Source organism: Burkholderia sp. 22313, from assembly GCF_052045245.1.
In the GTDB taxonomy this organism is placed as follows: domain Bacteria; phylum Pseudomonadota; class Gammaproteobacteria; order Burkholderiales; family Burkholderiaceae; genus Burkholderia.
Map to the genome: position 1 here is coordinate 55,715 of NZ_JBQEON010000005.1, position 55,499 is coordinate 111,213.

General features: G+C 68.6%; 58 protein-coding genes, 3 pseudogenes and 1 riboswitch (1 of these 62 cut by a window edge). Of the genes and pseudogenes, 18 read left to right on the forward strand and 43 right to left on the reverse strand.

The window, feature by feature from the left end:
* Positions 1-141 precede the first annotated feature (141 nt).
* Positions 142-375 carry a hypothetical protein gene (locus ACTJKF_RS06255; protein WP_440622690.1) on the forward strand — a complete coding sequence of 78 codons (234 nt, stop codon included), beginning with the start codon at positions 142-144 and terminating at the stop codon, positions 373-375.
* A 62-nt stretch (positions 376-437) separates the two neighbouring features.
* Here the strand turns inward: ACTJKF_RS06255 and ACTJKF_RS06260 are convergent, their stop codons facing one another.
* The 5 genes from ACTJKF_RS06260 to ACTJKF_RS06280 are packed head-to-tail and all read right to left on the reverse strand — an operon-like array spanning position 438 to position 4,212.
* Positions 438-1,262, reverse strand: coding sequence for an SDR family NAD(P)-dependent oxidoreductase (locus ACTJKF_RS06260; protein WP_440622691.1), 825 nt, complete (start codon positions 1,260-1,262; stop codon positions 438-440).
* A 1-nt stretch (position 1,263) separates the two neighbouring features.
* On the reverse strand, positions 1,264-2,139 hold the full coding sequence (locus ACTJKF_RS06265) for an SDR family NAD(P)-dependent oxidoreductase (protein ID WP_440622692.1): 876 nt from the start codon (positions 2,137-2,139) through the stop codon (positions 1,264-1,266).
* A gap of 58 nt (positions 2,140-2,197) precedes the next feature.
* Positions 2,198-3,190 (reverse strand): NADP-dependent oxidoreductase, encoded by a 993-nt coding sequence (locus tag ACTJKF_RS06270; RefSeq protein WP_440622693.1) that lies wholly within the window; start codon positions 3,188-3,190, stop codon positions 2,198-2,200.
* Between the two features lie 55 nt (positions 3,191-3,245).
* Positions 3,246-3,878, reverse strand: coding sequence for a Dabb family protein (locus ACTJKF_RS06275; RefSeq protein ID WP_440622694.1), 633 nt, complete (start codon positions 3,876-3,878; stop codon positions 3,246-3,248).
* The gene (locus tag ACTJKF_RS06280; RefSeq protein WP_440622695.1) at positions 3,868-4,212 is read right to left on the reverse strand and encodes a hypothetical protein; all 345 of its coding nucleotides are present in this window, start codon (positions 4,210-4,212) and stop codon (positions 3,868-3,870) included. The genes ACTJKF_RS06275 and ACTJKF_RS06280 overlap by 11 nt, the downstream gene beginning before the upstream one ends.
* A gap of 169 nt (positions 4,213-4,381) precedes the next feature.
* On the opposite strand from ACTJKF_RS06280, the gene ACTJKF_RS06285 reads away from it, so the two are divergent.
* From ACTJKF_RS06285 to ACTJKF_RS06295, 3 genes are all read left to right on the forward strand, one after another.
* A complete protein-coding gene (locus ACTJKF_RS06285; protein WP_440622696.1) occupies positions 4,382-5,437 on the forward strand; it encodes an AraC family transcriptional regulator ligand-binding domain-containing protein in 1,056 nt (351 codons plus the stop codon).
* 121 nt (positions 5,438-5,558) lie between these two features.
* Positions 5,559-5,750: riboswitch (cobalamin riboswitch) on the forward strand.
* 340 nt (positions 5,751-6,090) lie between these two features.
* Positions 6,091-8,016, forward strand: coding sequence for a TonB-dependent receptor domain-containing protein (locus ACTJKF_RS06290; RefSeq protein ID WP_440622697.1), 1,926 nt, complete (start codon positions 6,091-6,093; stop codon positions 8,014-8,016).
* A 225-nt stretch (positions 8,017-8,241) separates the two neighbouring features.
* Positions 8,242-8,559 carry a hypothetical protein gene (locus ACTJKF_RS06295; RefSeq protein WP_440622698.1) on the forward strand — a complete coding sequence of 106 codons (318 nt, stop codon included), beginning with the start codon at positions 8,242-8,244 and terminating at the stop codon, positions 8,557-8,559.
* Between the two features lie 22 nt (positions 8,560-8,581).
* On the opposite strand, the gene ACTJKF_RS06300 is transcribed toward ACTJKF_RS06295, so the two are convergent.
* Positions 8,582-9,220, reverse strand: a complete 639-nt coding sequence (locus ACTJKF_RS06300; RefSeq protein WP_440622699.1) for a LysE/ArgO family amino acid transporter — start codon at positions 9,218-9,220, stop codon at positions 8,582-8,584.
* Between the two features lie 115 nt (positions 9,221-9,335).
* Between ACTJKF_RS06300 and ACTJKF_RS06305 the strand changes: the two genes are divergently transcribed.
* Both ACTJKF_RS06305 and ACTJKF_RS06310 read left to right on the forward strand, forming a co-directional pair.
* Positions 9,336-9,797, forward strand: coding sequence for an Lrp/AsnC family transcriptional regulator (locus ACTJKF_RS06305; RefSeq protein WP_440622700.1), 462 nt, complete (start codon positions 9,336-9,338; stop codon positions 9,795-9,797).
* A gap of 239 nt (positions 9,798-10,036) precedes the next feature.
* Entirely contained in the window at positions 10,037-10,666 is a 630-nt protein-coding gene (locus tag ACTJKF_RS06310; RefSeq protein WP_440622701.1) for an EcsC family protein, read from the forward strand.
* Positions 10,667-10,770: 104 nt separating this feature from the next.
* On the opposite strand, the gene ACTJKF_RS06315 is transcribed toward ACTJKF_RS06310, so the two are convergent.
* Genes ACTJKF_RS06315 through ACTJKF_RS06325 form a run of 3 tightly spaced genes read right to left on the reverse strand, consistent with a single transcriptional unit; the run spans position 10,771 to position 12,607 of the window.
* On the reverse strand, positions 10,771-11,124 hold the full coding sequence (locus ACTJKF_RS06315; RefSeq protein ID WP_440622702.1) for a copper-binding protein: 354 nt from the start codon (positions 11,122-11,124) through the stop codon (positions 10,771-10,773).
* Positions 11,125-11,174: 50 nt separating this feature from the next.
* On the reverse strand, positions 11,175-11,966 hold the full coding sequence (locus ACTJKF_RS06320) for a DUF2182 domain-containing protein (RefSeq protein WP_440622703.1): 792 nt from the start codon (positions 11,964-11,966) through the stop codon (positions 11,175-11,177).
* On the reverse strand, positions 11,963-12,607 hold the full coding sequence (locus ACTJKF_RS06325; protein ID WP_440622704.1) for a DUF1326 domain-containing protein: 645 nt from the start codon (positions 12,605-12,607) through the stop codon (positions 11,963-11,965). The genes ACTJKF_RS06320 and ACTJKF_RS06325 overlap by 4 nt, the downstream gene beginning before the upstream one ends.
* A 230-nt stretch (positions 12,608-12,837) precedes the next feature.
* Between ACTJKF_RS06325 and ACTJKF_RS06330 the strand changes: the two genes are divergently transcribed.
* On the forward strand, positions 12,838-14,001 hold the full coding sequence (locus ACTJKF_RS06330; protein WP_440622705.1) for an MFS transporter: 1,164 nt from the start codon (positions 12,838-12,840) through the stop codon (positions 13,999-14,001).
* Between the two features lie 23 nt (positions 14,002-14,024).
* Here ACTJKF_RS06330 and ACTJKF_RS06335 read toward each other — a convergent pair whose 3' ends face one another.
* From ACTJKF_RS06335 to ACTJKF_RS06355, 5 genes and pseudogenes are all read right to left on the reverse strand, one after another.
* A complete protein-coding gene (locus ACTJKF_RS06335; protein ID WP_440622706.1) occupies positions 14,025-14,276 on the reverse strand; it encodes a hypothetical protein in 252 nt (83 codons plus the stop codon).
* A 158-nt stretch (positions 14,277-14,434) separates the two neighbouring features.
* Entirely contained in the window at positions 14,435-14,965 is a 531-nt protein-coding gene (locus ACTJKF_RS06340; RefSeq protein ID WP_440622708.1) for an acyltransferase, read from the reverse strand.
* Positions 14,966-14,968: 3 nt separating this feature from the next.
* Positions 14,969-15,292 (reverse strand): annotated as a pseudogene (locus tag ACTJKF_RS06345) (electron transfer flavoprotein subunit alpha/FixB family protein); the annotation flags it as partial.
* 8 nt (positions 15,293-15,300) lie between these two features.
* Positions 15,301-16,089 (reverse strand): SDR family NAD(P)-dependent oxidoreductase, encoded by a 789-nt coding sequence (locus ACTJKF_RS06350; RefSeq protein WP_440622709.1) that lies wholly within the window; start codon positions 16,087-16,089, stop codon positions 15,301-15,303.
* A 63-nt stretch (positions 16,090-16,152) separates the two neighbouring features.
* Complete coding sequence (locus ACTJKF_RS06355; protein WP_440622710.1) at positions 16,153-16,989, reverse strand: alpha/beta fold hydrolase; 837 nt, start codon at positions 16,987-16,989, stop codon at positions 16,153-16,155.
* A 138-nt stretch (positions 16,990-17,127) separates the two neighbouring features.
* On the opposite strand from ACTJKF_RS06355, the gene ACTJKF_RS06360 reads away from it, so the two are divergent.
* From ACTJKF_RS06360 to ACTJKF_RS06390, 7 genes are all read left to right on the forward strand, one after another.
* On the forward strand, positions 17,128-17,907 hold the full coding sequence (locus tag ACTJKF_RS06360; protein WP_440622711.1) for an SDR family oxidoreductase: 780 nt from the start codon (positions 17,128-17,130) through the stop codon (positions 17,905-17,907).
* A gap of 139 nt (positions 17,908-18,046) precedes the next feature.
* Positions 18,047-19,612, forward strand: coding sequence for a DUF1302 domain-containing protein (locus ACTJKF_RS06365; RefSeq protein ID WP_440622712.1), 1,566 nt, complete (start codon positions 18,047-18,049; stop codon positions 19,610-19,612).
* A gap of 41 nt (positions 19,613-19,653) precedes the next feature.
* The gene (locus ACTJKF_RS06370) at positions 19,654-21,036 is read left to right on the forward strand and encodes a DUF1329 domain-containing protein (RefSeq protein ID WP_440622713.1); all 1,383 of its coding nucleotides are present in this window, start codon (positions 19,654-19,656) and stop codon (positions 21,034-21,036) included.
* A 106-nt stretch (positions 21,037-21,142) separates the two neighbouring features.
* Positions 21,143-21,925: a 2-oxopent-4-enoate hydratase gene (gene dmpE, locus ACTJKF_RS06375; protein ID WP_440622714.1), complete on the forward strand. Its 783-nt coding sequence runs from the start codon at positions 21,143-21,145 to the stop codon at positions 21,923-21,925.
* Positions 21,926-21,938: 13 nt separating this feature from the next.
* Positions 21,939-22,838, forward strand: coding sequence for an acetaldehyde dehydrogenase (acetylating) (locus ACTJKF_RS06380; RefSeq protein WP_440622715.1), 900 nt, complete (start codon positions 21,939-21,941; stop codon positions 22,836-22,838).
* Between the two features lie 16 nt (positions 22,839-22,854).
* Positions 22,855-23,886, forward strand: a complete 1,032-nt coding sequence (dmpG, locus tag ACTJKF_RS06385) for a 4-hydroxy-2-oxovalerate aldolase (protein WP_440622716.1) — start codon at positions 22,855-22,857, stop codon at positions 23,884-23,886.
* A gap of 194 nt (positions 23,887-24,080) precedes the next feature.
* On the forward strand, positions 24,081-25,469 hold the full coding sequence (locus tag ACTJKF_RS06390) for an MFS transporter (RefSeq protein ID WP_440622717.1): 1,389 nt from the start codon (positions 24,081-24,083) through the stop codon (positions 25,467-25,469).
* A 228-nt stretch (positions 25,470-25,697) separates the two neighbouring features.
* Here ACTJKF_RS06390 and ACTJKF_RS06395 read toward each other — a convergent pair.
* The 3 genes and pseudogenes from ACTJKF_RS06395 to ACTJKF_RS06405 all read right to left on the reverse strand — a co-directional run.
* Positions 25,698-25,820: pseudogene (locus tag ACTJKF_RS06395) on the reverse strand (IS5/IS1182 family transposase); the annotation flags it as partial.
* A complete protein-coding gene (locus ACTJKF_RS06400) occupies positions 25,808-26,440 on the reverse strand; it encodes a TetR/AcrR family transcriptional regulator (RefSeq protein ID WP_440622718.1) in 633 nt (210 codons plus the stop codon). The gene ACTJKF_RS06400 and the pseudogene ACTJKF_RS06395, both read right to left, overlap by 13 nt.
* Positions 26,441-26,540: 100 nt before the next feature.
* Complete coding sequence (locus ACTJKF_RS06405; RefSeq protein ID WP_440622719.1) at positions 26,541-26,684, reverse strand: hypothetical protein; 144 nt, start codon at positions 26,682-26,684, stop codon at positions 26,541-26,543.
* A gap of 39 nt (positions 26,685-26,723) precedes the next feature.
* Here ACTJKF_RS06405 and ACTJKF_RS06410 point away from each other — a divergent pair, with 39 nt between their 5' ends.
* Positions 26,724-27,617: an NAD(P)/FAD-dependent oxidoreductase gene (locus tag ACTJKF_RS06410; RefSeq protein WP_440622720.1), complete on the forward strand. Its 894-nt coding sequence runs from the start codon at positions 26,724-26,726 to the stop codon at positions 27,615-27,617.
* Here the strand turns inward: ACTJKF_RS06410 and ACTJKF_RS06415 are convergent.
* Positions 27,512-27,778, reverse strand: a complete 267-nt coding sequence (locus ACTJKF_RS06415; RefSeq protein ID WP_440622721.1) for a DUF736 family protein — start codon at positions 27,776-27,778, stop codon at positions 27,512-27,514. The genes ACTJKF_RS06410 and ACTJKF_RS06415 overlap by 106 nt on opposite strands.
* Positions 27,779-27,909: 131 nt before the next feature.
* Here ACTJKF_RS06415 and ACTJKF_RS06420 point away from each other — a divergent pair, with 131 nt between their 5' ends.
* A complete protein-coding gene (locus ACTJKF_RS06420) occupies positions 27,910-28,773 on the forward strand; it encodes a class I SAM-dependent methyltransferase (protein ID WP_440622722.1) in 864 nt (287 codons plus the stop codon).
* A 179-nt stretch (positions 28,774-28,952) separates the two neighbouring features.
* Positions 28,953-29,084: pseudogene (locus ACTJKF_RS06425) on the forward strand (IS5/IS1182 family transposase); the annotation flags it as partial.
* 233 nt (positions 29,085-29,317) lie between these two features.
* Here ACTJKF_RS06425 and ACTJKF_RS06430 read toward each other — a convergent pair.
* From ACTJKF_RS06430 to ACTJKF_RS06550, 25 genes are all read right to left on the reverse strand, one after another.
* Positions 29,318-29,566, reverse strand: coding sequence for a hypothetical protein (locus tag ACTJKF_RS06430; protein WP_440622724.1), 249 nt, complete (start codon positions 29,564-29,566; stop codon positions 29,318-29,320).
* Positions 29,563-30,828 (reverse strand): alkaline phosphatase family protein, encoded by a 1,266-nt coding sequence (locus tag ACTJKF_RS06435; protein ID WP_440622725.1) that lies wholly within the window; start codon positions 30,826-30,828, stop codon positions 29,563-29,565. The genes ACTJKF_RS06430 and ACTJKF_RS06435 overlap by 4 nt, the downstream gene beginning before the upstream one ends.
* Before the next feature lie 395 nt (positions 30,829-31,223).
* Complete coding sequence (gene infA, locus ACTJKF_RS06440) at positions 31,224-31,487, reverse strand: translation initiation factor IF-1 (RefSeq protein WP_011355053.1); 264 nt, start codon at positions 31,485-31,487, stop codon at positions 31,224-31,226.
* 463 nt (positions 31,488-31,950) lie between these two features.
* Positions 31,951-32,154, reverse strand: a complete 204-nt coding sequence (locus tag ACTJKF_RS06445) for a cold-shock protein (RefSeq protein ID WP_006751843.1) — start codon at positions 32,152-32,154, stop codon at positions 31,951-31,953.
* Positions 32,155-32,435: 281 nt separating this feature from the next.
* Positions 32,436-33,515, reverse strand: coding sequence for a Rieske 2Fe-2S domain-containing protein (locus tag ACTJKF_RS06450; RefSeq protein WP_440622726.1), 1,080 nt, complete (start codon positions 33,513-33,515; stop codon positions 32,436-32,438).
* Between the two features lie 71 nt (positions 33,516-33,586).
* Positions 33,587-36,058 (reverse strand): efflux RND transporter permease subunit, encoded by a 2,472-nt coding sequence (locus tag ACTJKF_RS06455; protein WP_440622727.1) that lies wholly within the window; start codon positions 36,056-36,058, stop codon positions 33,587-33,589.
* A gap of 75 nt (positions 36,059-36,133) precedes the next feature.
* A complete protein-coding gene (locus ACTJKF_RS06460; protein WP_440622728.1) occupies positions 36,134-37,093 on the reverse strand; it encodes a WD40/YVTN/BNR-like repeat-containing protein in 960 nt (319 codons plus the stop codon).
* Between the two features lie 157 nt (positions 37,094-37,250).
* Positions 37,251-38,456: an acetyl-CoA C-acyltransferase gene (locus tag ACTJKF_RS06465; RefSeq protein WP_440622729.1), complete on the reverse strand. Its 1,206-nt coding sequence runs from the start codon at positions 38,454-38,456 to the stop codon at positions 37,251-37,253.
* 17 nt (positions 38,457-38,473) lie between these two features.
* A complete protein-coding gene (locus tag ACTJKF_RS06470) occupies positions 38,474-38,959 on the reverse strand; it encodes a MaoC family dehydratase (protein WP_440622826.1) in 486 nt (161 codons plus the stop codon).
* Positions 38,959-39,759, reverse strand: a complete 801-nt coding sequence (locus ACTJKF_RS06475) for an SDR family oxidoreductase (protein WP_059537734.1) — start codon at positions 39,757-39,759, stop codon at positions 38,959-38,961. Before ACTJKF_RS06475 ends, ACTJKF_RS06470 begins: the two co-directional genes overlap by 1 nt.
* Complete coding sequence (locus ACTJKF_RS06480) at positions 39,756-40,955, reverse strand: acyl-CoA dehydrogenase family protein (RefSeq protein ID WP_440622730.1); 1,200 nt, start codon at positions 40,953-40,955, stop codon at positions 39,756-39,758. The genes ACTJKF_RS06475 and ACTJKF_RS06480 overlap by 4 nt, the downstream gene beginning before the upstream one ends.
* On the reverse strand, positions 40,952-42,199 hold the full coding sequence (locus tag ACTJKF_RS06485) for an acyl-CoA dehydrogenase family protein (RefSeq protein ID WP_440622731.1): 1,248 nt from the start codon (positions 42,197-42,199) through the stop codon (positions 40,952-40,954). Before ACTJKF_RS06485 ends, ACTJKF_RS06480 begins: the two co-directional genes overlap by 4 nt.
* A 2-nt stretch (positions 42,200-42,201) precedes the next feature.
* Entirely contained in the window at positions 42,202-43,080 is an 879-nt protein-coding gene (locus ACTJKF_RS06490) for an SDR family oxidoreductase (RefSeq protein ID WP_440622732.1), read from the reverse strand.
* A gap of 49 nt (positions 43,081-43,129) precedes the next feature.
* A complete protein-coding gene (locus tag ACTJKF_RS06495; protein WP_440622733.1) occupies positions 43,130-44,281 on the reverse strand; it encodes an acetyl-CoA C-acetyltransferase in 1,152 nt (383 codons plus the stop codon).
* A complete protein-coding gene (locus ACTJKF_RS06500) occupies positions 44,278-45,348 on the reverse strand; it encodes an acyl-CoA dehydrogenase family protein (protein WP_440622734.1) in 1,071 nt (356 codons plus the stop codon). Before ACTJKF_RS06500 ends, ACTJKF_RS06495 begins: the two co-directional genes overlap by 4 nt.
* Positions 45,349-45,382: 34 nt before the next feature.
* Positions 45,383-46,552 carry an acyl-CoA dehydrogenase family protein gene (locus ACTJKF_RS06505; protein ID WP_440622735.1) on the reverse strand — a complete coding sequence of 390 codons (1,170 nt, stop codon included), beginning with the start codon at positions 46,550-46,552 and terminating at the stop codon, positions 45,383-45,385.
* The gene (locus ACTJKF_RS06510; protein ID WP_440622736.1) at positions 46,549-47,358 is read right to left on the reverse strand and encodes an enoyl-CoA hydratase family protein; all 810 of its coding nucleotides are present in this window, start codon (positions 47,356-47,358) and stop codon (positions 46,549-46,551) included. Before ACTJKF_RS06510 ends, ACTJKF_RS06505 begins: the two co-directional genes overlap by 4 nt.
* Before the next feature lie 25 nt (positions 47,359-47,383).
* Positions 47,384-48,532 carry an NAD(P)H-dependent flavin oxidoreductase gene (locus ACTJKF_RS06515; RefSeq protein WP_440622737.1) on the reverse strand — a complete coding sequence of 383 codons (1,149 nt, stop codon included), beginning with the start codon at positions 48,530-48,532 and terminating at the stop codon, positions 47,384-47,386.
* Positions 48,529-49,455: an enoyl-CoA hydratase gene (locus ACTJKF_RS06520; RefSeq protein WP_440622738.1), complete on the reverse strand. Its 927-nt coding sequence runs from the start codon at positions 49,453-49,455 to the stop codon at positions 48,529-48,531. The genes ACTJKF_RS06515 and ACTJKF_RS06520 overlap by 4 nt, the downstream gene beginning before the upstream one ends.
* A gap of 8 nt (positions 49,456-49,463) precedes the next feature.
* Positions 49,464-50,261, reverse strand: a complete 798-nt coding sequence (locus tag ACTJKF_RS06525; RefSeq protein WP_440622739.1) for a CoA-transferase subunit beta — start codon at positions 50,259-50,261, stop codon at positions 49,464-49,466.
* A gap of 10 nt (positions 50,262-50,271) precedes the next feature.
* Complete coding sequence (locus ACTJKF_RS06530) at positions 50,272-51,165, reverse strand: CoA transferase subunit A (RefSeq protein ID WP_440622740.1); 894 nt, start codon at positions 51,163-51,165, stop codon at positions 50,272-50,274.
* A gap of 9 nt (positions 51,166-51,174) precedes the next feature.
* Positions 51,175-52,071, reverse strand: coding sequence for a VOC family protein (locus ACTJKF_RS06535; RefSeq protein WP_440622741.1), 897 nt, complete (start codon positions 52,069-52,071; stop codon positions 51,175-51,177).
* 248 nt (positions 52,072-52,319) lie between these two features.
* The gene (locus ACTJKF_RS06540; protein WP_440622742.1) at positions 52,320-52,736 is read right to left on the reverse strand and encodes a type II toxin-antitoxin system VapC family toxin; all 417 of its coding nucleotides are present in this window, start codon (positions 52,734-52,736) and stop codon (positions 52,320-52,322) included.
* Complete coding sequence (locus ACTJKF_RS06545; protein WP_440622743.1) at positions 52,723-52,959, reverse strand: FitA-like ribbon-helix-helix domain-containing protein; 237 nt, start codon at positions 52,957-52,959, stop codon at positions 52,723-52,725. The genes ACTJKF_RS06540 and ACTJKF_RS06545 overlap by 14 nt, the downstream gene beginning before the upstream one ends.
* Positions 52,960-53,233: 274 nt before the next feature.
* Entirely contained in the window at positions 53,234-54,391 is a 1,158-nt protein-coding gene (locus ACTJKF_RS06550) for a glycosyltransferase family 87 protein (RefSeq protein WP_440622745.1), read from the reverse strand.
* Positions 54,392-54,684: 293 nt separating this feature from the next.
* On the opposite strand from ACTJKF_RS06550, the gene ACTJKF_RS06555 reads away from it, so the two are divergent.
* Positions 54,685-55,499, forward strand: partial view of an acyltransferase family protein gene (locus ACTJKF_RS06555; RefSeq protein ID WP_440622746.1) — the 5' portion only. It continues 412 nt past the right edge of the window; only the first 815 of its 1,227 coding nucleotides appear in the window; the start codon lies at positions 54,685-54,687; its stop codon lies off the right edge, out of view.

Here is a 55,499-nt window from a genome sequence, read left to right on the forward strand (position 1 = left end):
CCCCCCCCCCCCCCCCCCCCCACCCCCCCCCCCCCCCCCCCCCCCCCCCCCCCCCCCCCCGCCGCTCCTTCACGCCGCGTTAAGTTTCGCGCCCTAGACTGATTAGGTCGTCCCGCAGCCAGTCGTGAAGAAGGAGCCACCATGAACACGCACGCGATCGTCGCCGCCGCCCTCGCGGCAGCCTCCCTCTCGGCGTTCGCTCAACCGAACGCCATGTCATCCGGTTTTGCTGCCACCTCGCCACGCGACCACGTCGCCCAGGCCACCCATCATTCAGCCGCGGGCTTCGTCCTCGCGAAGATCGATCAGAACAATACGCCGCCCGATCGCGGTGGCGATCCGAGCGGCCGCACGCACGCCGGCACGCATATGTAACGCCGCATGCGCCGGCCGTATCGGTCGGCCGGCCCGCGTCACGGCATCCCGGCATCACCCCGTCACAACGAAGGCAGCGACGGATCGCGGGCGGCAAGGATGTCCGCGGTGCGCCGTTGCAGCGCGCCGTCGAGCGTCTCCGGCTGCGGAATCAGCCAGTAGCGTCCGTCGCGAATGCCGTCGAACACCCGCGCGGCGAACGCATCAGGCGCGAGCCCGTGTGCGTTCAGCATCGACCGCATCGTGTCGACGAAGCCCTGCACCTCGGGCCGGTCGTGCGCGGTGCCGAACGGGTCGTTGAAGATGCCCGACTGCACCGGGCCCGGTGCGAGCAGCGACACGCCGACCGGCGCGCCGAGCATCTTCAGTTCGCCGTACAGCGATTCGGTCAGCGCGACCACCGCGAATTTCGTCGCCGAGTAAGGCGACATCAACGGACTCGGCAGGAACCCGCCGACCGACGCGGTATTGACGATGCGCGCCGGCACGTTGCGTTCGAGCATCCGCGGCACGAAGCTGCGGATTCCGTTCATCACGCCGTGCACGTTGATCGCGAAGCTGCGTTCGAACCGTTCCGGCGTGATTTCCCAACTGAAACCGGTCGCCATCACGCCCGCGTTGTTGAACAGCAGGTCGACGCCGCCGAAGCGCTGCCATGCGGCGTCGGCCAGCGCGTCGACGGCTTCCGGCCGGCTCACGTCGGTCGGCACGCACAGCACGTCGGTGTCGAGCGTCGCGCCGAACGCGTCGAGCTTCGCCGGGTCGAGGTCGGCCAGCACGACGCGCATGCCGAGTGCGGCCGCGTGGCGCGCGAGCCCGCTGCCGATGCCGCTGGCCGCGCCGGTAATCACGGCGGTGCCGCCGTCGAAGCGAATCGGGTTCGTCATGTCAAAGTCCTGTCGGGTCGATGTGGGGATGCGCATACGCGGGAATCGCGGGCGGCGGCAACGGCGTGCGGCCGTCAAGCGAACGCACGGCAAGCCCCAACGATCGCGGGAAATGCAGGCTGTGCGTGACCAGGCCCGTGCGCTCGCGCGCCGGCAGGCTGCACAGCGCGAGCGCGGTTTCCGCGAGATACGCGACGTCCTCGGTCGGATAGCCTTCGGGGATGTAGCGGGCCGCGCCCGGCGTGCGGATCGCGGTACTCGGCGCGACCAGGTTCACCGCGATGCCGTCGGCTTCGAGTTCGGCCGCGAGCCCTTGGGTGAAGCGCGACAGCGCGGCCTTGGCCGCCGCATAGACGGTCGCGCCGCCCGCCCGCGCGAAATCGTCGAACGGTCGCAGCGGCGCGAGCGCGGTGACCGAGCCGACGTTCACGATCCAGCCGGCGCCACGTGCGCGCATCAGCGGAATCGCGGCCTGGCTCAGGGCGAACGGGATTCGCAGATAGTGCTCGATCGTCGTGTCGAACATCGTCATCGGCATGGTGTCGACGCACGCGTAGTCGGCCACGCCCGCGTTGTTCACGAGGATGTCGAGGCCGCCGGCCGCCGCGGCCGCGCGCGCGACGAGCGCGTCGCGCTCGGCCGGGTTCGACAGGTCGGCCGCGAGTGCGATCGCGCGGCCGCCGGCCTGTTCGATCAGCGCGACCGTTTCGGCGAGCGTGCCGGCGGTCGTGGCCGATTGCGTGAGGCTGCGCGCCGTCACGACGACGGTCGCGCCTTCGGATGCCAGGCGCTGCGCGATCGCGCGGCCGATGCCGCGGCTCGCGCCGGTCACGAGCGCGCATTTGCCTGCGAGCGTCGCGGTTCGGGGGTCGGTCATGATGTCTCCGGTGAAGAGGATGTCGTGTCGGGGCTGGCGCGTTCGGCTTCAGTGCGCTTCAGTGCGCGATATCCGCAACGTGCAGCACGAACTTGGTTTTCGCGTCGCCCGTTTGAACGAGATCGAGTGCCCGCGCCGCCTGTTCGAGCGGGAAACGGTCGAAGCGCGGCACGCGCAACGCACGGCGGCCGAGCCGTTCGGCGATCGCCGCGAGCGTGGCGCCGCTCGGCATCCGGCTGTAGGTCATCGCGGTGCGCAACCCGCGCCGCGCGGCTTCGGCGCTCGTCGCGGCCAGCCGCTCCGCATCGCCGGCCATGAGCGTCATGATGTTCACGAGCGTGCCGCCCGGTGCCAGCAGATCGAGCGGGGCGGGCAGCGTGTCGCCGCCGACCGCGTCGAGCACGAGATCGACGCCGCCTGGCGCCCATTCCCGCACGGCCGCCGCGATGTCCTGCGCGCGGTAGTCGATGCTCGCCGCCGCGCCGAATGATGCGACGCTCGCGCGATTGCGGGCCGAACACGTCGCCGCGACCCGCGCGCCGGCCTGCGCGGCCAGCTGGATCGCGAACGTGCCGACCGCGCCCGCGCCGCCGTGCACGAGGACGCGCTGCCCGGCACGCAGCCCGCCGTCGTCGAACAGGCCGGCCCACGCGGCGAGCGCGGGCGTCGGCGTGGCGGCCGCCTCCGCGAAGCTGACCGCGTCGGGCAGCCGCACGACCGAGTCGTGGCGCACCGCGACATATTCCGCATAGGCGCCCCAGCGCCCTGCACCGACGTCGGTCTGCGCGAACACGCGCATCCCGGGCGCGAAACCGTCCACGCCGTCGCCGACCGCCTCGACCACCCCGGCCGCGTCGAAGCCGATCACGAACGGAAACGTGATCTGCATGAACGCGCCGAGATAGCCTTCGCGGCATTTCCAGTCGGCGGGATTGACGCCCGCGCAGGCAACGCGGATCAGCACGTCGCCGGGGCCCGCCTTCGGGGCGGGAACGTCGGCCAGTCGCAGCGCGTCGGAATGGCCGACGCGATCGATCAGCAAGGCTCGCATGGTGGTGTCTCCAGGGTTGTCGTTGGTATCGCGAAGGGGTGCTGTGCGCCTCGCGTCACGCCGCCGTGTCGGCCAGCAGGCTCGACGCGAGCGGACAGAACGCGTGCGAGATCGCATCGACCGTCCAGTCGGGACTTTCTGCATCGAAGCGGCGATCGACCCAGCCCCAGTGATACGGATGCAGCAGGTATTCGCCGAGCAGATCGCCGACGTGCGCGAATTCCTGTTGCCACACGTGCGTCCATGCGCCCGGCGTCACGATGCGGCTCAGCCGCCAGTTGCGGATGCCGGGCATGAACGCGGGCATGCGAAGCAGTTCGCGTTCGAGCTCGCGCACCTGCGTTGCGGCGGCCGTTGGCCGCACACGCAGCATCAGCGTGCGCCAGATACCGTCGCGCAGCGCCGGTTCGCGCAGGCCGCCGCCGATCGCCCGGCACGCGGCGCCATCGATTCGGACCACGCCCGGTAAGCGGGCCAGCGCGGTGACATCCATCGTTTGACCGGTCGCCCGCTCGTCGCGCAGCACGTCGAGCGTGTAATCGCCCGCGCCCCAGCAGCCGTCGAGATTGCGCGCGAGCACCACGCGGGTCGCGCCGGGTAACGCCAGCGCGGCATCGCGCACCGCACGTTCGAACGCGCCCGCATCGTCGGTCGCCGCAACATGGATCTGGGCCGTGTCATGCCGCATGGCCGACCTCCGTCAGGGCGGGCAGCGGCGTATCGGCGTCCGTCATCACATGGCGGCGGCGGGCATCGCACAGCCCGTCGACGGCCATCCAGAACGCGACGACGTCGCCGTCGGTCAGTGCGCGCATCCGGTAGTACGACGGTGCGTCGGCGACCTGCCACGTCAGCCACAGCGTGCTCGATTGCCCCGGCACCGCGACGGGCGGCGACACCCAGCGGCCGCCGGCCGTCAGTCCGCGTGCCGCGTGGCCCGGCAGGTAGCGCTCGCGCAGCAGCGCCAGGACGTCGGGAATGCGCTCGGGCTCGAGGGTGATTTCGTCTACGATCTGGATCATGCGCGGGTCGTCTCGGAGGGTTCGCGGCGGGAAGCGAAACCGGCCGCCTACGCCGTTCCGGCGAGGCCGGAAGCGGCCGGCATGGATAGCATTCTTGCGTGGCGGCGCGCGGCGAACCCCTACCGGCCCGCTCACCGGCCCCTGTCGCAACGCTCACATTGGGAGACACATGAAACAGCGCGCATTGCCGGCACGCGGCCGCGTGCTGCCGGGCCTCGGCGCCCGCCTGCTCGACGAACTGGCGCGCAGCGGCGTGCGGCCGACGCCATCGCCGCCATCGCCGGCGTCGCCTGCCGTGGCCGCCGCGTCGGCCACGACGCCCCGCGGCTTCGTCGCGCTGTATCGCGACGCGATCGAGCGGCTCGAAGCGCAGGTCGCGCGCGGCGACGGCCATCCGCCGATGCGCAAGCAGGAAGTCGACCTGATGTGCCGCTGCCTGCTCAGTTGCGCGACGCTCGCCGAGGCGATCCGCTGCGCGGCCGAGTTCTGCGAGATGCTGACGCCGCGCGCCGGCGTGCTGTCGCTGACGGTGCGCGACGGGCACGCGATGTTCCGGATGGATTCGCTGCGCCGCACACGCAGCCCGGCCGCGTGCCTCGTCGACCTGACCGGGCTGTTCTGCTATCTGCAGCTGTTCGGCTGGCTGATCGGGCAGCCGCTGCGGCCGGACGAAGTCTGGCTCGGCCATCCGCGCCGCGACGACGCGATGCCGCTGCTCGGCCTGTTCAACGCGCCGGTCCACGTCGGCCGCAAGACCTACGGCTTCGCGTTCGACGCGACGCGGCTCGACGCCCGCGTGATCCGCCAGCCGGGCGAGCTCACCGCGTTCCTCGTCGATTTTCCGTTTCGTCTGATCGATGCGACGCCGGCCGTCGTGTCATGGTCGCAGCAGGTGCGCGGCTTTCTCGACGCGGCGCTCGCCCGCGAGCAGGCGCTGCCGGCGCTCGCGGAGCTGGCGGCGTGGCTCGGCGTCAGCGAGGCGACCTTGCGGCGGCGGCTGAGCGCCGAAGGCAGCGGCTACCACGTGCTGCGCGAGCAATGCCTGGCCGACGTCGCGCGACGCTGCCTGCGCGAATCGGACTGGCCGGTCGCGCGGATCGCCGCGCATCTCGGGTTCGGCGGCGAGGAAGCGTTCCGGCGCGCGTTCGTGCGATGGACGGGCGTGGCGCCGAGCCGGTTCCGGCGCGACGGCAGCGCCGCCGGCATGCCGTTTCATCAGACGTGAAACCCGACGGGAAGCGCGGTTCGAACGCCCCAAGCGCAAGGACCTGGAAAACATTCGGCGAACACTGACGTTTTTTCGCATCCCGGGCACCCCGGCAATTGACGCACCGGAGCGCTCGCCATTACGCTTGCGCGCTGATGGTTCCCCGGAACGGGATCAAAAGGGAACGCAGGGAGGCCACGCCTCGAATCTGCGGCTGCCCCCGCAACTGTAAGCGGCGAATCCGCGCCACCGCACGCCACTGGGAAACCGGGAAGGCCGGCGCGAATGACGACCCGCGAGCCAGGAGACCTGCCATCGACCCGAGGTCCAAGCAGCCGCACCGGGCGGGGTGTCCCGATGCGCCAGGCACCGCCGTTGGCGGTCGCTCCGTTGCATGGACGGCCCGACCTCAGGACCCTTCCGATGTCCACGCTTGCCGAATTCGCTTCCACGCGGGAAGCGTCGCGCCCTCGCATCGCCGCCCTCACGCGCGGCGTGCCGGCGCGCGTCTCGTTCGTCACCTCCATCACGTTCGACACGTGCGATGACGACTCGCGCGACAACCGCACATGCTGCCCGGCCTCTCCGCGAACCGACACGAACCCGGGCGGCACGCACCGCCCTCCGCTTACGCTCGCCGTACCCGCAACACGATCACGCTTCGCTGCCTCATGAACCTTCGCCACCTTCTCGCCACGTCCGCCGCCACGGCGCTGCTCTCCCCGATCGCCCATGCTGCCGGCGACACGGCGCCTACGCAGGCGCAGCCCGCGGACGGCGCTGACCTGCCGACCATCAGCGTGACCGACACGCGCCACCTGCCCGAGTCGTTCGACCAGCGCTATGCGACCACGCAGGTGCTCACGCGCGCCGATCTCGACCGGCTGTCGCCGAACGACCCGAGCATCACGCAGGCGCTCGCGACGCTGCCGGGCGTGACCGTCTCGCAGACCGGCGGCCCGGGATCCTCGGCGTCGGTCAGCATTCGCGGCTCGTCGGCCAGCCAGGTCGCGGTGTTCATCGACGGGATCCGGATCGGCTCGCCGACCACCGGCGTCGCGCCGTGGGCCGACCTGCCGACCGAAGCGTTCGAGCGCGTCGAGGTGATTTCGGGGCCGGCCGCCGCGTCGTTCGGCGCGAACGCGATGGGCGGCGTCGTGCAGTTGTTCACGCGCCGCGCGGCCAACCAGCCGAACCGGACCATCGTGTCGTTCGGCGGCGGCTCGAACAAGACCTTCGACACGCAGTTGCGCACGTCGGGCACCGTGCCGTCGACGGGGCCGCTCGCCGCGCTCGGCGGCCTCACCTACGCACTCGGGCTGCACGACTACAACACGGCCGGCATCGACGCGACGCGGCCCGTGTTGCCGTACCACGAGGACGGCCGCAATCCGTACCATGCGCAGGATCTCGATGCGCGCCTCGGCTATGCGCGCGACAACTGGTCGATCTCGACGTTCGCGCTGGTTCACCGTTCCGACCTGTCTTATGACAACGCCGGCTATGCGGACCGCCAGCTCGATCATCAACTGACGACCGGCCTCGCGTTCCATCTCGACATCACGCCCGACACGCAGTTCGACCAGTCGTTCGGTTATGCGAACGATCGCCAGTTCCTGTATGCGAGCGACCCGACCATTCCGACCGACCAGATCAACTCGCAGCGCATCACGTCGTCGACGTCGCTGACCCATCAGGCGCACGGCTTCCATCTGTTCGGCCTGCCGCTGTCCGGCGAGACGAAGATCGCGTACGACTTCACGCGCGAGCAGGCGTTCCTGCCGATCGACGTGCCGGACGGCGTGCCGACGCGCAACGATTCCGCGTTCTCGCTGCATCAGTCGGCGACGCTCGGCAGCGTGACGATGTTCGTCGCCGGCCGTCACGAGATCATCGCGGGGAAAGCCGTGAACACCGGCAACGCGGCGCTCGCCTGGGCGATCACGCCGGTTTATACGGCGCGCGTGTCGTACGGCAACGCGTTCCGCCTGCCGAGCTTCAACGACCTGTATTACCCCGGCTACGGCAATCCGGACCTGAACCCCGAACGCAGCGATTCGGTCGAGGCCGCGCTCGACGCGAACACCGCGTACGGCACGTTCAGCGCCGCGATCTACGACACGCGCGTCAACAACCTGATCGCGTACAACCCCGCGACGTTCTCGCCGATGAACATCGGCCGCGCGCATATCCGCGGCATCGACCTGTCGTACAAGGGCACGATCGGCCGCTCTACGCCGGTGAGCGTCGCGATCGGGTTCCTGAACCCGCAGGACGAAACCAACGACAGCTGGCTGAACCGCCGGCCGCGCCAGACCGTCAGCGTGAACGTCGACCACACGTGGGACGAATTTCACCTGCACGCACTGAGCACGGGCGCGTCGCTGACCTACGGCGGCACGACGTTCGACGACCCGGTCAACACGACGTACCTGCCGTCGTACCTGAGCGTGAACCTGCGCGCGTCGTACCGGATCAACGCGCATCTGACGGTGTCGGCGACGCTGTCGAACCTGTTCGACCGCCAGTACATGACCGCGTACGGCTACAACACGCTCGGCCGCACCGCGTTCGGCAAGGTCAGCTATACGTTCTGACGGGCTGATGCGGAGGCCTCGGCGCGGTGTGCGGCGAGGCCTCGGTCGGGAAGTTGGCCGGGGCAGCGCCGACGGGTCGGGTCAAGTGCGAGCGGTCGTGAAGCCGCACTCGTGCGGGGGCATGTCATGAATCCACCGTCCGCCACGAGCAAGCGCGCCGTGTTTACTGCTCTGGTGGCCGCAATGGCGAGTACACTGAAAACGCCATAGACGCAGGAGAACGTGGTGGCTGACTCTGCCCCCCAAAGCACCTTCCGAGGCCTGCCGCTCACTGCGGAGCAGGACGCGGAAGTGCGGCACTACATCAAGGACCGAACGCGGCGTGGGCTGCCATGGGACACGCCGGAGTTGAGCGCAATGCTCAAGGACATGCTGCAGCCCCCCGCTGACGACGACGGCGATATCGCGTCCCCCGCGGACGAAGCCCGACTGGCCGCCGAGCGCGCGGCGGCATCGCTTGACGAAGCGATGGACCCTACCGAGGCGAATGAGGAATGGTATGCGGCGATGGAGTCGGAACGCATGAAAGGACCCAGACGATAAAGCTGGCGCAACGCGCCCCGCTTCAGGGCCAGACAAGGCCACGCACGCCCGCGACCAGCTGGATCGCGCCGAATGCCGCGATGACGGCGGCCGACACGCGCGACAGCCCGTGCATGAACGCGAACGACATCGTCGTGCGCAGCGCGGCGGTCGCGCTGCTCAGGCACAGCCACCAGGTCGCGGAGCCGATGAACACGCCGGCGACCATCCGCGCCACCGTCAACCCCATCGCGCCTTCCCGGGCCGCCGGCAACGGGCCGAGCGCCGCGAAAATCCCGACGAACGACAGGATCGTCATCGGGTTCGACAGGGTCAGGCCGAACGTCGTCAGGAAATCGCGCAGCACGGTCGTGCGCGGCAGGTCGCGTTGCCTCGCCGACGCGGCCGGCGCCTGCCGCGCGATGGTCCACGCCAGCCACACGAGGAACGCGCCCCCGCCGATTTTCAGGCCGACGGTCAGCATCGGGAATGCCGTGACGATGCCTGCGATGCCGAGCGCGCCGAGCAGCCCGTAGATCGCATCGGCGCACGCGGCACCGACGCCCGTCGCGAACCCGGTGTGAAAACCGCGGCTCAGGCTGCGCTGGATGCACAGCATGCCGATTGGACCGACCGGCACCGCGATCGACAACCCCATCACGAAGGACTTGATGAACAGCATGGTCGGCTCCTCGCGACATGCAATGACCAGAACCGCCATCGTAGGGAAAGTCCGATCGCCGCTGAAGGCGGTTTTTAAGGAAAAATGGCCGCTTCACCTTAAAAACGCCGCCGCGATGGACGAACTCGACTGGAAGGTACTTGCGCTGCTGCAGGCCAACGGCCGCATCAGCTACACGGAGCTGGCGCGCCAGGTTCACCTGTCGGTGCCGGCGGTGACGGAACGCGTGAAGCGTCTCGAATCGGCCGGCGTGATCGACGGCTACACGGCGCGGGTCAACCCGGCCGCGGCCGGCTATCCGGTCAGCGCGCTGATCGGCATCACGGTGCCGCAGCCGGCGAAGGCGAAATTCCTGAAGCTGCTGGAGACGATTCCCGAAGTGGTCGAGTGCCATCATGTGACCGGCGCGGATTCCTACGTGATGCGCTTCGTCGCCATCAGCATGGCGCACCTCGAGCAGTTGATCGAGCGCATCAACCTGTACGGCGAAACGCGCACGTCGATCGTGATGTCGACGCCGCTGCCGGTGCGCGGGCTGGCGCGCCCGGCCGCCGCGAGCAAGGGCATTCGGGGGTGACGAAATGCGTCATCGTGGCGACGCCTGCGACGACGACGTCACTTGAATGGCCGATTGCCGATCTCGCTGCAGGCGGCCGGAAGAAACCTGCCTCGTGTCGCCTATCCGCCGTGTTCCTGCCCTAATGTTTTCTCGATGCCTGCCGTTATATCGACGATCCCCTGGCAACGCGCGTCGAACCAGGGACGAATCGCTACGGGTTGCCCGGCTGTCCGGGCATCGAGAACACGAGAGACAAAATGGCAAACGAGTTGACTGAGTCGAAAATTCAACAAGCCCTTGAATGGGCTTACGACAAGGCATTGAACGGCATACCCGGAACGGGAACGGCCGAGGAACTGGCGGCGCAATACGAGAAGAGCAACGATTCGGCCATCGACGCGGCCAACTCCCTGATTCGCTGGCAAAACACCAAGGCCGCGACCTCCGGCTTTCTGACCGGTCTCGGCGGCATCGTGACATTGCCGGTATCGATTCCCGCGAACGTGGCGAGCGTCCTCTATCTTCAACTGAGAATGATTGCCGCCATTGCCTGTATCGGCGGCCACGATCCCCACGACGATCGCGTCAAGGCGCTGGCCTATGCCTGCCTCGCCGGCAGCGCGATGAAGGACATCCTGAAGGATGCCGGCATCGTGATCGCGCAAAAGGTCGCCATCAATTCGATCAAGAGCATCAGTCGAACGACGATCGTCAACATCAACAAGGCAATCGGTTTCCGCCTGGTGACGAAGTTCGGTACCAGCGGCGTGATCAATCTGGGCAAGGCGGTACCCATTCTGGGCGGAATCGTCGGTGCGACGTTCGACTCCGTAACGACCAATCTGGTGGGCAACGTCGCTCGGGATACGTTCATCGAATCGGCATAGACGATATTCGCCGGAACGCGATCCGGCCTATCGCGCCACGGGTCGCTCGCCGAAGCGGCGGCGACGCTTTCAACAAGCCGCTGCCGCGCTCGCGGCAACGCTCATCACCGCTTCACGAGCTTCACGAGCTTCACGATCGTGAGCTCACCGTTCACGCGCTCGATCCGGACCTTGACCCTGTCGCCCAGATGCAGCGACTCGATCATCGCCGGGTCGCCCGTCTTGAACGCCATCGTCATCGGCGCCATCCCGACGTTCTCGAGCGCACCGTGCTTCAGCGTCACCATCCCGTGCGCGGCATCGATCCGCTCCACTTCGGCATCGGTCAGCGCAGTGTCCGGCGCCGACATCTTGATGTCGCCCATGTTCGTGTCGGACATGCTGCCTCCCGCATGCGCCGGCGTCGCGACGACGGCCATCGCGCCGACGCCCGCGATGCCGATCACCCGGATCGTCAACGATAGCCTCCCTCGCGCAGCAGGCAGCAACCGTGAAGGGGACACGCCCGCTACACCAGCAACGTCGCGACCGCCCACGCGATCAGCACGACGCCCAGCGCACGGCCGGCCCGCTCGCCACCCGGCAGCACCTTTTCGACCAGCACGACCAGCGACAACGCGACGATCCACACGACGTTCATCACGCCGCCGACGAACAGCAACGCCATCAGCAGCCAGCAACAGCCGACGCAATACGCGCCGTGCCGCACGCCGAGCAGGAAGCTGCCCGTCACGCCCGGGCGCCAGTACGTGGTGAGAAACCGCACCGGCGACCGGCATTGCCGCAGACATGCCCGTTTCAGCGGCGAAAACTGATAGGCGCCGGCCAGCGCGAGGACGATCGCGGACAACGCGGCGCTCTTCGACCACAGCATCATCCCGGAGATCAGGCCGGCCGGCTGCAGCAGCCGCTGCAGCACGGCCGCGGCGACCGAGAACGCGAACCACGCGGCGAGATAGCCGGCCAGCAGGCACGTCGACGTGACGGCCGCCCGGGCACCGTCCGGGTCGCGATGCCGCAGCACGCGCCGGTACAACAGCACGAGCGGCACCGCGCCGGGCGTCATCATCGCGATCATCATCACCCACCACATCAGGATCACCGTCGCCAGCGACGGATCCATGCTGCCCATGCCGTCGGCCAGCCGATGCGGGAACAGCGCGAGCGCCGTCATGTCCAGCGCCGACATGCCGGTGCCGGCCCCCGTCCACAGGTAGGCCCAGCACGCGCCGACGAGCGCGGCCATGCCGAGCAGCGTGACGACGCGCTCGCGCCCGAGCAACTCGTCCACGGGGATCATGCGGCGACGCGATGCCGGATCAGCCCGTGATTGTTCAGATGCAGCCGTGCGAACTGCGCATAGGTCCGCTCGAGGTTCAGCTCGATGTGCCCGCGCGAACGGCCGGTGCCGGAACCGATCTCGGCCAGCTCGTATTCGAACCCGTGCGGCAGGTCGATCCGCACGCGATGCTCTGCACCCGACACCGGATTGCGGATCGGTTCGCCGACGACGTCGAACACGCCGTCGACGCTGATCCGGCCGCGCCGCGCATCGACATCGACGTCGAATTCGATCTTCGCGAAGATCGGCTCGAATGCCTGCTCGAGCGTCGACGCGAACACGGCGAACATCGTCGCGAATGGATCGGTATCCTGACCGGTCATGATCTTCAGCACGGCCTCGCATTGCGCGGGACTCGCGCGTTCGTCGACGATCGGCTGGCACCGCCCATGGCCTTCGTGAATCGGCCCGGGCCACTGGAACACGACCGCGATCCGGACGCCGTCGAGCACCACGTCGCCGTAGTGACCGCTGTCGATCGAAATCGCACCCATCGCTTCGCAACTGCCGTGTGTCGGCAGCGAATTGAACTGGCAGGGGCAACCGTATGAGCAATTGCAGTTCATCAGCTCGGTTCCCTGAATCTCCCACGGTGTCATGGCTTCACCTCGCGCGGTCGGTGACACGTACCGTTTCGAATCTAGTGCACCGCACCGGGGAAAGCAAAGCGCGCGGGGGCGTTCGGCAAATCGCGGGCGCGCCCGGTCCGGCAACAGCCTGCGGCACTGCCGCGGCATCACGAATGCGGGCATCCCGCACCGGTCCTGGTCCATACTGTCTCGCAGTCGACGCCTCCCCGACCGTTGCCGTTGCCACCCGGATCGCTGTCATGCGCGTTCAAAGTGCGTTGCTCTTCCTCGTCGGCACCCTGCTCACCGCGGGCGGCTACGGTGCAACTTTCCTGCTGTCGATGCGTTTTCGCACGCTCGGCGGCAGCGACCTCGATACCGGCGCGGCGCTGGCCGCCGCGACGGTCGGCACCTTCGCCGACCTGGCGATGGTCGGCTGGTTCTCGCGGCAGATCGGCACCGCGCGGATCGCCGCGCTGGCGTCGCTGTGCATCGGCGCCGGGATCGTCGGCTTCGCGCTCGCCGGGCGCGCGCCGTCCGCCGACCTGCCGTCCGGCTTCCTGGTCGGCTTCGGCTGGGGCGCGTTTCACCTGGCCGCGCCGATGTCGCTCGCCGAGCGCACCAGCGGCGCCGCGCGAAACCGGTGGTTCTTCCGGTCGGCGACCTTCCAGATGACGGGAATCGGCGCCGCGCCGGCGTTTGCCGCGTATGCGATGCGGCTGCTCCACTGGTCGATCGCCGACACGCTCTATGCGGTCGGCGCGCTGTGCGTGCTGGCGTCGCTGATGCTGGAGGCCTTCGGCCGTCTGTGTCCGCGCCCGCCCACCGCCACGGCCAGCGGCCGCTGGGTACGCGATCTCGGTGCCATCTCGCGCACGCGCGCGGCGCTGCCGATCGCGATGATCGCACTCGGCACCTGCGTGTTCTCCGGCCTGATGACGTTCCAGATGTCGTTCGTGCAAGGCACGCAAGCACGTGCCGGCACATTCTTCAGCCTTTACACGATGACCGTGGTGACCGCGCGCTGGCTGCTCGGAAGATGGGTCAGGATGGCGCGCCCCGAAACCGCGACCAAGGGGTTGCTGGTGACGATGCTGCTCGGTGCGCTCGCGATGTTCGGCGCGTCCGTGCATGCATCGTTCCAGTCGGTCTCGGCGATCCTGCTCGGCGCCGGCTATGGGCTCGCGTACCCGGTCATCCAGGCGCAGGCGCTCGACGATTGCGCCGACACGCAACAGCACGGCGTGCTGACGTGGTTCGTCGCGTCGTATTTCATCGGCACGTTCGGCTTTCCGTCGGTCGGCGGCTGGGTCATGGTGCACGCCGGCAAGGGCGCGCTGCTGATGCTGATCGCAAGCTGCGGTCTCGCGGCGCTGTCGCTTGCGATCCTGCACGACCGGCTGGCGCCGGCAGACGCGCGGTAGGCGGCGGCGCGGCGCCGGTGCGGCTAACCGGGCTTCTTCGGCGCCTGTTGCGCGACGGCGAACCACGCCATGACCGCGCCGGCGACCCACGCGCAGGTCAGCAGCAGGTCGAAGTCCATCATCCCTTCGAAATTCGCACTGTTCTCGAAGCTGCAATGCCGGCGCCCGACAAATTCGATGCAACCGCTGACGACCCACTGGACGTGCATGAATACGTGATAGACGGCGAAAGCCGAAGCGATGATGGCGATGCGCAGGCGTATATTCGTTTTCATTCGGCGCCGGAGGCGGTGGGCTGGTCTGACGCCGATCTTAAGGCACCCACGCCGCATCAGGCAATCGATCCCGCAAGAACGTCGCGACCGGCGTGCACGACCGCGAATCGCCATCCGCATAAACCCCGAGAACAGCCATGACCGATGACGCGCATCGCTTACGCGCCGTCGATCCGCCTGAGCGTCTTCAGGCAATCCACCGCGAGTTGCTGATAGATGCGCGTGCCGCTCGCCTTCGCGTCGATCTCCGTGTCGCACAGCCGCCGCACCACCCGCCCCGGCACGCCCGCGAGCAGCACGCCGCGCGGCACGTCGTAGCCGGCCTTCACGAACGCGCAGGCGGCGACGATGGTGGTCGCGCCGATCGTCGCGCCATCCATCACGACCGCGTTCATCCCGATCATCGTGTCCGGCTCGAGCGTCGCGCCGTGCACGATCGCGCCGTGGCCGACATGGCTGTTCACGCCGAGCCGGCATGTCGCGCCGATGCCGACGTGCAGCACGCAGCCGTCCTGCACGTTGCTGCCGTCGTCGACGACGATCGCGCCGAAATCGCCGCGCAGGCTCGCATGCGGGCCGATGTAGCAGCCCGCGCCGATCGTCACGTCGCCGATCACCACCGCGCTCGGATGCACGTACGCGGACGGATCGACGCGCGGCTGCATGCCGTTGAATTCGAACAGCGGCATCGCTCAGAGCACCGCGGCCGCTTCGAGCACGAGCGTGAACAGGTCGCCGACGACACCGTAGTCGGCCACGCTGAAGATCGACGCGTCCGGATCCTTGTTGATCGCGACGATCACCTTCGAATCCTTCATGCCGGCCAGGTGCTGGATCGCGCCTGAAATACCGACCGCGATGTACAGCTGCGGCGCGACGATCTTGCCGGTCTGGCCGACCTGGTAGTCGTTCGGTACGTAGCCGGACTTCACGCCGACCTTCACGTTCGCGTCGACCACGCGCTTCACTGCCACGAGCACTTTCAACGGCCTGTCTCCTGTTGCGTTGCGATTGCCGCGGCGCGTCAGCGCGCGGTATATCCGCCGTCGATCACGAGCTCCGCTCCGGTCACGTAGCGCCCGGCCGGCGACACGAGATACAGGATGCCGGCCGCGATGTCGCGCGGGCTGCCGATCCTCGCCATCGGCACGTGCGTCTGCATGTAGGCGAACGCGGCGTCCGGATCCTGGCCCATCTGGCGGAACGCGTCCTCGAGCATCGGCGTGCGGATGTAGCCCGGATGCACCGAGTTCGCGCGAATGTTCTTCGCCGCGTACAGCATCGCGTCGACCTTCGCCATCATCCGCACCGCGGCCTTCGACGCGTGATACGCGGGCACGTCCGGGCCGCCGACGATCCCGTACATCGACGACAGGTTCACGATCGAACCGCCGCCGGCCGCTTCGAGATGCGGAATCGCCGCGCGCGTGCACAGGAACACGCCGTTGACGTTCACGTCCTGCACGCGCTGCCACTGCGCGAGCGTGAGTTCGTGCGTCGGCACGTTGTGCCCTTCGATGCCCGCGTTGTTCACGAGCACGTCGAGCCGCCCGAAGCGCGCGACGATCTCGCCGAACACGCGCGCCACGTCGGCCTCGTGCGTCACGTCGAGCGACCAGAACGCGGCCTGGCCGCCCTGTGCGCGAATCGCCTCGACGAGCGCTTCCGCCGGCTGCGACAGCACGTCGAGAATCGCGACGCTCGCACCGGCCGCGGCCAGCGTGCGTGCCGTTTCCGCGCCGATGCCGCGCGCGCCGCCGGTGATCGCGGCCACCTTGCCGCGCAGGTCGAACAGGTCTTCGATGAGTTTCATGATGTCTCCCTTGTATTCAGGCGAACCGGCCGCGCAAGGGCCGGTCATCGAAACCGTCGCGCCTCATCGCGCCGCTGGCGCGGCGAGGAAATCGACGCATTCCCGATTGAAATACGCCGCGTGCTCCACCATCACCCAGTGGCCGCAGCGGTTCAGCAGCACGAAGCGCGCATCGCGGCAGCGTTCGAGGAACGTCAGCGCGCCGCCGACCGGATTGAAGCGGTCGTCCGTGCCCCAGAAGCCAAGCACCGGGCAGCGCAAGTCGCCGAGCGCGCCCGTCAGGTTCGGCACGCTCATCGTCGACAGCACTTCGGTCGGCTGCTCGACGCACACCTTCATCCGCTCGGCGACGAGCGCGTCGGTGACGATCGCCGGATCGTGCACCAGCAGCGTCAGCAGTTCGCGCATGGTGTCGTCATTCATCTGGCGATTGGTGAACAGCTTCACCATCCGCTGGATCCCTTCCATCCGGAAATAGGTGTCGCGATCCTCGACGCCGCCGGGCGCCATCATGATCAGCCCGTCGACGTCGTCCGGGTAATCGAGCGCGTATTTCAGCGCGATCGCGCCGCCGAGCGAGTTGCCGAGCAGCACGGCCGGCCCGATGCCGAGCGCGGACAGCTGCGCATGCAACGCGTCGACGAAAAAATCGAGCGTGTAGGCGACGTCGGACGGCTTCGACGACTGCCCGTAGCCCGGCAGGTCGACGACGATCGCGCGATGGCCGGCGGCCGCGAAAGCCGGATAGTTGTGCTTGAAGTTGCTGAAACCGCTGGCGCCCGGTCCACTGCCGTGGATGAACACCACCGGGCGGCCTTCGCCCGCCTCGAAATGGTGCAGGCGCAAGCCGCCCGGTACGTCGGTGAAGATGCCGGCCGGCGGCGTCTTGGGGGTCGTCATCGCGGGTTGTCTCCTTCGTCGGTCGCTGGATGCGTGCCACGATGATTGCGCCGCCGGCGCCGGCCGGCATCATCCTTTCAGACTACGAAGCCGCGCGCGCTTGTTTCTATCATCGGGCCACCGAAACGGAGGCAGACGATGAACGGATTCGACTACAGCGGCAAGACGGTGCTCGTGACGGGCGGCACCAAGGGCATCGGGCGGCGCATCGCCGAGCAGTTTCTCGCGGCCGGCGCGCGCGTGTTCGTGTGCGGGCGCAGCGCGCCCGACACGCCGCCTTCGGCCGGCGGGCGCACCGCCGGCTTCATCGCCGCCGACCTGCGCGAGATCGAGCACGTCGATGCGATGCTCGCGACGATCCGCGCTGCGGCCGGCGGCCTCGACGTGCTCGTCAACAACGCGGGCGGCTCGCCGTTCGCGCTCGCGGCCGACGCGTCGCCGCGCTTCACCGAAGCGATCGTGCGGCTGAACCTGATCGCGCCGCTGCAACTCGCGCAGCGCGCGAACGCGATCATGCAGCCGCAGCCGCACGGCGGCGTGATGCTGTTCATCGCGAGCGTCAGCGCATCGCGGCCGTCGCCCGGCACCGCCGCGTACGGCGCCGCAAAAGCGGGCCTCGTCAATGCGGTCACGTCGCTGGCCGTCGAGTGGGCGCCGCGCGTGCGCGTGTGCGCGATCAGCCCGAGCCTCGTGCAGACGGAATCCGCGACCGAAGGCCACTACGGCGACGCCGCGGCCCTCGACGCGATCCGCGCGACGATTCCCGCCGGACGACTCGCGACGCCCGACGACGTCGCGTCGGCCTGCCTGTTCCTCGCGTCGCCCGATGCGTCGTACACGTCCGGCGCGAACCTGCGGCTCGACGGCGGCGGGGAGCGGCCTGCCTTCCTGTCGGCAGCGCAGGCCGACGCGCGATGACACGCGCGGCACCAGCGATCGTTTCCAGTCCTAGGGAAGTCATCTAGTTCATTTTGACGATTCCCTGCTACCGCGATCTCCCTACCCTGCCTCTCACGACAACCACAGTCGACCGTCGTCGATACCCAGAGGAGACACCATGCATCAACGGATTTCGCGCCGTACCGACAAGCGGGCCACCGCCACGCTGTCGACGCTGGCCGCCGCGCTACTGACGTGTGCCGTTCCCAACGCGCACGCCGGCAGCACGATCGACCTCGGCGCCGACACGACGCTGGACTACACGTTCACGCTCGGTTACGGTCTCGGCATGCGCACGCGTGCGCCGAACGGCAACCTGCTGACGCCCGCGAACATCAATGGCGACGACGGCGACCGCAACTTCGCGAAGAACAAGCTGATCGAGAACCAGGTCAGCCTGCTCGGCGAAGCGAACCTGAAGCACGACGACTGGGGCGTATTCGTTCGCGCGAACACGTTCTACGACCAGGCCTATCACCGCCCCAACTACAACGACGCGCCGGGCACCGTGAACCAGTCGGGCCCGTACAACAACTTCACGAGCGACGCGCGCTACTGGTCCGGCGGCCACACGACGCTGCTCGCCGCGTATGCGTACAACACGTTCCATCTCGGCTCGACGAGCCTGAACGTGAAGGTCGGCGACCAGGTGGTCGCGTGGGGCGAAAGCCTGTTCTTCCCGAACATCGCGGGCGCACAGGGGCCGGCCGACGCGACCAAGTCGTACATGGCGGGTGCCGAGGTGAAGGACATCCTGCTGCCGGTGCCGCAGATCGCGACGCAATGGCAGATCACGCCGACCTTCAGCCTGCTCGGCTATTACCAGTTCTCCTATCAACAGAACCGCCTGACCGCGCCCGGCACGTACTGGAGCTACTCCGACGTGACGGGCCCGGGCGCGCAATTCATCATCGGCCCGGGCGGGATGATCATTCCGCGCGGCCCCGACGACAAGCCGAGCGCGCGCAACCAGTGGGGTATCGGCGCGCGCATCCGCGTGCTCGGCGACACCGAGCTCGGCCTGTACCACCTGCACTACAACGACATGAACCCGAGCGTCGTCACGACGTACTTCCCGACGCTCCAGTACCAGCAGACCTATTTCAGCAACATCAAGCTGACCGGCGCGAGCTTCTCGACGCAGGTCGGCCCGGTGAACGTCGCGGGCGAGGTGTCGTACCGCCAGGGCGCGGCCGTGCTCGTCAACACGCCGACCGGCCCGCAGTCGACGCGCGCGAACGTGCTGCAGACCAACCTGTCGGGCATCTATTCGATCGGCCCGAGCGTCCTCGCGAACTCGCAGTCGCTGATCGGCGAACTCACGTACGTGCATGCGGGCAGCATCTCCGAGCTCGACGGCTCGACGACGCTCGCCAACTCGCGCAACGCGCTCGCGATGGAGATCGCGTGGACGCTCAGCTACAAGAACGTGTTCAACGGCTGGGATCTCGACGTGCCGCTGACCTACACGCACGACCTCACCGGCACGTCGCCGCTCGCGGGCGCGCTCGGCTCGCTGACCGGCCAGGGCGATCACCGCGTGACGGCCGGCGTGACCTTCACGCGCCTGAGCAACCTGCAGCTGTCGCTCGTCTACGCCAAATTCCTCGGTTCGCCCAACCCCGTCACGCGGCCACTCGCGGATCGCGACTACGTGCTCGCCACGGCGACCTACCACTTCTGAGCGGCCCGGCCGCTCGTCACTCAGCACGAAGAGGATTTGTCATGAAACGCATTCATCTCCCCCTCCTGCGCGCGTCGGTGATGGCCGCGTGCGCGCTCGTCGCCACGGCGTCGTTCCCGAAGGTCACGCCGGACGACCTGAAGGCGCTCGACGGCCCGCTGACGCCGATGGGCGCGCTGCGCGCCGCGAGCAAGGACAACGGCGTGCCGGAGTGGTCGGGCAAGTGGCTCGGCACGCCGCCCGACGTGCAGTACAAGCGCGGCGGCCGCTACCCCGATCCGTTCGCGAACGAGAAGCCGATCGCGACGATCACCGCCGAGAACATGGCGCAGTACGCGGAGCACCTGACCGACGGCCAGAAGGCGATGTTCAAGCGCTACCCGGCGACGTTCAGGATCAACGTCTATCCGAGCCATCGCGACTTCCGCTACGCGGACTCCGTCTACAAGGACATCCGCACGTACGCACCCGATTCGACGATGACGTCCGACTCGAACGGGCTGACCAATGCGCCGCCGCAGGTGCCCTACCCGATTCCGAAAACCGCCGCCGAACTGCTGTGGAACCAGCGCATGTCGTCGGCGATCGGCACCGAGCAGGCGACCTACGACCAGGCGGTCGTCTATTCCGACGGCAACATCGCATGGGGCAAGGTGCGCTACGACATCTACTCGCCGCGCAACGTCGGCAAGTACGACGTGAAGAGCGACCAGAACAACCGCACCTATGCGCGCGTCGCCACCGACCTGCCACTGTCGGACCGCGGCTCGCTGATCCTGTCGTTCACGAACTGGGACAAGGCCGGCGCGGACAACGCGTCGCGCACGTGGATGTACAACCCCGGCACGCGGCGCGTGCGGCAGGCGCCCGAGTACGGCTACGACCAGCCGATGGGCCCGGGCGGCTTCCGCACCGTCGACGACGACCGGCTCTTCAACGGCTCGGGCGACCGCTACGACTGGAAGATCCTCGGCAAGCGCGAGATCTACGTGCCGTACGACAACTACAAGGCGATGGACAGCTCGGTCAAGTACGGCGAGCTGCTGGGCAAGGGCCACGAGAACCCGGCTTATATCCGCTACGAGCTGCACCGCGTGTGGGTGCTGCAGGCGACGCTGAAGAGCGGCTATCGTCACCAGTACGCGAAGCGCGTGCTGTACCTCGACGAGGATTCGTGGATCACGCTGCTCGCCGACAACTATGACGCGCGCGGCCAGCTCTGGCGCACCAACGTCGCCACGACGCTCTACGCGTTCGATGCGAAGACGTTCTATCCCGGCGTCGTGTTCTATCACGACCTCGTCTCCGGTGCGTACATGGCCGACCGCCTGACGAACGAAGGCCCGATGCCGAAGCTCGACAACAGCCCGCAGTTCAGCGACGCGTATTTCTCGCCGGACGGGATCCGCAGTTCGGGTAACTAAGCGCATTGACGAGGCACGCGGCACGCCCGCGACCTGTGCGCCGGAGCCCGGCTCCGGCGCACGACGCCGCCCTGGGCGGCGGCCTTTTTCATTCGAGGGCCATACCATGTCCAACCGCTTGCACGCGGCGCTCGGCGACGAGCTGTACGCCGCGTGGCATTCCCGCGCGCCGGTCGCGCCGCTGTCGGGGCGGCCGCGCCGGCTGTCCGTCGACGATGCGTACCGGATCCAGCAACGCTTCATCGAACGCCGCGTCGAGTGCGGCGAATCGGTGGTCGGCAAGAAGATCGGCGTCACGAGCGAGGCCGTGCAGGACATGCTGAACGTGCGCCAACCCGATTTCGGGATCCTGCTGTCCGGCATGCACTACACGGCCGGCGCGGCGATCGCCACCGCGTCGCTGATCGCGCCGCGCGCCGAAGGCGAGATCGCGTTCATCCTGTCACGCGACCTGCGCGGCCCCGGCATCGACCGCACCGACGTGATCGCCGCGACCGCCGCGGTCGCCCCCTGCTTCGAGATCGTCGATTCGCGCATTCGCGACTGGGCGATCCGCATCGAGGACACCGTCGCCGACAACGCGTCGTGCGGCGTCTTCGTACTCGGCGATGCGCGCGTCGATCCGCGCACGCTCGATCTCGCCGCGTGCGAGATGACGATCGAGAAGAACGGCGAACCCGTGGCGCAAGGCCGCGGCGATGCGGCGCTCGGCCATCCCGCCGACGCGGTCGCGTGGCTCGCGAACACGCTCGCCGACTACGACGTGCCACTGCTCGCCGGCGAGATCGTGCTGTCCGGCTCGCTCGCGAAACTGATTCCGGTCACGGCCGGCGACGCGTTGTCGATGCACATCTCCGGCATCGGCGGCTGCGACGTCCGCTTTATCTAAAGGAACCCAGCAAATGAAGAAAATCAAATGCGCACTGATCGGGCCCGGCAACATCGGCACCGACCTGCTGTACAAGCTGCGCCGCTCGCCGGTGCTCGAACCCGTGTGGATGGTCGGCGTCGATCCGGCGTCCGACGGTCTCGCGCGGGCCCGCGAGTTCGGCCTGAAGACCACCGACCGCGGTGTCGACGGGCTGCTGCCGCACGTCGCCGCCGACGACATCCGCATCGCGTTCGACGCAACGTCGGCCTACGTGCACCGCGACAACGCCGACAAGCTCACCGCGCTCGGCGTGAAGATGATCGACCTGACGCCCGCCGCGATCGGGCCGTACTGCGTGCCGCCGGTCAACCTCGACGCCCACCTCGGCAGCGCGCGGATGAACGTGAACATGGTGACCTGCGGCGGCCAGGCGACGATCCCGATGGTGTACGCGGTGTCGCGCGTGCAGCCGGTCGCGTACGGCGAGATCGTCGCGACGGTGTCGTCGCGTTCGGTCGGCCCCGGCACGCGCAAGAACATCGACGAATTCACGCGCACGACGTCCGGTGCGATCGAACAGGTCGGCGGCGCGCGCAAGGGCAAGGCGATCATCGTGATCAACCCGGCCGAGCCGCCGCTCATCATGCGCGACACGATCCACTGCCTGACCGACGGCCCGCCCGACGTCGACGCGATCACGGCGTCCGTGCATGCGATGGTCAAGGAAGTGCAGCGCTACGTGCCCGGCTACACGCTGAAGAACGGCCCGGTGTTCGACGGCAATCGCGTGTCGGTGTTCATGGAAGTCGAGGGCCTCGGCGACTACCTGCCGAAGTACGCGGGCAACCTCGACATCATGACCGCCGCCGCGGCCGCCACGGCCGAGCGTTTCGCCGAACAGATGCTGGCCGCGACGGCCGCCACCGCTTGAGTCGAGGAGTCACACGATGTCACTTGCAGGCAAGCAGATCACCGTCCACGACATGTCGTTGCGCGACGGTATGCACCCGAAGCGCCACCAGATCACGCTCGACCAGATGCGCGACATCGCGCGCGGGCTCGATGCGGCCGGCGTGCCGCTGATCGAGGTCACGCACGGCGACGGGCTCGGCGGCGCATCGGTCAACTACGGCTTTCCCGCGCATACCGACGAGGCGTACCTGAGCGCCGTGATCCCGGAACTGAAGCACGCGAAGGTGTCGGCGCTGCTGCTGCCCGGCATCGGCACCGTCGAGCATCTGCGCATGGCGCATGAACTCGGCGTCGGCACGATCCGCGTCGCGACGCACTGCACCGAAGCCGACGTGTCCGAACAGCATATCGGCCTGGCGCGCACCCTCGGGCTCGATACCGTCGGATTCCTGATGATGGCGCACATGTCGTCGCCGGAACAGCTCGTCGGGCAGGCGAAGCTGATGGAGTCGTACGGCGCGAACTGCATCTACATCACCGATTCGGCCGGCCACATGCTGCCCGACGACGTGACCGCGCGGATCGGCCAGGTGCGCGCCGCGCTGAAGCCGGAGACGGAGCTCGGCTTCCACGGCCACCACAATCTCGCGATGGGTGTCGCGAACTCGGTCGCGGCGGTCGCCGCCGGCGCGAACCGGATCGACGCGGCCGCGGCCGGCCTCGGCGCGGGCGCGGGCAATACGCCGATGGAAGTGTTCGTCGCGGTGTGCGACCGGATGGGGATCGAGACCGGCGTGGACGTCTTCGCGATTGCCGACGTGGCCGAGGATCTCGTCGTGCCGATCATGGACGCGCCGATCCGGCTCGACCGCGATGCGCTGACGCTCGGCTATGCGGGCGTCTATTCGTCGTTCCTGCTGTTCGCGAAGCGCGCGGAAGCGAAATACGGGATTCCGGCGCGCGACATCCTCGTCGAACTGGGCCGGCAGCGGCTCGTCGGCGGGCAGGAGGACATGATCGAGGATGCGGCGCTGACGATGGCGCGAGCACGGGCGGTGGCGGCCTGAGCGAACGCAACCGGTCTTCGTCCGGAAGCAACGAGGAAACGGGGCGCAAGCCCCGTTTCTCATTTCCGGTCGACACCGGATCCGCCCGTACCCAGGCATGCCGCTTGCATGCCTGCCGCGCTCGCCCTGCTGACACCACGCTGGCAGCAGGCAGCGCCTAAGCTCGCAGGATTGCCCGTCGAGGAATGTCGCTCATGGCCCCTACCGATGCATTCGCCGCGCTCGCCAGCCGCGCTGTCAAACGCCGCGGCGTCACCCTCCTCACGCTCTGCCTCGCCGTGCTCGTCGCGCAGGTCGACACGGCGGTCGTCAATCTCGCGACGCGCGCGATCGGCGACTATTTCCATGCGGGTGTCGGCGCGCTGCAATGGGTCGTCGACAGCTACAACCTCACGTATGCCGTGCTGTTGCTGACCGGCGGCCTGCTCGCCGACCTGCTCGGCCGGCGCCGCATCTTCATGGCCGGCACGGCCGTGTTTACCGTCGCGTCGCTGCTGTGCGCGCTCGCACCGTCGGTATCGGTGCTGATCGCCGCGCGCGCGCTGGCCGGCGTCGGCGCGGCGCTGCTGCTGCCGGCGTCGCTCGCGATCGTGCGCGTCGTATGGCGCGATCCGGTCGAGCGCGGCCGCGCGCTCGGCATCTGGGCCGCGTGCAACGGTGTCGCGATGGCGATCGGCCCGACCCTTGGCGGCGTGCTGATCCGGCACTTCGGCTGGCGCAGCATCTTCTTCGTGGTCGTGCCGCTGAGCATCGCCGCGATGCTGCTCGCAATCCCGGCGGTGCCCGAATCGTCCGATCCGCGCGGCCGGCACGTCGATGGCGGCGCACAACTCGCGGGCGCCCTCTCGCTCGGCTTGCTCGCCTATGCGGCGATCGTGTTCCGCGATTCGCCGGCCGCCAGTGCGATCGCCGGCTGCGTCGCGATCGTTTCGTTCGTCGCCTTCGTCGCGATCGAGCGGCGGCACGGCGATGCCGCGCTCGTCCCGATCGACATCTTCCGGCTCAGCGCGTTTCGCGGCGCGATCGCCGCGACCACCGGGATGACGTTCGGGATGTACGGTGTGCTGTTCCTGCTGCCGCTCACGTGGCAGAGCATTGGCCGGCTCGATTCGACCGGCGCGGGCCTCGCGCTGCTGCCGATGGCGCTGGTGTTCGTCGTCGTGTCGCCGTGCTCGGGGCGTTTGTCGGAACGCGTCGGCACGCGCGTGACGACGGCCGGCGGGGTCGCGGTGATCGCGAGCGGGCTCGTGGTGATCGGTGCGTCGGCCGGTTCGTCGAGCCTGCTTGGCGCCGAAATCGGCCTGGCGTTAACGGGGCTCGGGATGGGAATCGCGACCGGCCCGTTGATGACCGTCGCGGTTGGCGCGGTCGAGGCCGCGCGCTCGGGCACCGCGAGCGCGCTCGTCAACGTCGCGCGAATGACCGGCGCGACGCTCGGGATCGCGGTGCTCGGCACGCTGTTCGCGGCCGCGCATGGCGGCACGGCCGGCCTGCGCGCGGCGATGTTCGCCGGGGCGGCGGTACAACTGGCGGGGGCTGCCGGCGCGGCGTTCAGTGCGCAGCACACGCGGCGGTCGGCGTGATGGTGCGCTGTGCTGACGACGCGGGTGTCTGCGCAAATTGCGCACGCTGGGAGCCGCATGGCGTTAGCCGTTAGCCCTCAGGGATGGTGTTCGGAACGCGTTTTTCCGCACTGAGCCATCAACATGGAGCCGATGCGGTACAAGCGATGCGGCACCGGGTTCGAATGCAGCGCGACGTACGGCATGAAGAAGGCGCCGATTGCCTCCCTGGTCGGGCRGCTTTTGCGCTCATGCAATGGCCTCGCGCATCAGCCGTTCGCGCGTCATCCACWGATTGCTCGGAGCGAACAGCGGGGGCAACTGCTGCGTGTTCTTCATCAAGCCGCAATAGCGCACCTTTAGATGCCGCCGTGCGCGGCGATGAACATGGCGACGGCCGACCGGCAATAGGATTCGATTTCGTTGTCGTTTTCTGCTCTTGCCTCGTCGAAGCGCGCGATAAGCAGCAGATCGCATCCTTTGAAGAGCGCGCCAAACAAGCGGGCGGACTGGTGAGCATCGGGTACGTTCAACATCGCTTTCGCGTGCAACTGACGCAACACGGCCTCGATCTGGGCGATGACATGGGCGGGCCCGGCTTCGTAATGGAGCTTGCTTAACGACTTTTGATTCGTCTTGTCGGCCAAAACCATGGCTTCGACACTGCGCACGTCGGGGCTCAACAGCGTGCGAAGCAGGGATGATCCCACTGCCATGAGCTGATCTTCGGCCGAACCGTCGACGCCTTCAAAAAGGGCCGGTGGCGCAAACTGATGGCAGTGGGCCGCCATGGCCGCGCTGAACAGCGCCTCCTTGTTCTCGAAGTGCCGATAGATGCTCAGCTTGGATATCTTCGCCCGCTGGGCGACCTTGTCCATCGTCGTCGCTTGAAAACCCAATTCCACAAAGAGTTCGCAGGCGGCGTCGACGATCGTTTGGCGAAGCGCGTCGTTGGCGGGCCGGCCGCGCCGGCCCTGATTGTTTTCGGTCACGACAATTCCAGTACTTGACAGTATTCAAATTCTCGCACTACGATACCACGCAGTATCTTAAATTTGCAAGCCGAGGGTAGGCGTCAACCGGATGTCCCGATCAGGTTTCCCTGGGCCGTCCGGCGATATCGGATGCGGCGTTGTCCAGCCGGTCGATCCAGCCATCGGTAACTTTCTCGCCAATGCCGAAACCCTGCTCGCTGGCCGTCTCAAGTAGATATCGCCGGACGATATTGCCCACCACGCCCAGCCCTCCTCCATCCACAACCCGGAGCCCATCACCATGAATGACGTCATTATCATCGGCGGCAGCTTTGCAGGCCTCGCCGCCGCCCTGCAGCTCGGCCGTGCCCGCCGCAAGGTCACCGTTCTCGATACCGGTCGGCCGCGCAACCGCTTTGCCGGCCACTCGCATGGCCTGCTCGGCCACGATCACAAGCCGCCGCTGGACATCCTGGTCGAGGCGCGGCAGCAGCTGGCGCGCTATCCAACGATCAGGCTGGTCAATGCCCGGGCCGAGAGCGTGTCTGGCGCCATCGACGATTTCTGCGTCGTCACTGACGATAATGAAAGCCTGAAGGCGCGCCGCCTGATCCTGAGCTATGGCGTCGCCGACCAGATGCCCGATGTTCCGGGCTTTGCGGAAAGCTGGGGCACGTCCATCGTGCCCTGCCCCTATTGCGACGGTTTTGAAGTCGCCGGCCAGCATTGGGGCCTCGTCTGGTCCGGCCCGCAGTCGTACCAGTCTGCCAGGCTGTTCCGCGATTGGACTGACAAGTTGACTGTCTTCACCGATGGTCATGACATTGCGCCCGCTGTCCAGGCCGATCTGGCGCGCCGGAACATACCTGTCGTCGATGGCCGGATCATGGAGATCGCCCATCGCAACGGCCATATCGCCACCGTCAATCTCGATACCCGCCGCAATGTCGCGGTCGACGTCCTGTTCGCCCAGCCGCGCAACAAGCCGTCCGCAAGCCTGCATGAATCGCTGGGCCTCGCTGCGGTCGAGACGCCCACCGGCATCGTCCTCGAGGTCGACGAGCGCCGTCAAACCAGCATGCCCGGCATCTATGCCGCCGGTGACCTCTCCACACCCTTCTTGCCCTCGGTCACCCAGGCATCATCGCAGGGCGCGATGGCGGGCATCTTCGCCCAGCAGTCGATGCTGGTTTGAGCGCACGGATTCCCTTCTCCGGTTGCATCGTCACCTTCGAAGAGGCTGGCGTAGATCGGCGAGGTGAAGGCCGGATCGTCGAGTTTGACGGAATGGCAGGGGCGGTTGTCGTTCGAGTTCCGGCGCCAGGCGGCGCCAATCTCGATGCCTGAGACGATCACACCAGGTCGGGTGCCTTATCGCTGGTGGAGGTGGGTTTGCTCGAGACGATACGCGCCTTGGCGTCGGTTCGTCTCCCCTTGCCGCGATCAAAGGGTAGCTTGTTAAGTACGCGTCAGAACAAGGAAATGACATGGCAAAGCAAAATGCCTATCAGGTCACCGACTGGAATGGTCAAAGTGGGGAGCGCTGGGTCGCCAACCAGGTCCGGCTCGACGCCATGGTGGCGGAGTTCGGCCAGGCCGCGATAGAAGCCGCCGCGCCCGCGGCGGGCGAGCGCGTGCTGGACGTCGGCTGCGGCGCGGGCGCGTCGAGTCTGGCTCTGGCCGCCCGCGTCGGCGCGCGGGGGCACGTGCTGGGCGTGGACATATCCGCGCCGCTGATCGGCCGAGCGCGCGCGCTTGCGCCACAGGATGCGCCGGTCCTGTTCCAGATGGCCGACGCCAGCAGCACCGAGCTGCCCGAGGGCACGTTCGACATCCTGTTCTCGCGTTTCGGGGTGATGTTCTTCGTCGATCCGACAGCGGCGTTCGCCCATATGCGACGCGCGCTGCGGCCGGGCGGGCGGGTCGCTTTCGTCTGCTGGCGCGGCGCGGCCGAAAACGATTGGGTGCGCCTGCCGATGGGTGCGCTCGAGGGCATCGTCCCGCCAAGCGCGCCGCCCGATCTCGAAGCGCCCGGCCCATTTTCGTTCGGCGACCGGGAGCGCGTGGCACGCATCCTGTCGGCGGCCGGTTTCACCGATATCGCTATCGCGCCCTTCGATGCTTCCGTCCCGTTCGGCGCGGGCGGGACGCGGGACGCGGCGATCGACGACGCGGTAAGGATGACGCTCGAGGTCGGCCCGCTGTCGCGTGCCCTCGCTGATCAGCCCGACGACATCCGCGCCCGCGCCTCGGCCGCGGTTCGTGCCGCCTTCGCAGGCCTCCCCGGCGAGCGGTCGGTGATGATCGACGGCGCGGCGTGGATCGTCATGGCACGCAATCCGCCAAGCTGACAGGGATGAACAGGGAAGACACCCCGCTGGTGGAGCTGGGCGTCTTGGGGCGGACTGTGTCCCTTCTGGTTTGAAAGCCGCCATTAGCGAGCCAGGCGCTTTGATGGCGGGGTACGGCGTTTGCACGCATGTGTTTAGACATGCTATTCAAAACGTTTGCCGGCCTCGGGAGTCGGCGCAAGCGCCAGTTCGGGCATCTACAGGTGAGCTATTGCGGCTTGATGAAGAACACGCAGCAGTTGCCCCCGCTGTTCGCTCCGAGCAATCWGTGGATGACGCGCGAACGGCTGATGCGCGAGGCCATTGCATGAGCGCAAAAGCYGCCCGACCAGGGAGGCAATCGGCGCCTTCTTCATGCCGTACGTCGCGCTGCATTCGAACCCGGTGCCGCATCGCTTGTACCGCATCGGCTCCATGTTGATGGCTCAGTGCGGCAAAACGCGTTCCGGACACCATCATCCATAGCCGTCAGGCATGGGCGGATAGCGGGTAGTCGTCGACCTTCCAGCGTCACACATTGGCTAGCCGCCGTCCGCCGGCAGCGTCAGCGATGCTTTCCGCCATGCCTGCGCCGCCGATGCACGTCGCGCGCCTGCAGCAGTGTCGGCATCAGTTCCTCGATGTACCATCGCGCCTGTCCGCGCGTGACGATCTCGCTGAAACGCCGATGAGCCTCGTCATGCCCGACCAGTGCCGCATGCGCCTTCTTCAGGATATGCAGATACGCGATCAGGCTCGTGCCGTCGCGCACGGGCAATGCGTCGCGCGGATCCGTAACCGGTGTGGTGTTCATGCGCCGATCCTCGCCGGGCAATCGGTGCGGCACGTGGCCGTCACGAGCGACAGCAGGTCGTGGGCGAGGCGATCTCGGTCAGTCAGCGGCGCGAGGCCGAACAGCCGCCCGAGCGTCGCGATCACCGAGCTGTGATCGTACGGCGTGTGATCGACCTGCCCGGCCGCGACCCACGGCGACACGACGATCGCCGGCACGCGCACGCCATACACGTCGAACCCGAAGCCGCTCGCGTTCAGCGTCGCGGCCGCGCCGTCGTTCGGCGGCGGCGCGGCCCCCGGCCGGACCGAATCGTAGAAGCCGCCGTGCTCGTCGTAGACGATCACGAGCAGGCTGCTGTCCCACACCGGCGAATTGCGGATCGCGTCGTACACGCGCGCGGCGAGCTGGTCGCCGCCGGCGAGGCCGTCCATCGGATGATGCGAGCTGCCGTTCTCGTAGGTGCCGTGCACGATGTCGCCGTAGCCGGGCTCGATGAACGTATAGCGCGCGGTATAACCGGCCGCGAGATCGGCTTCGAAGTGCGCCAGGTCATCGACGTCGAAGAAGCTCACGCCCTTCAGCGACGCGACCTGCGGCACGTGGCCGAGCGGGTCGCCCGACTGGTCCTGGTAGACGCGCCAGTTGCCGTCGCCGAGCGCATCGAAGATCGACCCTTTCGGATAGCGGAAGCCGTCGAACGTGTCCCATCCTGCCATTTCTTCCCTGGTCGGCGAATGCTCGAGCCCGGCCGACGACGCGCCGTGCAGGAAGAAGCGGTTCGGCCAGGTCGGCCCCGGCATCGACGCATGCCAGCGGTCGCACAGCGCGAACGCGTTCGCGAGCGCATACAGCGACGGCGCGTGCGGGCGGACATCGACCCCCTGCATGATCGCGCCTGCGTTGCCCGGCGGCGGCGGCGTGCCTTCGGAATGCGATGTCGCGTAGTTCGACACGAATCCCGAGTTGTCGATGGGCGGATACGGCTGGCCTTTCACGAACGGCACGCCGGCGCCGCACAACTGTTCGAGCACGTCGGTGAATTCATGACACGGATCGGTCGGCATCCGGTCGGGTGCGCCACCGCCGAACGGATAGACGGCGCCGCCATAGGCATTGCGGTCGCCCGGCGACGCGGCCGTGATGCCGGCGATACCCGACAGCGCAAACAGATGATCGAACGAGCGGTTCTCGAGCATCAGCACGAACACGTGCTTGATGCGATCCTGCACAGCCGGATCGACGGGAGCGGATGGAGCTGCGGGGGCTGCGTCTGCACTCATGGCGCCTCCTGGCGTCGCGCGACGGATGTCCGGCTGGCACGAATCGCGGGCGGCACTGAAAGCGATGAAAGGCGCCGCAGCGTGCGCAGGCCGCGAATTGCCGACGAGTGTACGACCAGGCCGGCGCGCCCGTAAAGCTGCGTGCAACGGGTAGCGCGGCGTGCGCGTTCAGCCGACTGGCGACGCGGCCGGGCGAATCAATGAGGACGGGGAGAATGGCGAACCGCACCGGACGGTTCGATCGGATCTGCTATGACGTTGGCCGACACGGCGCGACAACCCTGCCGGCGACCGACGAACGGCGCGAACCGCGCCGTCCATCCGGTGTGGGTCCGGCCGCATGACGGGGCCGGACGTTTCGATCGGTGCCGCGTTGCGCGCCCGATCGTGACGGCTTAGCGACGCGGTTGCCCGGTGCGCGGCGGACGCGGCGAGTTCGCGTCCTTGTGGCGGAAGTTGATGCGGCCCTTCGTCAGGTCGTACACCGACAGCTCGAGCGTCACACGGTCACCCGCGAGAATGCGGATGTGGTTCTTGCGCATGCGGCCCGACGCATACGCGCCGACCACGACGCCGTTTTCCAGCGTGACACGGTATTTGCTGTCCGGCAGCACTTCGTCGACGATTCCGTCCAGTTCCAGCAGTTCTTCTTTTGCCAAAGCATTTTCTCCAGACAAGGTGAATGACCGCGGCCGCGGCGAACTCACCGGCGCCGTGTCCCGCAACGGGACGGCGGACGGCGGGAAGCCGGGTATCAAATTCGTTCAGACGGGCGACGGGCCCGCCTTGCAATCGGAGCCCGGCGCATTGCGGCGTTCGGGCGGTCAGTGGCGGCGGTGCGATCAGCACCGCGCAAAGTCGGGACCGCGCCGCGTGCGGCATGGCGACGGTCTACTCGGGTTGCAGCGTGGGCCGCTGGCGACGCGGCGGGCGCTTCGCGAGGGCGTTGGATCGCACGTCGTACGGACCTGCGACAGATGAGGGAAGCACACGACCGATGCATCGTGAATACCGCGATGCATCGGTCGTGTGCGTCGACACGCGCAGGACAGCGGCCAGGCCGGCGCCCGCGCGAGATGCGTCCGGCAGCGGCCGCCGCTTGGCGACCGGTGCCGATACGGCTTACTGCGGCGTGATGTTCGACGCTTGCAGGCCCTTCGGGCCGCGCTTCACTTCGTAGCTGACCTTCTGGCCTTCAGCCAGGGTCTTGAAACCCGTGCCACGGATTTCCGAGAAATGGGCGAACAGATCGTCGCCGCCGTTGTCCGGGGAGATGAAACCAAAGCCCTTGGTTTCGTTGAACCACTTGACGGTACCGGTATCCACAAATACTTCCTTAATACGAATAATTGAACATGCGCCCGTGACAGGCACAGAAAGAATCAAAGAGGGAGAGACCAACGACTGCCGCACGGCGTGCGGCCAATGATGAGCAATCGAACTTCTTGAAGACTTCGGTCTAGGACACTACGCGACACCGGTGGATCAGTCAAGTCCTTTCCGGGTGACCCGTGGGCACGGCATCGCGCGACGCCTTGTTCGGCGGGCGTTCGCGGCAATCGGGAGGCGTCGCGATACGTCCCCCTATTTCTTGCCGCGCGCCGCCGTTACTGCGGTTCGAACACGTGATGCAGCGCGGGCGGCGCCTCGCCGTCGCGAATCTTCATCTCGAACGCCTTGCGCGCGACGCTCGACGGCCGCACGTCGACCGCGTCCAGGTAAAACTGCGAATACCAGTCGCGCATCTGGTACAGCGGCCCGTCGCCTTCGCACAGCAGCGGGTTGTCGATCCGCGTCTTGCTGTGCCAGATGTCGACGTCCTCGTAGAACGCGCGCTGCGCTTCCTTCACGTACGCGTTCGCGATCTCCATGTTCTGCTCGTCGCCAAGCCCGGCCACCTTCTTCACGATCACGCCGTAGCGCAGCTCGAAGCTGTTCATGTCGATCGGCACGTGGCAGTTCAGCAGCACCGAATGGATCGGCTGCCCGTTGCTCTGGCCCGTCATCTGCGTGATGTGCACGGCCGGCCCGAAATACGTCGACAACGCGGTCAGGCTGTCGCCGCCGAGCTTCTCGCTGCGGCCGACCATCAGCTGGGTCGCCTTGTGCGCCTCGAACAAATTCGCGAAATAGTCGATCGGCGCGCGATGAACGGTCGCGAAGTGGGCGACATCCGAGATGTTGTCGACCAGTTCGCGGCAGTTGGCCTGGATCACCATCTTGTCGACGACCCAGCCCGACCATTCGTCGGAGAAACACACGTCGAGGCGCGGAATCGCGACTTCCGGCGGCGGCGCATTGCCCTCCGGGTCGTTCCACACGAACAGCAGGTTGTTCTCCTCGCAGGTCGGCCACGCGCCGATGCGCGCCTTCGGCGGGATCCGCTTGCAGTACGGGATCGACGCGCACTGCCCTGCGCCGCTCCAAGCCCAGCCGTGGAACGGGCAGACGAGGTGGTCGCCCTGCACCGTGCCGAGGCTCAGGTCGGCGCCCATGTGCGGGCAGTACGCGTCGACGACGTTGATCTTGCCGGTCGAATCGGCGAACGCGGCGAGCTTGCGGCCGAAGACGTTCAGCGTGTGCGGCTTGCCGTCCTTGTAGTCGCGGGCGAGCCCGAGGCAGTGCCAGCCGCGCGCATAGCGCTGCGCGAGCGGCTGGGCTTCGATCTTGTAAGGGCGTGCGGACATCGGATTGACTCCTCTCTGGGGGACGCGCGGCGGCCCGCCGCGCACCGGGGTAAGGGTTCGGGGGGCGTCGCTCAACGCACCGGATGACCGGGTTCGAGCGTGCGCGTCGGCGTGGGCGCAGGTGTCGGCGCGGCCAGCGGCGGCGACGCCTGCGGTTGTGGCGACACGCGGCGCTCGGCGTGCTCGACGCCAAGCCAGGCGGCCAGCGCGGGCAGCAGGAACACCGCGCCGAACAGGTTCACGAGGAACATGAACGCGAGCAACACGCCCATGTCGACCTGGAACTTCAGCGCGGAGAACGCCCACGTGCCGACGCCGATGAACATCGTGACGGCCGTGAACAGCGCCGCGGTGCCGCGCTGGCGCATCGCGTCCGCGAACGCGTCGGGCAACGTCGCGCCGTGGCGGAGGTCGTGCTGCAGACGTTCGTACAGGTAGATCCCGTAATCGACGCCGACCCCGACGCCGAGCGTGATCACCGGCAGCGTCGCGACCTTCAGCCCGATGCCGAGCCGCGCCATCACCGCATTGCACAGGATCGACACCAGCGTGAGCGGCACGACGATGCACAGCACAGCGCGCCACGAGCGGAACGTGACCGCGCACAGCAGCGCGATCGCGCCGAAGATCGACAGCAGCATCGCGATTTCCGCGTCGCCGACCGCCTCGTTGGTCGCCGCCATCACGCCGACATTGCCGCCCGCGAGCCGGAACGCGACGTTCGGCGTCGGGTTCGCGGCCGCATAGCGCTTGATCTCGTCGACGATGTGCGCGATGGTCGTGCCTTCGTGGTCCTTCGTGTAGATCAGCACCTGGATCGCCTTGCAGTTCGCGGTGTTCATCCCGTTGTCGGGATCGAACGCGTTGGCGCCCTGCGTGAGGCCGTCGCTGGAGCGCGGCAGCGCGGCCCAGCGCGGGTTGCCTTCGTTGAACGCGGCGATGAACACCTTGCCCTGCGACGCGACGCTCGTCACCGACTGCACGCCGGCCACGCCACGCATGTTCATCTCGAACTTCTCGATCGCGCTCATCACCGGGTAATGCAGGCACGCGTCGTCGAAGCCGGTCGCCTCGACGATCACCGACAGCACGTCCACGCCGATGTTGTACTGGTGCGTGATCGCCGCGTTGTCGACGTTGTAGCGCGAGTTCGCGCGCAGCTCCGGCGCGCCGGTGCCGATGTCGCCGATCTCCAGCTTGCGCGATTCGAGCGCGCCGTACGCGAGCAGCGCGAGCGCCACCGCGAACACGCCGAGCGCCGGCGCCGGCCGCGCGAATAACGCGAAGCGCGACCACTTGCCGCTGCCGCCGGCCGCCGCCGTGCGCTGCGCACGGGCCAGCGTGCCGCGTTCGAGGCGCGTGTACGACAGCAGGATCGGCAGGAACACCTTGTTGGTGACGATCATCAGCAGCACGCCGACGCACGCGGTGATGCCGAGCTCGCGCACGATGTCGATCCTGATCCGCATGATCACCATGAAGCCGAGCGCGTTGGTCAGCAGCGCGACCGTGCCCGGCACGAACAGCTTGCGGAACGCATCGCGCGCGGCGTCGACCGACGACGCACCGCGCACCAGCGCCTGCTTCCACGCATTGGTCATCTGCACCGCGTGCGACACGCCGATCGAGAAGATCAGGAACGGCACGAGGATCGACATCGGATCGATGCCGAGCCCGAGCAGCGGCAGCGCGCCGAGCAGCCAGACGACCGGCAGCAGCGCGACGACGAGCGCGAGCACGGTCGTCTTCAGCGAGCGCGTATAGGCGAACAGGAGTGCTGCCGTCACCAGGAACGCGAGCGCGAAGAACGCCATCACGCCGGCGATCCCGGCCTCGACGTCGCCCACCAGCTTCGCGAAGCCGATGATGTTCACGTCGATGCCCTGCTTCGCATAGCGCGCGCGGATTTCCTCGAGCTGGCGCGCGACCGCGCCGTAGTCGAGCCGCTTGCCGGTGGCCGGATCGGTCTCGCGCAGCTCCGCGCGGATCAGCGCCGACTTCAGGTCGTTGCCGACCAGCCGGCCGATCTGCCCGGAACGCGCGACGTTGCGGCGCACCTTCGCGAGATCGTCCGGGTTCGCGCTCGAGAACTGGCCGGGCACGACCACGTCGCCGCGAAAGCCGGCTTCGGTCACCTCGGTGTAGTGGACGTTCGGCGTGAACAGCGAGAACACGCGCGAGCGGTTCACGCCGGGGATGAAGAACACGTCGTCGGTCGCATGGCGCAGCGCGTCCATGAACCGCTGGTTGTAGATGTCGCCGTCGCCCTTCCAGCGCAGGCTGACGAGGATCGTGTTCGCGCCGGGGAACGCGCCCGCGTAGCGCTCGAACACCTGCATGTACGGGTGCTGCATCGGAATCATCTTGTTGAAGCCCGGATCGAGCTTCAGGCGCGTCGCGGACAAGCCGAGCGCGAGCGTCACCGCGACGCACAGCAGCAGCATCAGCCGGCGCCGCCGGATGATCGTGTCGGCGCAACGCTCGACGAACGCGGCGAGGCGCGACGCGGGAACGGCTTCGGTGGGACGTGACAGGTCGTTCATGGATGTCTCGGGTCGGAACGGACGGAACAGGCGATGCGGACGATGCGGGCCGGCGGCAACCCCCGCCGGCCCGCCTCAGGACGGCGACACGGCAAGCGGCGCGACCCCGGCCTCGCCGCCGAGCAGCAGCGCGCCGCGGCCCAGGTCGAGCACGGCCGCGAGGCTCTGCACGCCGCCGAGCTTGCGCACGTCGAAGCTCAGGCCGCCGTCGCGCGACGCGACGATCGCGCCGCCCTGCCCGACCAGCACAAGCTCGCCGTCGGCAAGCTGGGTCGCGCCGAAGTACGACACCGGCACGTGGCTGTCGACGTGCGCCCAGGTCGCGCCGCGATCGGTGCTGCGCAGCACGTTGCCGCGCATCCCGTACGCGACCCAGTCGCCGTTCGCGAGCATCAGCGCGCCGAACAGCGAGCCTGCGTACGGCGACGCCAGCTTGTCCCAGGTCGCGCCGTTGTCGGTCGAGCGCAGCAGCGTGCCGCTCTCGCCCGCGATCAGCAGGGTGCCGTGGCCGTCGCCGACGATCGCGTTCAGGTGGCGGTCGCCCGCCGGCGTCTTGAGCGGCTGCCACGTGCGCCCCGCATCGTCGGAGCGCAGCAGCTGGCCGAAACTGCCGGCCGCGAACAGCGGGCCGTTCGCGGCCCCCCAGACGGACAGCAACGGATCGGAATGCGCGGGGTCGCTGTGAACCTCGCGCCAGTGCACGCCCGCGTCGTCGCTGCGCACGATCCGGCCGTCATGGCCGACCGCGATCCCGAGCGTCGGCGTAATGAAGCTCACCTGCGTGAGCGTCGAGCCCGAGTCGGGCGTGACCGACGCCGGCCGCCAGTGGCGGCCCGCATCGTCGCTCAACAGGATCACGCCGCGCTCGCCGACCGCGACGATGCGCGTGCCGGCACGGGCGAGCCCGTTGATCTGCAGGCGGTCCGCGTGGATCGCGGTAACCGGGAACGCCGGCAGCGGGCGCGGCGAGAACGCGAACAGCGCGGCGCCGAGCACGAGCGCCGACATCGCGAGCCCTGGCAAAGTACGTTTCATCGGTTGTCTCCTGTCTTTGCGTCGGCCGGACCCGCGCCGACGCGCGCGCCCTGCCGTTGCAAGTCTCCGGGCCGGCGGTCGTTGCCGCGGCCTCGAATGGTTCCGAAGGGATGGCGGCCGAACCGGGTTTTCGGCCCGGCCGCGGTCAGGGCCGGCGTTACGCGCCGACCTCGAACAGCGCGGCAGCCCCCATCCCGCCGCCGATGCACATCGTCACGACCGCATGCCGCACGCCGCGGCGCGCGCCTTCGAGCAGCGCGTGCATCGTCATCCGCGTGCCCGACATCCCGAACGGATGGCCGAGCGCGATCGCACCGCCGTCGACGTTCAGCCGCTCGTCGGCGATACCGAGCGTGTCGCGGCAATACAGCGCCTGGCACGCGAATGCCTCGTTCAGCTCCCACAGCCCGACGTCGCGCACGGTCATGCCGAAGCGCGCCAGCAGCTTCGGAATCGCGAACACCGGGCCGATGCCCATCTCGTCCGGCTCGCAGCCGGCCACCGCGAGGCCGCGGAACGTGCCGAGCGGCGCGAGCCCGCGACGGGTGGCCTCGGCCCGCGACATCACGACCACCGCCGCCGCGCCGTCCGACAGCTGCGATGCGTTGCCGGCCGTCACGAACTCGCCCTGCTCGACCACCTTGCCGCCGCTCCACGACGGCTTGAGCCCCGCGAGCCGTTCGGCCGTCGTATCGGCGCGCACGCCTTCGTCGCGCGCCGCGCGCACGTCCTCGTGACCGGTCGGGTTGCCTTCCTTGTCGAACAGCGCGCGGCGCACGTCGAGCGGCGCGATTTCCGCGTCGAAGCGGCCGGCCGCCTGTGCGTCGGCCGTGCGCTGGTGGCTCTGCAGCGCGAATTTGTCCTGTGCGGCGCGCGAGACGCCGTAGCGGCGCGACACGATCTCGGCGGTTTCCATCATCGCCATGTACGCGGCCGGCTGATGGTCGAGCACCGCCTGCGAACGCGCGCGATAGCCGTTCTTGTGCTTGTTCTGCGTGAGCGAGATCGATTCGACGCCGCCCGCGACGACGATCCGCGCATCGCCCGCGCCGATGCCGCGCGCGGCGCTCGCGATCGACATCAGGCCCGACGAGCACATCCGGTCGATCGCCATGCCGGGCACCGACGCCGGCAGCCCGGCCGCCGCGGCCGACAGGCGGCCGATGTTGTAGCCCTGCGTGCCCTGCTGCGCGGCGCAGCCGATCAGCACGTCGTCGACGTCGGCCGGCGCGACGCCCGCGCGCTCGAGCGCGGCGCGCACGACGTGGCCGCCCAGCGCGGGGGCCTCGGTGTCGTTGAACATGCCGCGAAACGCCTTGCCGATCGGCGTGCGTGCGACGGAAACGATGACTGCGTCTTCCATGTGTCTGCTCTCTGAATCTAGAAGGTGTAGCGGCTGATCGTGTCGGCGACGCACCCGGGCTTGACCTCGCCTTCGATCTCGACGGTCACGCGGATCCACGCCTGCACGCCGCCGTCGAGCGGCTCGACGCGCAGCAGTTCGCCGACCCCGCGCACGCGCGCACCAACCTTCACCGGCGCGGGGAAGCGGATCTTGTCGCAGCCGTAGTTGACGCCGAGCCGCGCGCCGTCGATGCGCACGATCTGCGGCAGGAAATAATTGACGAGCGACAGCGTCAGGTAGCCATGTGCGATGCACGCGCCGAACGGGCCGTCCTTCGCGCGCAACGGGTCGACGTGCACCCACTGGTGATCGCCCGTCGCGTCGGCGAAACCGTCGATGCGGACCTGGTCGATCGCCAGCCACGCGCTCGCGCCGAGCGTCTCGCCGGCGGCCGCCGCGAGTTCGCCGGGATGCGCGAACACGCGGGGCGTCGCGTGCACGGGGTCGAGGGTCGTCGCCATCATGCGTGCTGGCTGCTGACCGACAGCACTTCGCCCGTCATGTACGACGCGTAATCGCTTGCAAGGAACACCATCACGTTCGCGACCTCCCAGACTTCGGCGGCGCGCCCGAAGGCTTCGCGCGACGCCAGTTGATTCAGCAGGTCGGCCGGAGCCGACTTCTTCAGAAAATCGTGCATCGCGATGCTCGGCGCGACCGCGTTGATGCGCACGCCATACGGCGACGCCTCGAGCGCCGCGCAGCGCGTGAGCGCCATCACGCCCGCCTTCGCCGCCGCGTAGTGCGCCTGTTCCGCCTGCGCACGCCAGCCGAGCACCGATGCGTTGTTGACGATCGCGCCGCGGCCACGGGCCTGCATGTGCGGCAGCATCGCGCGCGTCATCCGGAACGTCCCGGTCAGGCTAATGTCGATCACCCGCGACCATTCGGCATCGTCCATTTCGACGATGCGTTTCGCGCCGCCGAGCCCGGCGTTGTTGATCAGGACGTCGACGCCGTCGAGCCGGTCCTGCGCGTCGGCGACGAGCGCCTGCACGTCGTCCTCGACCGCGACGTTGCACAGTCGGCCGTAGATCTGCCGCAGCCCCGTTTCGGCGCGCAGCGTTTCCACCGCCTGTTCGAGGCGCTTCTCGTGGATGTCGGAGATGAACAGCGCGCGACAGCCTTCCTCCGCGCAACGGCGCGCGGCCGCAAAGCCGATGCCGGCGCCGGCGGCGGCCGTGATCAGCACCGATTTGCCGGCGAGCAGCTGGTGGCCGGGCACGTACGCCGGCGCTTTCTGGATCTGAGGTTCGGTCATGCGTTTCCTCGCGGTTCCCTGGGCATGCCGAGCCCGCGCTCGGCCATGATGTTCAGCTGGATTTCGTTGGTGCCGGCGTAGATCGTGTCCGCACGGGAGAACAGGAAGACGCGCTGCAGATGGGTGAGCTTGTCGTCGGCCGGATCGATCACGTTCGCGCGGGAGCCGAGCGCGTCCATCGCGAGCTGCCCGAGGTCGCGGTGCCAGTTCGACCAGTAGTACTTGTAGATGAGTGCCTCGCGGCGCAGCGGCGCGGTGGCGCCGTTCGCGCCGTCCGCGCCCGACAGCATCCGCAGCGCGTTGTAGCGCATCACGCGCAGCCCGGCCCACGCGCGGCCGATCCGCTGGCGCAGCACCGGGTCGCGATCGGCGCCCGATTCGCGCGCGGCGTCGATCACCCATTCGAGCTCGCGCACGAACTGCATCTGCTGGCCGAGCGTCGACATCCCGCGCTCGAAGCCGAGCAGCGTCATCGCGATCCGCCAGCCGTCGCCCGGCGCGCCGACCAGGTCACGTGCTTCGGCGCGCGCGCCGTCGAAGAACACTTCGTTGAATTCCGCGCCGCCGTTGAGCTGCCTGATCGGGCGGATGTCGATGCCCGGCTGGTCGAGCGGCATCAGCAGGAACGACAGCCCTTTGTTGCCCGTCGACGCCGGATCGGTGCGCGCGAGCACGAAGATCCAGTCGGAATCGTGCGCGAGCGACGTCCATACCTTCTGGCCAGACACGCGCCACGTGCCGTCCGCGTCCTGCTCGGCGCGCGTGCGCACGTTCGCGAGATCGGAGCCCGCGCCCGGCTCCGAGTAGCCCTGGCACCAGAACTGCGTGCCGGCGAGAATCCCCGGCAAAAAGCGCGCGCGCTGGTCGTCGGTGCCGCACGCGACGAGCGTCGGCCCGAGCAGCCCTTCGCCGATATGACCCATCCGGCCGGGGCCGCCGGCGCGCGCGTATTCCTCGTGGAAGATCACCTGCTCGGCGACCGGGAAGCCGCGGCCACCTGCGTCGGTCGGCCAGCCGAGGCCGGTCCAGCCGCCTTCGGCAAGTTCGCGCTCCCACGCCTTGCGCAGTGCCGGGAAGGCTTCCTCGTCGCCGGGGCCGCCGCGGTATTTCAGGCACGCGAAGTCGCCGGCCAGGTGCGATTGCACCCAGTCGGCGACGTCGTGCCGCAATTGCTGTTCGCGCGTTTCGCTGTTCATTGCAGTGCTCCGGTGCGCGCGGCGGACGGACGCGTGGCGATCGAAGCCGACGGCAACGGCGACGTGAGCACGGCATCGTGCTGCGATGCGCCGCCGTCGATCGCATGGCGGGCGATCCATTCGAGCAGTTGCGGCGTGCTGCCGAACTGTGTGCCCGACGCCTGCGCGCGCTTGAAATAGAGATGCGGGTCGTATTCCCACGTGAAGCCGACGCCGCCGTGCAGCTGGATCGCCTCCTGGGCGCAGAACGCATACGCATCGTTCGCCGCGGCCTTCGCGGCCGCGACGTCGGCGCGCAGCGCCGCGCTGGGCGTGCCGCTGCCGGCTTCCGCGTCCCACGCGTGTGCGGCGCCGAGCACGGCCGAACGCGCGGATTCGATCAGCACCATCATCTGCGCGCAGCGGTGCTTGACCGCCTGGAACGACGCGATCGTGCGGCCGAACTGCACGCGCTGGCCCGTGTAGTCGAGCGTCAGGTCGAGGCATTGCTGCGCGCCCCCGAGCTGTTCGGCGGCCAGCGCGAGTGCCGCGAACCAGGCGGTGCGATCGAGCAGCCGAGTGGCAACGGCACCGCTGGCGAACAACGCGTCACGGCTCACGCGCGCTTCATCGAGAACGACGCGCGCGATCGGCCGTGTCGCGTCGAGCGTGTCGAGCGGTGTGACGTTCAGGCCGGATACCGTCGCGACGTCGATCGCGAACAGCCCGATCGCCTGCCCTTCGTTCGCGATCCGCGCAGGGATCAGCAGGAGGTCGGCGCGCGCCCCGTCGATCACCTGATCGATCGTGCCGGACAGCGCATAGCCGCCCGCCGCTTCCGCCGCGACGACCGGGCATTGCGCCGAGGCTGCGGGCAAGCCGAACGGCAGCGCCAGCGTCGCACTGCACGCGCCTTCGGCAAGCTTCGCGAGCCAGCCGGTCGCCAGCGGCGTGTCAGCGCAGCCCGCGAGCGCGGTCGCCGCAAGGCACGCCGTCGAAAAATACGGCACGCAAGCGACGCGACGCCCGAGTTGCTCCATCAGCAGCGTCTGCTCCAGCGCGCCGAGCCCCATGCCGCCCGCCGCCTCCGGCAGCGACAGCGCGTTCCAGCCGAGCTCCCCTGCCAACTCGCCCCACAGCGCATCGTCGCGGCCGGCCGACTGCTCGATCGCGCGGCGCACGTCGGCCGACGCGCTGCGTTCGGCCAGTACGTCGGCCGCCGCGTCGCGGATCATCGCCTGTTCGTCGGTGAGCGCCAGATCCATGCTCAGCTCCCGTACACGCGCTGCGCGGGCCGTGCGCCGGCGAGCAGTTGCGCGACCGCCGGGCCGACCTCGGCCGGCGCCCAGCGCGCGCCGCGATCGACGCTCGGGCCGGTACGCCAGCCTTCCGCGACCGCGATCATTCCGCCCGCGACCTCGAACACCTGGCCCGTCACGTCGGCCGACAGCGCACTGCCGAGCCACACGACAAGCGGCGCGACGTTGGCCGGATCGAAATAGTCGAAGCCGCCGTCCTCGGGCTTCTTCATCATGTCGGCGAACACGCCTTCGGTCATCGACGTGCGCGCGGCCGGCGCGAGCGCGTTCACGCGCACGCCGTAGCGCTGCAGCTCGACGGCCTGCATCAGCGTGAGCGCCGCGATGCCGGCCTTCGCCGCGCCGTAGTTCGACTGGCCGATCGACCCTTGCAGCCCGGCGCCGGAACTCGTGTTGACGATGCGTGCGTCGATCGGGTGACCGACCTTCGCCGCGTCGCGCCACACGCGCGCCAGCACGCTCGACAGGCAGAAGTGGCCGCGCAGGTGCACGCGCATCACGTCGTCCCAGTCGGTTTCGGTCATGCTGGTGAACATCTTGTCGCGGCAGATGCCCGCGTTGTTGACGAGCACGTGGACGTCGCCGAATGCTTCGCGCGCCGCGTCGACGATCCGCTGCGCCGTTTCGACGCGCGTGATGTCGTCCGCATTGGCAAGCGCACGGCCGCCCCGCCGTGCAATCTCGTCGCACACGGCCTGCGCGGCCTCGTGCCGGATGTCGTTGACGACGACCGCCGCGCCTTCGGCCGCGAACGCGAGCGCGTATTCGCGGCCGAGCCCGCCGCCCGCGCCGGTGATGATGACGGTGCGTCCGTTGCAGATTCCCATGCTGGTGCCTCTTGGATCGAGAGATCGTGACATCGTGAAAGTGACGCGCTCACAGGCGCTCGATGATCGTGACGTTCGCGAGGCCGCCGCCTTCGCACATCGTCTGCAGCCCGTAACGGCCGCCGGTGCGCTCCAGCTCGTGCAGCAGCGTCGTCATCAGCCGCGCGCCGGTCGCGCCGAGCGGATGGCCGAGCGCGATCGCGCCGCCGTTCGGGTTGGTCTTCTCGTGCGGGAAGCGCGTGTCGGCGAGCCACGCCTGCGCGACCGGCGCGAACGCCTCGTTCAACTCGACGACGTCGATCTGCGCCAGGTCGAGCCCGCTCTTCTTCAGCGCGGCCTGGGTCGCCGGGATCGGCGCCGTGAGCATCCACAGCGGATCGTCGCCGAGCACGCTCAGATGATGGATCCGCGCGCGCGGCGTGAGCCCGTAGCGCTTGAGCGCGTCCTCCGACACGATCAGCAGCGCCGCGGCCGCATCGCAGGTCTGGCTCGCGACGGCGGCCGTCAGCGAGCCGCCCGGCGTAAGCGGCTCGAGCGTCGCCATCCTGTCGAGCGACGTGTCGGGGCGCGGCGTCTCGTCGTGGAACACGCCTTCGAACGGCACGATTTCCCGCTTGAAATGGCCGGCCTCGATCGCCGCGATTGCGCGGCGGTGACTCTCCAGCGCATAGCGCTCCATCGCGTCGCGTGACAGGTTCCAGTGATCGGCGATCCGCTGCGCAGCGACGAACTGCGACACCGGCGCGTCGCCGAAGCGCGCCCGCCAGCCGGTGCTGCCCGAGAACGGATCGGTGAAGCCGAGCGGCGCCGCGCACGTCATCGCGGACGCAATCGGGATCTGTGTCATCGTCTGCACGCCGCCCGCGACGACCACGTCCTGCACGCCGCTCATCACGGCCTGCGCGGCAAAATGCACGGCCTGCTGCGACGAGCCGCACTGCCGATCGACCGTCACGCCCGGCACCTGCAGCGGCAGCCCGGCCGCGAGCCAGCAGGTGCGCGCGATGTTGCCCGCGAGCGGGCCGATCGTGTCGACGCAGCCGAACACCACGTCGTCGTATTCGTCGGCCGGAATCGCGTTGCGTTCGACCAGCGTCTTCAGCACGAAGCCGCCGAGGTCCGCCGCATGCACGTGCGCGAGCCCGCCCTTGCGGCGGCCGGTCGGCGTGCGCAGCGCGTCGACGATATAGGCTTGTTTCATTGATTGGGTTCCTCGAAGTCGAAGGTCTGCGCGGGGCCGATCGGCAATGCGTCGCCGAGGATCGCGTCGGCCACGCGGGCCTTGTGGAATGCGGTGTCGCCCCAGCTTCCGGAGAGCGCCCAGATCCGCTTCATGAAGATCTGCAGGTCGAGCTCCCACGTGTAGCCGATCGCGCCGTGCACCTGCATCGTGTGACGCGCGGCCAGTTGCGCGGCGGCGGTCGCCGCGAGCTTCGCGTGCGACACGAGCACCGCGCGCCGCGGGTGATCGTCGGCGAGCGCCTGCGCGGCGCGCGCGACCACCGGCCGCGCGAACTCGTAGCGAATCGCGACGTCGGCGAGCAGGTGCTTGAGCGCCTGGTACGAACCGATCGCCTTGCCGAACTGCTTGCGCTGCGCGCTGTAGTCGATCGCGACGTCGAGCACGCGCTGCGTGAGGCCGAGCAATTGCGCGGCAACCGCGAACGCGCCGTGGTCGAGCGCGCGATCGAGCAGCGGCGCGGCGTCGTCGGCGCTCGCGATGCGGGTGGCCGCCGACGGCTCCCAGTCGAGCGTGAACAGGCGCCGCGACGGGTCGACGCTGTCGACCGCGCGCCATGCGCACTGCGCGGGATCGACGCGATGCAGTTCGCCGCGGTGCTCGCACAGCAGCGCCTGCGCGACGTGCACGTCGGCCGCGTACGGGTCCACCGGATGCACGAGCGCGACACGCGCGCGCCCTTCTGCGATGTCGCGCAGCAATGCGTCGCGCCAGTCGCTCGCGGGCAGCCGCGCGAGCACGCCGGCCGACACGAGCGCGGTGTCGAGCAGCGGCTCGGGGCTGCCGAAGTAGCCGTAGGTCTGCGCGAGCAGCGCCCATTCGACTTCGCTCAGGCCGAGGCCGCCGTGCGCTTCGGGCACCGACACGGCGGTCAGCCCCTGCGACGCGAACAGCGCCCACAGGTCGTCCGAACGCCCGGTCGGCGTGGCCCAGAGTTCGCGGATCAGCTCCGGGGTCATCTCGGTCATCAGCAGGCGCTTCACGCTGTCCGCGAGCGCTTCCTGGTCTTCATCGAATACGAAATCCATACGATGTCCGTTCAGTGAGGGGGCGCCGGCGCGGTTACGCGCGCGGCATGCCGAGCATCCGTTCGGCGACGATGTTGCGCTGGATCTCGTTGGTGCCCGCATAGATCGGGCCGGCCTGCGCGAACAGGAAGCCGTCGAGCCAGTGGCCGAGCGTCGCGTGCTGCGCGGCCGTCTGCGGGACGACCTCGCCGTGCGCGCCGAGGATGTCGAGCGCCGTCTGGTGCATGCGCAGGTCGAGCTCCGACCAGTACACCTTGTTGGTGCTCGACTCCGCGCCGATGTGGCCGCCCTTCAGCAACCGGCTCGCGGTCGCATAGGTCGACAGCGCGTACGCCTGCGCATCCATCCATGCCTGCACCACACGCTCGCGCAGCGTCGGATCGCGGTCCGCGCTGTCGCGGTGCGCGAGATACAGGTCGCGCAGCGCCTGCGCGGTGCGCTGGAAGCGCGCGGGCGAACGCAGCATCAGGCCGCGCTCGAAGCCGGCCGTCGCCATCGCGACCTGCCAGCCCGCGCCCTCGGCCGCGAGACGGTTCTCGACCGGCACGCGCACGTCGTCGAAGAAGATTTCCGCGAAGCCCGTCTGCCCGTTCAGCTGGCGGATCGGCCGCACCGTGATGCCCGGCGCGGACAGCGGCACCATCAGGAACGTGAGCCCATGGTGACGCGACGATTCGGGGTCGCTGCGGAACAGCCCGAACAGCCAGTCGGCCCACACCGCGCGGGTCGACCAGATCTTCTGGCCGTTGAGCACGTACTCGTCGCCGATGCGGATCGCCGTCGTGCGGATCGCGGCCATGTCCGAGCCTGCGTTCGGCTCCGACCAGCCCTGCGCCCACACGTGCTCGCCCGCCGCCATCGCGGGCAGGAAGCGCGCCTTCTGCGCGTCGGTGCCGAAATCCATCAGCGTCGGGCCGAGGAGGAAGATGCCGTTCTGGTTCACGCGCATCGGTGCGTCGGCGCGCCAGTACTCTTCCTCGAAGATCAGCCACTCGATCAGGTCGCAGCCGCGCCCGCCCAGCGCGCGCGGCCACGTGACCATGCTCCAGCGGCCCGAGTGCAGCGTGCGCTCCCAGTCGCGGTGCGCGGCGAAGCCTGCCTCGGTGTCGAAGCTCGGCAGCCGCTCGCGCGGCACGTGCGCGGCGAGCCATTCGCGGATTTCCGCACGGAACGCCTGTTGTTGCGGCGTATAGGTCAGGTTCATGCGCGTGCCTCCTCGGCGCTTGCCTGGGCGTCGAACCGCGCGTCGCGCTTCTCGACGAACGCGGCGCGCGCTTCGGTCGAGTCGTTCGTCATGTACGCCTGCAACGTGAAGCCCTGCTCCCAGCGGTACTTGTCCTCGAGATCGCCGTCCTCGACGCCGTTCAGCGCCTCCTTCGCGAGCCGCACCATCGCCGGGCTCTTGTCGGCGATCTTGCGGGCGATCGCGAGCGCCGCGTCGCGCAGCGCGTCGCGCGGCACGACCTGCTCGACCGCGCCGAGCCGGTACGCTTCGGCCGCGTCGATCATCTCGCCGGTGAAATACATCGCGCGCACCTTCTGCACGCCGAACAGCCGCTGCAGATGCGCGCCGCCGCCCATCGCGCCGCGATCGATCTCCGGCACGCCGAAGCGCGCGCAATCGGCTGCGACGACGATGTCCGCCGCGCCGCAGATGCCGATCCCGCCGCCGAGCACGAAGCCGTGCACGGCCACGATCACCGGCTTCGGGTTGCGGTGCACCGAGCGGAACGTCGCGTAGTTGCCGGCGTTGACCGCGACGATCCGCTCCGGATGCGCGGCGAGCTCCTTGATGTCGACGCCCGCGCAGAAGCCGCGGCCTTCGCCGCGCACGACGATCACGCACACGTCGTCGTCCTCGCCGAGCGCGTCGAGCGCACGCGCGAGCGCATGCCAGCCCTGCGCGTCGAGTGCGTTCACGGGCGGTTGGGCGATCACCAGCTCGGCGATGCCGTCGGCGCGCTCGATCCGGAACGGCGCCGCGCCGGCCGGTTGGTTGGATGCTGTCATCTCCTCTGTCTCCCTGTAATTGTGCTCACGCGGCCTGCGGCGCCGGCGCGCCGCGCAGCGCGGCCAGTGCGTCCAGCCGCTCGCCGGCTTCCGCGACGATCCGCGCGATCAGCGCGTCGCACGATTCGATCGCGCCGATCATCGCGGCCGCCTGGCCGCTCGGCAGCACGCCGTCGTCGGGTCGCCCCTCGACGATCGCGCGCTGAATCAGGAACGGCGCGTTCGCCGCCATCAGCGTCTGGCTCGCCGTGTAGTCGTGCGAGCGCAGCGCCTCGAGCGCGAGGCCCAGCACGGCGCCCGTGCTCAGCCCGTTCTGGCGGCGCCACGCCTCGGCCGTCTTCAGCGCGAACAGCGTGCGGCGCAGCGGGCCGAAGCGTTCGAGCTTCAGCAGATACGGGTTATCGATCATCCGTTGCGGCAGCCCGTCGAGCGCGTCCGACACGCGGATGTGCGCCGGGTCGCCGACCGCGACGTACCGGTCGAGCGTCGCGCGCGGCACCGGCGATTCGGCGCTCATCAGGAAGCGCGTGCCCATCGCGATGCCGGCCGCGCCGTAGGCGAGCGCCGCAGCCAGCCCGCGCCCATCGAAGAACCCGCCGGCCGCGACGACCGGCACCCGCACCGCGTCGAGCACCTTCGGCAGCAGCAGCGTGGTCGGCACCGCGCCCGTGTGGCCGCCGCCTTCCGCGCCCTGCACCGTCACGATGTCCGCGCCGAGTTCGACCGCCTTCGCCGCGTGCTTCGGCGCGCCGACGGTCGGCATGCAGACGATGCCGGCGTCCTTGAAGCGGCGGATCGTCTTCGCGTCCGGCCCGCGGCCGTAGCTGACCGCGCGCAGCCGGTGCTTGATCGCGAGATCGACGACCTGCTGCGCGTTCTTCTGGAACATGTGGAAGTTGATGCCGAACGGCTGGTCGGTCAGCGACTTCACCTTCAGGATCTCGGCCTCGACCCGATCGGGTTCGAGCGTCGCGCCGGCGAGGAAGCCGAAGCCACCCGCGTTGGCGGTCGCGGCGACGAGCCGCGCGTCGGCCACCCAGCCCATCGCGGTCTGCACGATCGGGTAGCGGCAGCCGAGCAGGTCGCACAGCGGCGTATGCAGCGGGCTGTGAAGCAGGCCGTGAAGCGGGCTTTGAAGCGGGCTTTGAAGCGGACCATGAAGCGTCGTGCTCATGCGGCCGCTCCGTTGACGGCGGCCGGCGCGGCGTCGGCCTGCGTGTCGCCGTCCGCCGGTTCCGGCCTGCGCTGCGAGCTGGCCATCCTGCGTGCGTCGTAGCCGCCGAGGCGGTCGCCGCTGACGAGCTCGTTGTGCGCATGCGCGAAGTGATGCCACGCGAACGCCGCGTCCATCGCCGCGCGCTTGCCCTGCAGTTCCTCGACGTGGTTCAGCGCCTGCTTGGTCAGCGTGAGGCCGAGGCGCGGCATCGTCGCGATCTTCGCGGCGATCGCGTAGGTCGCGTCGCGCAGCCGCTCGCGCGGCACCACGCGGTTGACCATCCGCATCTGGTACGCGCGCTCGGCCGGCATCCGCTCGCCGAGGAACAGGAATTCCTTCGCGATGCGCGGGTTCAGCTCGTACGCATGCGCGAAATACTCGACGCCCGGAATCCCCATCCGCACGACCGGATCGGCGAAGAACGCATCCTCGGACGCGACGATCAGGTCGCACACCCACGCGAGCATCAGCCCGCCGGCGATGCACGCGCCGTGCACCATCGCGATCGTCGGCTTCGGCAAATCGCGCCAGCGCCGGCACATCCCGAGGTACACCTCCTGCTCGCGTGCATAGAGGAATTCGCCGCCTTCCTTGTCGACGTGGTCGTACCACAGCGACGCGCGGTCGAACGACTCGTGGATATCGCGGCCCGGCGTGCCGATGTCGTGGCCCGCCGAGAAATGCTTGCCGGCGCCCGCGAGCACGATCGCCTTCACCGCGTCGTCGTGCGCCGCGCGCCGGAACGCCGCGTCGAGCGCATACGTCATCTTCGAGTTCTGCGCGTTGTGATACTCGGGGCGGTTCATCGTGATCGTCGCGATGCCGCCGTCGACCGCGTAGTCGACGACACCGTCGCCGAACGTCATCTGGGTCGCTTCCATGTCGAGCCTCATTTCCGGCGCGGCGCCGGATTGTTGCGCACGATCGTCGCGCGCAGGTTGTGAGGGTCGAGCGCACGCACGATGCGCAGGTCGTCCGCGCCCGGTGCGACCGTCGTGCCGAGGTCCGGCGCGGCGATCAGCGGGAAGCCGGTCGCGTCCTGCACCTCGTCGAAACTCACGCCCGGATGCAGCGAGCGCACGCGAATCGCGTGGTCCGGCCCGCCGAAATCCATCACGCACAGGTCGGTGACGATGCTGCGCAGGTCGACGAAGGTCTTCATGCCGGGCAGCCGGCGCGCCGGGTTGTAGCCGACCGTGCAGACCATGTCGACTTCGCCCGCGACGAACGTGCGCTTGCCGTGGCCGCTGACGAAGAACGAGTTCGCGTGGTTCGTCGAATTGCCGGGAAAGCCGCGTGCGCCGAGCAGCTGGGTTGTCGGGCGCGCGTAGTCGTCGCCGAGCCACGAGATGTTGGCCTGGCCGAAGCGGTCGATCTGCGTCGGCATCACCAGCGCATGGCGGCGGCCGTGCCACAGGCAGTCGAACACGCGCTCGTAGGTCATCCAGCCGCTCGCCTTCACGCGATAGCCGTCGGGGCGGGCCCCAAGGGGCACCGGCTCCTCGACGAGATACGCTTCGCCGTCGGTCAGCATCAGCCCGTTGTTGTACGCGAGCCGCGCGAGGCCGGCCGCGAGCCGCGGGCCCGTGCCGATGCCGGTCGCCAGCACTTCGCCGTCGTCGCGCCAGAGTCGCGCGGACGCGACGATCATCAGTTCCGCGAGGGAATGGTCGAGAGATTCGCTCACTGGCGCTCCTTTACAGAATCGGCAACGGCAGCGTCGTCACGTGCGACAGCCCGCCGACGCCTTCGAGGTACTGGCGTTCGTCCTGGCCGACCACGTCGCGCAGGTACGCCGCCGTCTTCGCATCGTCTTCCGCGCTCGCGCAGTACGCGCGCAGGTGCGGCAGGTCCCAGCCGTAGTCCGGCCCGCACGACGTCGGGTGCGCGCCGCCCGGCGCATGCACGACGCCCGTGACGAGCGCGCGCTCGAACGGGTTGCGGCGCGCGGCGTCGAGGTCGTCGCTCGCGAGCGACGCGTCGACCGTTTCCGCCGACACGTAGCAGCGCTTCGCCGCGCGTGCCATCCACGCATCGAAGAACGGATCGGGACCGTCGATGCGCGTGTTGCCCATCCGGTCGGCCGCGTTCGCGTGGAGCAGCGCGACGTCGAGTTCGAGCGCCGGCATCGCGAGCAGCGTCTCGCCGTCGTCGTACGGCGATTGCACCGTGCGCAGCTGCGGCGCGTGATCGAGCAGCGCGGTGCCGAGGCCGGCCCGCGTCGGCAGGAACGGCAGGCGCGCGGCGGCCGCGCGCAGGCCGAGCTGCAGCATCCCTTCGTCGAGTTCCAGCACGTCGACGCGGCCCTGTTCGCGGGCGCGACGGAAATGCGGTTCCAGCGGGATCACGTCGAGCGACACGAAGCCGAACACCGCCTTGCGCACCTTGCCGGCGGCGCACAGCAGGCCGATGTCGGCGCCGCCGTATGCGACGATCGTCAGGTCCTTCAGGTTCGAGCGCGCGATCTCGCGCACCAATGCCATCGGCTTGCGCCGCGGCCCCCATCCGCCGATGCCGATCGTCATGCCGTCGGCGAGTTGCGCGACCACGTCGCGCGCGGACATCGTCTTGTCGAGAGGTTTCATCGTCATCGTGCTGGCTTACCGGTATCCGATGCTGAAATCGTGACCCCACTGGCTCACCTGGGTGGCCTCGAATACCGCGTGCTTCGACCAGTCGACCGTGAGGCCGCCGAAGCCGTATTCGAGATCGAAGCCGCCGGGGGTCTTCATGTAGAACGAGATCATCTGGTCGTTGCAGTGCCGGCCGAGCGTCGCCGACAGCTTCACGTCGTGCGCGGCAACCCGGTCGAGCGCGCGGCCGACTTCGTCCATCGCGTCGACTTCCGCCATCACGTGCACGCAGCCCGACGGCACGGCCATCTCGAACAGCGCGAGGCTGTGATGGCGCGCGTTGCGGCAGTGCATGAAATGGATGCGCTTCTCGGGCTCGGCGGGATCGGGCGTGAACTTCACGCGGTAGATGTCGGACAGCTCGAAGCCGAGCACGCCGCGCACGAACGCGTCGGTCGCGTCGAACCGCGGCGCGGGCAGCACCGCGTGGCCGAGCCCCATGTCGCCGGTGACGAAGCGCGCGACGCCCAGCGGCGACACGAAGCGGCGGAAGTCGCAGCGCGCGCCCCAGTACAGCTCGTGGCGGTTGCCGGACGGATCGGTGCACCACGCCATCGCCTGCACGCGGCGCAGCGCGGCTTCGTCGCGCGTGGCGCGCACGGCTTCGACGCCCGCCTGCCGCAGCGCCGCCAGCGCGGCGTCGAACGCGGCGCCGTCGGGCAACTCCCAGCCCGACGCGACATAGCGGTCGGTCGCGCCGGGGACGATCATGTAGCGGAAATCGCGCTCGTCCATCTTCAGGTACAGCGCGCCGCCGGGCGCGTCGAGCGCCTGCATGCCCAGCACGTCTTCCGCGTAGCGGCGCCACGCATCGACGCGGGTCGCCTCGACGACGACGTAGCCGAGCGCACGGACATCGATCATGTCGGCCTCCTCCAGGTTCAGAATCCGTTGTTCGTGAAAGGATTCTGGCCGGTCGGGGATGGCGTCACATCGTCTGTTGGGACGAGAGCCGGCCGGTCTTTTCGGACGAGACCGACGGGGGAAGCGTTGGGAATCGGACGCGCGCCAAAGCCCGGCGCTGCGGGCTCCAGGCGGACGATGCGCGGCGAAGAAAGCGGAAGAACGAAGGCGGAAGGTGGCGTCGGGTTACCGCGCCGCGGCACCCCGCGTCAGTCGAACGGGTTCAGCAGCCGGACGCCGGTGCCGGCGAAATCGTCGACGTTGCGCGTGACGACGGTGAGATCGTTGATCAGCGCGGTGGCCGCGATCAGCTTGTCGAGCGCGTGCGCCGGATCGGGCACGCGCAAATGGCCCCACATCTGGCTGGTCTCGATATCGACCGGCAGGATGTTCGACGCATAGCCGGACAGGATCGTCGCCATCCATGCCTCGAGCGCCGACGCCTGAGGATGATCGCCGCGATGGCGGATCAGGTCGACGCCGCGCCGCAGTTCGGCCACCGTCACGATCGACAGGTAAAGCGGGCTCGCGTCGGCCTCGGCCTGCCTGAAGAACGCGCGCACGCCGCGGTTGGTTCGCTTGCCCTTCCTGATCTCGCTGATGATGTTCGTATCAATCAAATACACGCCTGACCTCGCCGGAATCCTGAACACGTTGGAAATCCGCGTCGTCGCCGACGTCCGGCATGCTCATCAGCACTTGCGCGAATGTCCGTCGCTTCGGCCGGCCGAGCGCATCCGCCAGGATGGCCCGATGTTCGGCCTCGGCACTCCTGCCATTTGCCGCAGCCTGCTCGCGCAGGCTCTGAACGATACTGTCATCCACGTTACGCACCAGTAGATTTACCATGATTCCCTCCATCCAGATTGCTATCAATGATAGCGCCACGAGAGCGAATTGCAAGCATTGCTATCATCGTCGTGACCGGACGGAAGACGGAGTCGGTGTGGGGCCGGCGGCAGCGGACGACAGGAAGCCACCCGCGCTGCGCCTCCGGCCCGACGCGTCGCACTGCTGTCGTGCAAGGTAAACCGGATCGGGATGGGGAAAAAGACGGCCGAATGGCCATTCGCTGACGGGCGCTCGCCACCGGAATCCGGCTGGTGCCGCCGGATACATCCAATCAAAAGCTTGCCGCGGCGTTCGGAACGTCCGCCGGCATCGCATCCTCCGACGCGCGCCGCACGACCATCGCCAGCACGGCGACGAGGATCGCGGACGCGACCGGCCACATCGTGCCGGTAATGACCGCGGCGAATGCCTGTGCCGGTGCGATCCACGTGAGTGCCAGCACCGCGGTTTCGAACCGGTTCGGCCGGACGTTCCGGCAGTCGAGCAGCAGGAAGATCAGCGGCAACACCAGCCACAGCAGGTCGTAATACATGTAGTACGGCTGCACCAGCAGCGTCGCCGCGGCCAGCGCCGCCGCACGCAGTTCGAAACGCGCGGCGCGCAGCCATACGTACGCGACGGCCGCGGCCGCCGCGACCGCGACGCACGCCTGCACGCCGTACGCGGCCTCGACCGGCAGGCCCGCGGCCCGCGCGAGCCCGCACATCGACGGCATGCCGCGCCACAGTGTCGCGCCGTACTCGATCACGCCGCGGTTGAAGGTCGGCAGGAACGCATAAAACGCCGCCCACGCCCGCCCCCCGAATACGGCCACCGATGTCGCGACGATTGCCGCACCGAACACGCCCGCCGAGACCAGCGCCTTCCAGTGCCGCCCGCAGATCAGCGCCAGCGGGAACAGCACGCCGTATTGGGGTTTCATCAGCAAGGTCGCGATGCACGCACCCGCGACGATCGGGCGCGATCGCAGCAGCAGCAGCGCGGCGCCGGCCGCTGCGGCGGTCAGGAACGCATTCTGCATCGTGAGGGCCGCGCCGATCAGGCCCGGAAACGCGGCGACCGCAAGCCGCCACTGACCGTCGAGCGGGCGTGTCAGCCGCGCGACGACCGCCGCGTAGCAGCCGACCGACAGCACGCCGAACAGCATGACGGCGCGCGGAAACGACATCCACCCGAACGGGATGACGACGAGCAGGAAGGTGGGCGGATACGGCCACGGCGCGAAATCGTCGAATGGTCGCAGCGCGGCCTCGATCGGCTGGATCCAGTGCGGCGAGAAGATCGCCGTCGCGCCGTGTTCGAGCGCGACCCGCGCCGTCGCCCAGAATATCGCGAAGTCCGACCCGACCATCGGCGCGGACCGGTCGTGCCACCGGTAATAGCGGATCACCCAGACGGCGAGAAAGAGCAACTGCAGCACGAGCGCCACGGCGGCATACGTTGCAACGCGCCGCGCGTCGATTGCACGAGCGCCCGATCCGCGTATCTTCACCATCGGCGACCCCGCGCATTTTTTATTCCGGTGAAGCACCGGCGACGCCGCCCGCACCGAAACATCATGTTGCATCTCCGGGCGGCCTGCCGCCACGGTCGTTTGATACCATCGACACACAAGACCGGCGATCGAACGCCGCACGAAGCGCGCAGAAGACCTTGCATCGACGCGGACCATCCGTGCCTGACATCCCGATCCAAGCGATCCAAGACACGAGACGCCCTTCAGTGGACCTGATTACGCCTTCTCTGGATACCCTGTTTTCCCCGACCCCCGACAAGCTCTACTTCGCGGCATGCCTCGCGGCCGTGGCGATCATCGCGTGGCTCGTCGCGCGGCACGTCCCGTTCTACCGGTCGGCCGTCGACAAGTCGCTGTCGATGCGCTATCGCAATCTCGACGGATTCCGCGGGATCCTGGCCACCTCCGTCGTGTTCCATCACTTCGCGTGCAACCAGGGCTTGCTGCTGACCGGCGTGTGGGGCGCCCCCTCCGACTTCCTGCGCAATCTCGGCACGATTCCCGTCGCGATGTTCTTCATGGTGACCGGGTTCCTGTTCTGGGAACGCGCGTGCCGGGGCACGCTCGACGTGCGGACCTTCTTCGTCGGGCGCGTGCGGCGCGTCGCGCCGCTCTACCTGTTCTACGCGATGGTCATCATCGCCTGCACGCTGTACTGGTTTCCCCGCAATGTCGTACACGCACCGATCGCGTTACTCGTCGACCTGCTCAAGGCCGTTTCGCTCGGCTGGTTCGGCGCGTTCCCGGTCAACGGCGCGGAACAAACCAGCCAGTTGAGCGGCGTCTGGTGGACGCTCGCCTACGAATGGCGGTTCTACGTCGCCATTCCGTTTCTTGCCTGGTTCGTTGCCACGCGGGCGTGGCGCAAGCTGCTCGCGCTCGCGATCGTCACGGCCTGCGCCGCACTGTTCGGCCCGCCGGGCGGCATGGCGCTGCTGTTTGCGTGCGGCGCGCTCGCGTTCGAGGTCGCGCGGCATCCCGCGATTCGCGCACTGCTCGCCACGAAGGCGGCGGCCACCGT

Coding starts and splice junctions, on each gene's coding strand:
- ACTJKF_RS06530 (WP_440622740.1), bottom strand. CDS start 51,165: ATGACGATGAAACCTCTCGACAAGACGATGTCCGCGCGCGACGTGGTC.
- ACTJKF_RS06410 (WP_440622720.1), top strand. CDS start 26,724: ATGAATGACGTCATTATCATCGGCGGCAGCTTTGCAGGCCTCGCCGCC.
- ACTJKF_RS06505 (WP_440622735.1), bottom strand. CDS start 46,552: ATGAACCTGACCTATACGCCGCAACAACAGGCGTTCCGTGCGGAAATC.
- ACTJKF_RS06475 (WP_059537734.1), bottom strand. CDS start 39,759: ATGACCGAACCTCAGATCCAGAAAGCGCCGGCGTACGTGCCCGGCCAC.
- ACTJKF_RS06325 (WP_440622704.1), bottom strand. CDS start 12,607: ATGACACCGTGGGAGATTCAGGGAACCGAGCTGATGAACTGCAATTGC.
- ACTJKF_RS06495 (WP_440622733.1), bottom strand. CDS start 44,281: ATGAAACAAGCCTATATCGTCGACGCGCTGCGCACGCCGACCGGCCGC.
- ACTJKF_RS06420 (WP_440622722.1), top strand. CDS start 27,910: ATGGCAAAGCAAAATGCCTATCAGGTCACCGACTGGAATGGTCAAAGT.
- ACTJKF_RS06520 (WP_440622738.1), bottom strand. CDS start 49,455: ATGGAAGCGACCCAGATGACGTTCGGCGACGGTGTCGTCGACTACGCG.
- ACTJKF_RS06480 (WP_440622730.1), bottom strand. CDS start 40,955: ATGAACAGCGAAACGCGCGAACAGCAATTGCGGCACGACGTCGCCGAC.
- ACTJKF_RS06465 (WP_440622729.1), bottom strand. CDS start 38,456: ATGGAAGACGCAGTCATCGTTTCCGTCGCACGCACGCCGATCGGCAAG.
- ACTJKF_RS06380 (WP_440622715.1), top strand. CDS start 21,939: ATGAAGAAAATCAAATGCGCACTGATCGGGCCCGGCAACATCGGCACC.
- ACTJKF_RS06320 (WP_440622703.1), bottom strand. CDS start 11,966: ATGATCCCCGTGGACGAGTTGCTCGGGCGCGAGCGCGTCGTCACGCTG.
- ACTJKF_RS06350 (WP_440622709.1), bottom strand. CDS start 16,089: ATGAAACTCATCGAAGACCTGTTCGACCTGCGCGGCAAGGTGGCCGCG.
- ACTJKF_RS06330 (WP_440622705.1), top strand. CDS start 12,838: ATGCGCGTTCAAAGTGCGTTGCTCTTCCTCGTCGGCACCCTGCTCACC.
- ACTJKF_RS06545 (WP_440622743.1), bottom strand. CDS start 52,959: ATGGTAAATCTACTGGTGCGTAACGTGGATGACAGTATCGTTCAGAGC.
- ACTJKF_RS06335 (WP_440622706.1), bottom strand. CDS start 14,276: ATGAAAACGAATATACGCCTGCGCATCGCCATCATCGCTTCGGCTTTC.
- ACTJKF_RS06515 (WP_440622737.1), bottom strand. CDS start 48,532: ATGAGCACGACGCTTCATGGTCCGCTTCAAAGCCCGCTTCAAAGCCCG.
- ACTJKF_RS06430 (WP_440622724.1), bottom strand. CDS start 29,566: ATGAACACCACACCGGTTACGGATCCGCGCGACGCATTGCCCGTGCGC.
- ACTJKF_RS06535 (WP_440622741.1), bottom strand. CDS start 52,071: ATGATCGATGTCCGTGCGCTCGGCTACGTCGTCGTCGAGGCGACCCGC.
- ACTJKF_RS06460 (WP_440622728.1), bottom strand. CDS start 37,093: ATGAAACGTACTTTGCCAGGGCTCGCGATGTCGGCGCTCGTGCTCGGC.
- dmpE (WP_440622714.1), top strand. CDS start 21,143: ATGTCCAACCGCTTGCACGCGGCGCTCGGCGACGAGCTGTACGCCGCG.
- ACTJKF_RS06290 (WP_440622697.1), top strand. CDS start 6,091: ATGAACCTTCGCCACCTTCTCGCCACGTCCGCCGCCACGGCGCTGCTC.
- ACTJKF_RS06390 (WP_440622717.1), top strand. CDS start 24,081: ATGGCCCCTACCGATGCATTCGCCGCGCTCGCCAGCCGCGCTGTCAAA.
- ACTJKF_RS06470 (WP_440622826.1), bottom strand. CDS start 38,959: ATGGCGACGACCCTCGACCCCGTGCACGCGACGCCCCGCGTGTTCGCG.
- ACTJKF_RS06435 (WP_440622725.1), bottom strand. CDS start 30,828: ATGAGTGCAGACGCAGCCCCCGCAGCTCCATCCGCTCCCGTCGATCCG.
- ACTJKF_RS06270 (WP_440622693.1), bottom strand. CDS start 3,190: ATGCGAGCCTTGCTGATCGATCGCGTCGGCCATTCCGACGCGCTGCGA.
- ACTJKF_RS06265 (WP_440622692.1), bottom strand. CDS start 2,139: ATGACCGACCCCCGAACCGCGACGCTCGCAGGCAAATGCGCGCTCGTG.
- ACTJKF_RS06340 (WP_440622708.1), bottom strand. CDS start 14,965: ATGCCGCTGTTCGAATTCAACGGCATGCAGCCGCGCGTCGATCCGTCC.
- ACTJKF_RS06300 (WP_440622699.1), bottom strand. CDS start 9,220: ATGCTGTTCATCAAGTCCTTCGTGATGGGGTTGTCGATCGCGGTGCCG.
- ACTJKF_RS06510 (WP_440622736.1), bottom strand. CDS start 47,358: ATGACAGCATCCAACCAACCGGCCGGCGCGGCGCCGTTCCGGATCGAG.
- ACTJKF_RS06280 (WP_440622695.1), bottom strand. CDS start 4,212: ATGATCCAGATCGTAGACGAAATCACCCTCGAGCCCGAGCGCATTCCC.
- ACTJKF_RS06365 (WP_440622712.1), top strand. CDS start 18,047: ATGCATCAACGGATTTCGCGCCGTACCGACAAGCGGGCCACCGCCACG.
- dmpG (WP_440622716.1), top strand. CDS start 22,855: ATGTCACTTGCAGGCAAGCAGATCACCGTCCACGACATGTCGTTGCGC.
- ACTJKF_RS06275 (WP_440622694.1), bottom strand. CDS start 3,878: ATGCGGCATGACACGGCCCAGATCCATGTTGCGGCGACCGACGATGCG.
- ACTJKF_RS06500 (WP_440622734.1), bottom strand. CDS start 45,348: ATGGATTTCGTATTCGATGAAGACCAGGAAGCGCTCGCGGACAGCGTG.
- ACTJKF_RS06485 (WP_440622731.1), bottom strand. CDS start 42,199: ATGGATCTGGCGCTCACCGACGAACAGGCGATGATCCGCGACGCGGCG.
- ACTJKF_RS06455 (WP_440622727.1), bottom strand. CDS start 36,058: ATGAACGACCTGTCACGTCCCACCGAAGCCGTTCCCGCGTCGCGCCTC.
- ACTJKF_RS06370 (WP_440622713.1), top strand. CDS start 19,654: ATGAAACGCATTCATCTCCCCCTCCTGCGCGCGTCGGTGATGGCCGCG.
- ACTJKF_RS06310 (WP_440622701.1), top strand. CDS start 10,037: ATGGCAAACGAGTTGACTGAGTCGAAAATTCAACAAGCCCTTGAATGG.
- ACTJKF_RS06490 (WP_440622732.1), bottom strand. CDS start 43,080: ATGGGAATCTGCAACGGACGCACCGTCATCATCACCGGCGCGGGCGGC.
- ACTJKF_RS06450 (WP_440622726.1), bottom strand. CDS start 33,515: ATGTCCGCACGCCCTTACAAGATCGAAGCCCAGCCGCTCGCGCAGCGC.
- ACTJKF_RS06255 (WP_440622690.1), top strand. CDS start 142: ATGAACACGCACGCGATCGTCGCCGCCGCCCTCGCGGCAGCCTCCCTC.
- ACTJKF_RS06285 (WP_440622696.1), top strand. CDS start 4,382: ATGAAACAGCGCGCATTGCCGGCACGCGGCCGCGTGCTGCCGGGCCTC.
- ACTJKF_RS06305 (WP_440622700.1), top strand. CDS start 9,336: ATGGACGAACTCGACTGGAAGGTACTTGCGCTGCTGCAGGCCAACGGC.
- ACTJKF_RS06260 (WP_440622691.1), bottom strand. CDS start 1,262: ATGACGAACCCGATTCGCTTCGACGGCGGCACCGCCGTGATTACCGGC.
- ACTJKF_RS06360 (WP_440622711.1), top strand. CDS start 17,128: ATGAACGGATTCGACTACAGCGGCAAGACGGTGCTCGTGACGGGCGGC.
- ACTJKF_RS06355 (WP_440622710.1), bottom strand. CDS start 16,989: ATGACGACCCCCAAGACGCCGCCGGCCGGCATCTTCACCGACGTACCG.